The organism is Xanthomonas sp. LMC-A-07 (assembly GCF_030208825.1).
Taxonomy (GTDB): domain Bacteria; phylum Pseudomonadota; class Gammaproteobacteria; order Xanthomonadales; family Xanthomonadaceae; genus Xanthomonas; species Xanthomonas campestris.
Genome location: NZ_JARVTF010000021.1, coordinates 1 through 57,671, shown reverse-complemented (window position 1 = coordinate 57,671; position 57,671 = coordinate 1). Strand labels below are relative to the sequence as shown.

General features: G+C 66.1%; 36 protein-coding genes. 11 read left to right on the top strand and 25 right to left on the bottom strand.

The features are described from left to right. Window positions 1-19 precede the first annotated feature (19 nt). Entirely contained in the window at window positions 20-1,438 is a 1,419-nt protein-coding gene (locus QRM89_RS20380) for a M20/M25/M40 family metallo-hydrolase (RefSeq protein WP_285448888.1), read from the top strand. Between the two features lie 51 nt (window positions 1,439-1,489). Further along, window positions 1,490-2,539, top strand: a complete 1,050-nt coding sequence (locus QRM89_RS20375) for a LacI family DNA-binding transcriptional regulator (protein WP_285448887.1) — start codon at window positions 1,490-1,492, stop codon at window positions 2,537-2,539. A gap of 352 nt (window positions 2,540-2,891) precedes the next feature. On the opposite strand, the gene QRM89_RS20370 is transcribed toward QRM89_RS20375, so the two are convergent. The 3 genes from QRM89_RS20370 to QRM89_RS20360 form a co-directional block, all read right to left on the bottom strand. Further along, a complete protein-coding gene (locus QRM89_RS20370; RefSeq protein WP_285448943.1) occupies window positions 2,892-4,577 on the bottom strand; it encodes a glycoside hydrolase family 6 protein in 1,686 nt (561 codons plus the stop codon). A gap of 692 nt (window positions 4,578-5,269) precedes the next feature. Beyond that, window positions 5,270-8,206: a TonB-dependent receptor gene (locus QRM89_RS20365; RefSeq protein ID WP_285448886.1), complete on the bottom strand. Its 2,937-nt coding sequence runs from the start codon at window positions 8,204-8,206 to the stop codon at window positions 5,270-5,272. A 138-nt stretch (window positions 8,207-8,344) separates the two neighbouring features. Beyond that, window positions 8,345-11,809 (bottom strand): sugar-binding domain-containing protein, encoded by a 3,465-nt coding sequence (locus QRM89_RS20360; protein WP_285448885.1) that lies wholly within the window; start codon window positions 11,807-11,809, stop codon window positions 8,345-8,347. Window positions 11,810-11,981: 172 nt separating this feature from the next. Here QRM89_RS20360 and QRM89_RS20355 point away from each other — a divergent pair, with 172 nt between their 5' ends. Further along, window positions 11,982-13,946: a glycoside hydrolase family 97 protein gene (locus tag QRM89_RS20355; RefSeq protein WP_285448884.1), complete on the top strand. Its 1,965-nt coding sequence runs from the start codon at window positions 11,982-11,984 to the stop codon at window positions 13,944-13,946. 414 nt (window positions 13,947-14,360) lie between these two features. Here QRM89_RS20355 and QRM89_RS20350 read toward each other — a convergent pair whose 3' ends face one another. The 9 genes from QRM89_RS20350 to cysD form a co-directional block, all read right to left on the bottom strand. Beyond that, window positions 14,361-15,869, bottom strand: a complete 1,509-nt coding sequence (locus QRM89_RS20350; RefSeq protein WP_285448883.1) for a carboxylesterase family protein — start codon at window positions 15,867-15,869, stop codon at window positions 14,361-14,363. A 2-nt stretch (window positions 15,870-15,871) separates the two neighbouring features. Continuing rightward, window positions 15,872-16,774 carry a TrmH family RNA methyltransferase gene (locus QRM89_RS20345; RefSeq protein WP_285448881.1) on the bottom strand — a complete coding sequence of 301 codons (903 nt, stop codon included), beginning with the start codon at window positions 16,772-16,774 and terminating at the stop codon, window positions 15,872-15,874. Next, window positions 16,771-18,264: an alanine/glycine:cation symporter family protein gene (locus tag QRM89_RS20340; protein ID WP_014508760.1), complete on the bottom strand. Its 1,494-nt coding sequence runs from the start codon at window positions 18,262-18,264 to the stop codon at window positions 16,771-16,773. Before QRM89_RS20340 ends, QRM89_RS20345 begins: the two co-directional genes overlap by 4 nt. A gap of 102 nt (window positions 18,265-18,366) precedes the next feature. Then, entirely contained in the window at window positions 18,367-18,900 is a 534-nt protein-coding gene (locus QRM89_RS20335; protein ID WP_285448879.1) for a GNAT family protein, read from the bottom strand. Window positions 18,901-18,960: 60 nt separating this feature from the next. Continuing rightward, window positions 18,961-21,636, bottom strand: coding sequence for a M1 family metallopeptidase (locus QRM89_RS20330; protein WP_285448877.1), 2,676 nt, complete (start codon window positions 21,634-21,636; stop codon window positions 18,961-18,963). Window positions 21,637-22,027: 391 nt separating this feature from the next. Further along, a complete protein-coding gene (locus QRM89_RS20325; RefSeq protein ID WP_076054059.1) occupies window positions 22,028-25,153 on the bottom strand; it encodes an efflux RND transporter permease subunit in 3,126 nt (1,041 codons plus the stop codon). Beyond that, entirely contained in the window at window positions 25,150-26,235 is a 1,086-nt protein-coding gene (locus QRM89_RS20320; protein ID WP_285448872.1) for an efflux RND transporter periplasmic adaptor subunit, read from the bottom strand. Before QRM89_RS20320 ends, QRM89_RS20325 begins: the two co-directional genes overlap by 4 nt. A gap of 264 nt (window positions 26,236-26,499) precedes the next feature. After that, on the bottom strand, window positions 26,500-28,416 hold the full coding sequence (gene cysN / locus QRM89_RS20315) for a sulfate adenylyltransferase subunit CysN (protein WP_285448870.1): 1,917 nt from the start codon (window positions 28,414-28,416) through the stop codon (window positions 26,500-26,502). Window positions 28,417-28,475: 59 nt separating this feature from the next. After that, on the bottom strand, window positions 28,476-29,384 hold the full coding sequence (cysD, locus tag QRM89_RS20310; RefSeq protein ID WP_011038279.1) for a sulfate adenylyltransferase subunit CysD: 909 nt from the start codon (window positions 29,382-29,384) through the stop codon (window positions 28,476-28,478). 179 nt (window positions 29,385-29,563) lie between these two features. On the opposite strand from cysD, the gene QRM89_RS20305 reads away from it, so the two are divergent. The 3 genes from QRM89_RS20305 to QRM89_RS20295 all read left to right on the top strand — a co-directional run bounded on the left by QRM89_RS20305 (window position 29,564) and on the right by QRM89_RS20295 (window position 33,963). Next, complete coding sequence (locus tag QRM89_RS20305; RefSeq protein ID WP_285448868.1) at window positions 29,564-31,411, top strand: assimilatory sulfite reductase (NADPH) flavoprotein subunit; 1,848 nt, start codon at window positions 29,564-29,566, stop codon at window positions 31,409-31,411. A 108-nt stretch (window positions 31,412-31,519) separates the two neighbouring features. Continuing rightward, window positions 31,520-33,241 (top strand): assimilatory sulfite reductase (NADPH) hemoprotein subunit, encoded by a 1,722-nt coding sequence (gene cysI, locus QRM89_RS20300; protein ID WP_267129695.1) that lies wholly within the window; start codon window positions 31,520-31,522, stop codon window positions 33,239-33,241. Then, entirely contained in the window at window positions 33,238-33,963 is a 726-nt protein-coding gene (locus QRM89_RS20295; protein WP_011038282.1) for a phosphoadenylyl-sulfate reductase, read from the top strand. The genes cysI and QRM89_RS20295 overlap by 4 nt, the downstream gene beginning before the upstream one ends. A 30-nt stretch (window positions 33,964-33,993) precedes the next feature. Here QRM89_RS20295 and QRM89_RS20290 read toward each other — a convergent pair whose 3' ends face one another. The 3 genes from QRM89_RS20290 to QRM89_RS20280 all read right to left on the bottom strand — a co-directional run bounded on the left by QRM89_RS20290 (window position 33,994) and on the right by QRM89_RS20280 (window position 38,197). After that, window positions 33,994-35,550: a PepSY domain-containing protein gene (locus tag QRM89_RS20290; RefSeq protein WP_285448861.1), complete on the bottom strand. Its 1,557-nt coding sequence runs from the start codon at window positions 35,548-35,550 to the stop codon at window positions 33,994-33,996. Then, window positions 35,550-37,553 (bottom strand): TonB-dependent receptor, encoded by a 2,004-nt coding sequence (locus QRM89_RS20285; RefSeq protein ID WP_285448940.1) that lies wholly within the window; start codon window positions 37,551-37,553, stop codon window positions 35,550-35,552. The genes QRM89_RS20290 and QRM89_RS20285 overlap by 1 nt, the downstream gene beginning before the upstream one ends. Window positions 37,554-37,759: 206 nt before the next feature. After that, window positions 37,760-38,197 (bottom strand): DUF2946 family protein, encoded by a 438-nt coding sequence (locus tag QRM89_RS20280; protein ID WP_285448858.1) that lies wholly within the window; start codon window positions 38,195-38,197, stop codon window positions 37,760-37,762. A 179-nt stretch (window positions 38,198-38,376) separates the two neighbouring features. On the opposite strand from QRM89_RS20280, the gene QRM89_RS20275 reads away from it, so the two are divergent. Further along, a complete protein-coding gene (locus QRM89_RS20275) occupies window positions 38,377-39,573 on the top strand; it encodes a GAF domain-containing sensor histidine kinase (RefSeq protein WP_029628869.1) in 1,197 nt (398 codons plus the stop codon). 505 nt (window positions 39,574-40,078) lie between these two features. Here QRM89_RS20275 and QRM89_RS20270 read toward each other — a convergent pair. Both QRM89_RS20270 and QRM89_RS20265 read right to left on the bottom strand, forming a co-directional pair. Further along, on the bottom strand, window positions 40,079-40,360 hold the full coding sequence (locus QRM89_RS20270; RefSeq protein WP_042594959.1) for a hypothetical protein: 282 nt from the start codon (window positions 40,358-40,360) through the stop codon (window positions 40,079-40,081). A gap of 94 nt (window positions 40,361-40,454) precedes the next feature. Continuing rightward, complete coding sequence (locus tag QRM89_RS20265; RefSeq protein ID WP_115579905.1) at window positions 40,455-41,435, bottom strand: LysR family transcriptional regulator; 981 nt, start codon at window positions 41,433-41,435, stop codon at window positions 40,455-40,457. Between the two features lie 163 nt (window positions 41,436-41,598). On the opposite strand from QRM89_RS20265, the gene cobA reads away from it, so the two are divergent. The 4 genes from cobA to QRM89_RS20245 all read left to right on the top strand — a co-directional run bounded on the left by cobA (window position 41,599) and on the right by QRM89_RS20245 (window position 45,494). Next, window positions 41,599-42,804 (top strand): uroporphyrinogen-III C-methyltransferase, encoded by a 1,206-nt coding sequence (gene cobA / locus QRM89_RS20260; protein WP_285448854.1) that lies wholly within the window; start codon window positions 41,599-41,601, stop codon window positions 42,802-42,804. Between the two features lie 16 nt (window positions 42,805-42,820). Continuing rightward, complete coding sequence (gene cysK / locus QRM89_RS20255; RefSeq protein WP_011038289.1) at window positions 42,821-43,780, top strand: cysteine synthase A; 960 nt, start codon at window positions 42,821-42,823, stop codon at window positions 43,778-43,780. A gap of 162 nt (window positions 43,781-43,942) precedes the next feature. Further along, window positions 43,943-44,449 carry an isoprenylcysteine carboxylmethyltransferase family protein gene (locus QRM89_RS20250; protein WP_012437527.1) on the top strand — a complete coding sequence of 169 codons (507 nt, stop codon included), beginning with the start codon at window positions 43,943-43,945 and terminating at the stop codon, window positions 44,447-44,449. Window positions 44,450-44,954: 505 nt separating this feature from the next. Further along, window positions 44,955-45,494 (top strand): O-acetyl-ADP-ribose deacetylase, encoded by a 540-nt coding sequence (locus QRM89_RS20245; RefSeq protein WP_285448849.1) that lies wholly within the window; start codon window positions 44,955-44,957, stop codon window positions 45,492-45,494. A gap of 424 nt (window positions 45,495-45,918) precedes the next feature. Here the strand turns inward: QRM89_RS20245 and QRM89_RS20240 are convergent, their stop codons facing one another. The 8 genes from QRM89_RS20240 to gap all read right to left on the bottom strand — a co-directional run bounded on the left by QRM89_RS20240 (window position 45,919) and on the right by gap (window position 57,139). Beyond that, window positions 45,919-46,923, bottom strand: a complete 1,005-nt coding sequence (locus QRM89_RS20240; RefSeq protein WP_012437525.1) for a class I fructose-bisphosphate aldolase — start codon at window positions 46,921-46,923, stop codon at window positions 45,919-45,921. A gap of 469 nt (window positions 46,924-47,392) precedes the next feature. After that, complete coding sequence (gene pyk, locus QRM89_RS20235) at window positions 47,393-48,859, bottom strand: pyruvate kinase (protein ID WP_014508780.1); 1,467 nt, start codon at window positions 48,857-48,859, stop codon at window positions 47,393-47,395. Between the two features lie 199 nt (window positions 48,860-49,058). Further along, the gene (locus tag QRM89_RS20230) at window positions 49,059-49,706 is read right to left on the bottom strand and encodes an HAD family hydrolase (protein ID WP_014508781.1); all 648 of its coding nucleotides are present in this window, start codon (window positions 49,704-49,706) and stop codon (window positions 49,059-49,061) included. Beyond that, window positions 49,703-50,878: a phosphoglycerate kinase gene (locus QRM89_RS20225; protein ID WP_285448846.1), complete on the bottom strand. Its 1,176-nt coding sequence runs from the start codon at window positions 50,876-50,878 to the stop codon at window positions 49,703-49,705. Before QRM89_RS20225 ends, QRM89_RS20230 begins: the two co-directional genes overlap by 4 nt. Before the next feature lie 305 nt (window positions 50,879-51,183). Continuing rightward, window positions 51,184-52,548 carry a DUF3999 domain-containing protein gene (locus QRM89_RS20220; protein WP_285448844.1) on the bottom strand — a complete coding sequence of 455 codons (1,365 nt, stop codon included), beginning with the start codon at window positions 52,546-52,548 and terminating at the stop codon, window positions 51,184-51,186. Then, window positions 52,548-55,286, bottom strand: a complete 2,739-nt coding sequence (locus tag QRM89_RS20215) for a DUF2339 domain-containing protein (protein ID WP_285448842.1) — start codon at window positions 55,284-55,286, stop codon at window positions 52,548-52,550. The genes QRM89_RS20220 and QRM89_RS20215 overlap by 1 nt, the downstream gene beginning before the upstream one ends. A gap of 169 nt (window positions 55,287-55,455) precedes the next feature. After that, window positions 55,456-55,926: a hypothetical protein gene (locus QRM89_RS20210; protein WP_011038298.1), complete on the bottom strand. Its 471-nt coding sequence runs from the start codon at window positions 55,924-55,926 to the stop codon at window positions 55,456-55,458. A 211-nt stretch (window positions 55,927-56,137) separates the two neighbouring features. Beyond that, window positions 56,138-57,139, bottom strand: a complete 1,002-nt coding sequence (gap, locus tag QRM89_RS20205; protein WP_011038299.1) for a type I glyceraldehyde-3-phosphate dehydrogenase — start codon at window positions 57,137-57,139, stop codon at window positions 56,138-56,140. Between the last annotated feature and the right edge of the window lie 532 nt (window positions 57,140-57,671).

Below are 57,671 nucleotides of genomic sequence, written 5' to 3'. Positions count from 1 at the left end.
GTCGTTGGAGCCGCCCTGCATGCGTCGCCTCGCTGTCGCCATCTCCGCCCTGCTTGCCACCTCCGCGGCGCTTGCCGCGCCCACCAGCATTCCCGATAGCGCGTTGCGCACCGCCGCGCAGTTGCGCGAGCAGGCGCTGGCCGACAGCACCGGCTTTGCAGTGGTGGAATCGTTGACCACCGAAGTGGGCCCGCGCATTGCCGGCGGTGAAGCGGATCCACGCGCGGTGGCCTGGGCCAAGGCGAAGTTCAAGGCCTTGGGCTTTGACAAGGTCTGGACCGAGCCGGTCACCTTCCCCAAGTGGGAGCGCCGCAGCGAGCAGGCCGCCGTCATCGGTGCACATGCGCAGCCCTTGCATATCACTGCGCTGGGCGGCAGCCCGGGCGGCAGCGTGGAAGGCGAAATTGTGCGCTTCGAGAATCTGGCTGCATTGCAGGCGGCGCCGGCGGGTTCCCTGGCCGGCAAGATTGCCTTTGTCGACTACCAGATGGTGAAGGCGCGCGACGGCAAGGACTACGGCAACGGCGGCGCAGTGCGCAGCAAGGGCCCCTCCGAAGCAATCCGCAAAGGCGCCGTCGGCTTTGTGATGCGCTCGGCCGGCACCGACTCGCATCGCGTACCGCACACCGGCATCACCCGTTTCGATGAAAGCCTGACCCCGGTACCCGCAGCGGCATTGTCGGTGCCCGATGCCAACCAGTTGGCCCGCCTGGCGGCCCTGGGTAGCACCCGCGTGCGGCTGGCGCTGGATTGCGGCTGGGATGGCACGGCCACTTCGTACAACGTGATCGGCGAGATCACCGGGCGTAGCAAGCCGAAGGAAGTGGTGGTGATCGGCGGGCATCTGGATTCGTGGGACCTGGGCACAGGTGCGATCGACGACGGCGCGGGCGTGGCGATCACCATGGCCGCCGGCCATCTGATCGGCCAACTCAAGCAGGCGCCCAAGCGCACGATTCGCGTGGTGGCCTTCGCCAACGAAGAGCAGGGTTTGTATGGCGGCAAGGCGTATGCGGCTGCGCATGGCAAGGACGCCAAGGACATGGCGCTGCATCAGATTGGCGCTGAAAGCGACTTCGGTGCCGGGCGCATCTACGCCTTCAACACCGGTTCGGCGGCGCCGGAACAATCGCGCGCGGCCACCCAGCAGATTGCCGAGGTGCTGGCACCGCTGGGCATCGCGTATGAGCCCAGTAAGGGCGGCCCTGGCCCGGATGTGGGGCCGATCTCCGCCAAGGGCGGTGCCTGGGCGTGGCTGGCGCAGGACGGCACCGACTACTTCGATCTGCACCACACCGCAGACGACACGCTGGACAAGATCGACCCGAAGGCGCTCGCGCAGAACGTGGCCGCCTACACCGTGTTCGCGTATCTGGCCGCAGAAGCCGATGGCGATTTCGGCAGCCGCGCAAAGTCTGTGCAGCCGCCGAACGAGTAAGCTGAGGCGCACTGCCAGCGGTGCGCTTCAACTCCAGGACGAGCACACACGATGGCGGCCAAGCGGCAACGCACTGCGACCACGGCAGCAACCCTGCTGGATGTCGCCAAACACGCAGGCGTCTCGCCGATGACAGCCTCGCGCGTCATCAACCGCCACCCGCATGTGGGCGAAGACATGCGGGTACGGGTGGAGGCCTCCGTGCAGGCCTTGGGCTACCGGCCGAATCTGGCCGGCCGCTCGCTGCGCACCAGTGGATTGCTGCGCATCGGCGTGCTGTACAGCAACCCGAGCGCGGCGTACCTCAATCAATTCATGCTCGGCCTGCTCGAACAGAGCAGTCTCAATGGCAGCCAGGTGCTGGTGGAGAAATGCGGCGCCATCCGCAGCCAGCGCGCTGCCACCGAACGCCTGCTCGCCGCCGGCGTGGACGGCGTGATCCTACCGCCGCCGTTGTGCGATTCGCGCCAGACCATTGCCGAACTCGATGCACGCGGCATCCCGGTGGTGGCGGTGGCCAGTGGCGCACCGATGGCGCAGATCAGCTCGGTGCGCATCGACGATTACCAGGCCGCGCGCGCGCTTGTCGATCATCTGATCGCGCTTGGCCATCGCCGCATCGCCTTGATCAAAGGCGACCCGAAACACACACCCAGCGCGCTGCGTGCCAGTGGCTACGCCGACAGCCTGCAGGCGGCCGGGCTGGGGATCGATGAGACCCTAATCGCCGAGGGGTTGTTCACCTATCACTCGGGCCTGCTCGCCGCGCGCGCATTGCTCGCACAGCCCGCACCGCCCACGGCGATCTTTTGCAGCAACGACGACATGGCAGCAGCCACCGTAGCGGTCGCGCACGGGCTGGGCCTGCGCGTGCCCGAGGATGTGTCAGTGGCCGGCTTCGACGACACCCCGGTGGCCACCACCATCTGGCCCGAACTCACCACCGTGCATCAGCCGGTCACCGCCATGGGCCGCGCCGCCGTCTCGCTGCTGGCCGACGCCATTCGTGAACGACGCAAGGGCGCACCAGTGCAGGGCGTGCATCAGGTGATGAAGTACACGCTGGTGAAGCGCGGTTCGACGGCGGCGCCGGCGGTGTGATGTGGTGATGGCTGCAAACGTGTGGCTGCACATGCAACGCAGACAGGCAAAAAAAGCCGCATCGCTTCCCGCCGATGCGGCCAAATGGGAGGGTGCCCGGGCTTGCGACCGGGCGAACTGCAGCCACCGGCGTATGCCAGTGATGGGAAGCACAGCAATCCGGCTCAGAGGATCAGAGCGAAGCTCGCAATTTCGTGCTGACACACGACACCCATGCAGGCAAAGCGCGAAAACAGCTGCATGACACAATGTGTACGGCTGCGGGGCTCGCTGATGGCGGCCATCGTGTCACGACCGCCATCACCGCAGACTGCGTTGCCATCAACTCACAGCACTGAGAAGAGCAAGATGCCTAATTGTTCGGCCGCGCGATCACCATCGCCGACGGTGCACTCGCACCTGCCGCATTGTTGGCCGTCACCACGTACGTGTACGCGGCACCATTGTCGACCGCGCGGTCTAGATAGGTGGTTGAGGTGACGTTGCTGCTCACCGTCGTCAATGCACCCGTGGTGCCGGCGCGGCGCTGCACGGTGTAGCTGGCTGCGCCGCTGACGGCCGACCAGCTCAGCTTGACGTTGCTGTCTCCCACCGTAGCGGTGAGCCCACGGGTTGCAGCCGGTACTTGGCGCCGTGGCAGTACAACAGATGCGGCGCTGGCGGTCGCGATGTCCGGATAGGCGTTGTTGACCAGCGCAACGAACTGGTTGTGGAACCAGGCGCCGGAAATCGGCGCGCCCGGCATCGCACCACTGAGCACGCCGTCGGCCGTGGTGTAGGTCGGGTCGCACATCCGGTCGAAGCCCTTGCCTTCATTATTCGGAATCAGCGTGCTGGAACCATCCGACTCACCCGGTGGCTTGACCCATGCGTAGGCATCCAGATGCGCACCGGGCGCTGCAGCGGGCGGCATGCCGATCCCTGCGTTGCTCTGATTGCACCAATTGCCACGATGGAGCCGGCGATCGATGCGCCCGGTATTCACATAGGTCGTGATGTCGCTGCCGACTGCCGCAGTCGGGCGATTCGGCCCGCCCCAGCCATTACGCCCGGTATCGATGATGAAGCCGATCGTGCCCGGCCAGCCCGCACCGACGAATCCGCTATACAGCGCCTGGGTGAAATCGGTCTCGTCAAAATACGGATTCCATTCGTAGTACTTGGCCGATTTGATCGGCTGGCCATTCACGCTCAAGTCGGGTTTGGGCAAATTGGGCTCGTTCAACGGCGTGGTATTCGCCGTGTTGGTCACAAAGCCATCGACGCTGGACAGGCCCGCGGCGGTGCCCTGCACCACGCGCGTGTACAGCGCAATGGTCGGGCCGCGATTGCTATCCCAGCCCAACCAGCCGGAATGGCCGATATCCAGATAATTGTAGGTGTTGGGAATTGCATGCAGCTTGTCGATCGCGTACTTGATGCCGGCCTCGTAAATGCCGGTGGAATTGGCCAATGCGCAGCGCATGTCGTTCAAGTTGGTGACAAGGTTGGGCAGGCTATCGGGCTCGATGACATTGACGATGCGGATGTCCTTGTACTTCGGGTCGGCAAAGATGCCGGCAATCACGTCGATGTATTCCTTCTTGTAGCGCTCCAGCGCTGCAGGAGTGAGCGGCAGTTCGCCATTGGATGCCAATGCATGGCAGTCGCGCCCGGGCAGATCGTAAATGACGAAGCTGGCGGTGATGGGTGTGTTGGCCTTCTTTTGCGCCAGCGCCGCGTCCAGATGCGCGCGCAAACCGAGGCGCCCGGCGTTCTTTGAGCCGCCGGCAATTGCATCGATGCGATCGAGCCAGACCGCCGTGGGAGTGTTTTTGACCACGCCCATTTTCGCCTTGAGCGGCACACCTTTCACTTTCGCAATCGATGCATCCACCTTCTTTGCGTAATCCGGATTCACATAGCCGGTTGCGCCTACGAAGGGATTATCGACATGCGATTGCGCGGACACCGCCGCGATCAGCAAAGGGTTTGCAACCAGCAATGACAACGCCAGTGTGCGCTTTATGTTGCGACGGATGCCTTGATTGGAACGCATGGTATTCACCTTTTTCCGTGGTTGGTTCTCAGGGATTGCGGATGTTCTTTCAGCACGACCGTGGTGGTATTGGCCTACTCCCATTCCTGTAAAGGCACCCATCGAAGACTCCTTGGAAGGCGATCGGGCACGCTCCGCCAGCGCACATCCGTAACGGCGTACGAGAGCAAGACATCAGCAACGCGCACGCAAGGAGGCAGGCCAAATGGCCTTGATCCAGACGAAAACGCATAACGCTCAGCGTGTATCAGGGGCAGAGTACCGGACCGATAAGCGCGTTCCGGCACTTGCGTGATGAGTGGATGATCTCCAGGGAGCGAGTGAGCGAGCAGCATTGACTGCTGTGCTTGCGAGCGGCGTAACCAAGCTCGCCATGCGCAAACTACGCCGCAGCTGTGAGCGGCGCAATCGCCAAAGATTGCGTTCGGACACAGATCAGAACACCCGCTACACCCATCGGCGCAGTCCAGGCATTACGACACAAATGGATGTGCCAGCACGCACAAAAAACGGCCACATCGCTTCCCGACGATGCGGCCGAATGGGAGGGTGCCCGACGTTTCCGTCAGGCGTACTGCAGCGCCGCATGAAAACGGCGACGGGAAGAACGCGCAAGGATCGCGTGGAGAGTCTCGCTAGAAGAACATGCGGCACGACGCGGATGCGCGCCATGCCGCATGGGTGCAGCCGGATCAGAAACGCAAACGCAGGCCCGCGTAATAACGACGCTCGAAGATGTTCTGGTCGTAGTAGTGGTTGGTCCACTGTGCGTAACGCCGCTCGCTTTCACCGGTGAGGTTGGTGGCCTGTGCGTACAGCGTCAGGTGGTCGTTGACGTCGTAGCTGAAGGAGGCATCCAGATAACCGACGTCGTCGTTCCAGATGGCCAACTCATCGCCCCATGCACCGCTATTGACCTGGCTGAAACGCTTGCTGCGCCAGTTGTAGGCCACGCGCGCCTGCAACTTGTCCTTTTGATACCACAGCACCGCATTGGCCTGGTGCTTGGAGTTGTCGCCGATCGGCAGCGTGTTGCCTTCGATATCGGTGTTGTCAGTATCGGCATCGGAGAAGGTGTAGTTGATGTTGGTGCCGAAACCGCTCAGCCAACCGGGCAGGAAATCGAAGGCCTGTTGATAGCCGATTTCGAAGCCCTTGATCTTGCCGCCACCGCCGTTGACGATGCGCTCCACCGGGCCGCCAAGCCGCACCACACCGTCGGCATCGGGCTGCGGCTCGATGTTGGTCACCGTGGTGGGGAACGACTTCACGTCGATCAGGAACGCACCTACGCTGACCAACGACGCATCGGAGAAATACCATTCCCACGACGCGTTGTAGTTGGTGGCGCGGTACGGATCCAGGTCCGGGTTGCCGGAACGGCCATTGAGAAACAGCACCGCATCGGAGGGCAGCGCGGGGTTACGCGGTGGCGTGCCATTGACCGCATAGAAGCTCACCAGACCGCGGCCGAGATCGGGTAGATCCTGGCGCGCCACCGCCTTGTTGTAGGCAAAGCGCAGTTTCTGCGCGTCGGTGATGTCCAGCGACAGGTTGGCGGTGGGCAGCACGTCGGTGTATTGGCGATTCAGACGGTTGGTACCGATCGCCGGGCTGACGCCGTTCCATTCGACATTGCCGATAAACACGTTGCCGCTGCTCAGATACTGATCGATCGCCAGCTTGGTCTGCACGATGCGTGCGCCGATATTGGCCGTCCACGGCACCGCGCTGCCGGTGCCGCCTTCCAGATTCGCCAGGAAATACGCCGCCGTGCTTTTTTCGGTGACCTTGTACGAATCGGCAGCCTGCTGGTAGGCCACGTTGCCCGGATACAGGCTGTTGAGATACCCCACCGGGTCCTTCATGACCTGCGGATTGATCGCCGGCAACCCCTGGCTCCCCAGGCCGGTGACCTTGAGCGGATCGAAGTCGTTGAAGTACGCCCAGTAGCCGGGGATGGAATTGAACGGCAGCAGGCGCGCTTCGGACACGCCGCTGCAGGTATCGGAGATCAGCGGGTCCTTGAAGTAGTACAGCGAGCGGTTGGGGTCTGCGCAGGTGGTCGATACCGGCGACAGGTAGCGATAGGTGTCCAGCTTGACCTCGCGCTCGCCATAGCGGATGCCGAACTGGAAGCCGCGCACCACACCTTCGTCGAACTCGAAGGTGCCATCGGCACGGAATGCATCCATCGTCGCTTCGATCTTGTTGCCCTGCGCCCAGGTGGACATCAGCTGCCAGTTGTCCGGGTTGGACACATCGGTGCCGAGGTTGACCGCCGGATAGGTGCCGCGGAAATCCACCGAGGCATCCACGGTTGGCAAGCCATTGGCGTTTGCCCATTGCGTCACGCCGCCGGCGCGGGTGATCTGATCGCCGCGTGTCACCACTGCATCGGCACGCGCTTCGTCGTAGGTGCGCTGCGCATCGCCATGCACCCAGCGGAACGACCCACGGAACGGGCCGCCGTCATCGAAGCGTAGCTCCAGGTTGGTGTTGAGCGAATCCGAATCGGCCACGCCGGCCATCGAATGCGCCTGGAAGCGGTTGTAGCGGAACTGGCCGTATTCGAGCACGCCATTGGAATCGACCACCGATCCCGGCTGCAGCTGATTGGTGGCCCAACCGGTATGCAGCTGCGCGGCCACCGAGGTGTCCTGGTCTTCGAGCTTGGTATAGGCCGCGTCGGCCAGCACCGTCCATGAGTCGTTGATGTTGAACTGGAACGAGCCGTTGACGCCGGTGCGCTGGCGGTCGGTGCTGCGGTTATCCAGTTCGGTGGCGACCCAGTTATAGAAATAATCACGCGGCAGATTGGACGGATCGGTATTGCTGCCGATGCGGCCATCGCCGTTGAAGTCGAAGCCCACGTTCTGCTCGGTGGATTTTTGCGCGCCGTTGGAATACACGCTGGGGTGCTTGTTTTCCAGGGTGGCATCGGAATACGACACCGCCAGCAGGGCGCCCCAACGTTCGGTGCGGAAGCTGGCCAGGCCCGAGTACAACTCGTTGAGTTCTTCCACGCGGTCGCCGTAGGAACCTTCGGCCTGACCGCTGAAGGTCCAGCCTTCGGGCAGATCGAACGGGCGACGCGTCTTCAGCGAGACCGTGCCGCTGATGCCGCCATCCAGATCGGCGGCAGTGGGCGACTTGATCACGTCCACGCCACTGAACAGCGTCGGCGGGATGTCGACGAAATCCGGCTGTGCGCGGCCGATGTTCGGTTGGCCGAATTGATCGCCACCACCTGCGCTCAGATACAGCTCGCCATTCATGGTGGTCTGCACCTGCGGCATGCCGCGGATGTTGAGCTGCGAGCCCTCGCCGGCGGAGCGCCGGATCTGTACGCCGGGTACACGCTGCAGCGAATCGGTGATGGTGACGTCGGGCAGCTTGCCGATGTCTTCAGCCGAAATTGAATCGATGATTTGCGCGGCAGTGCGCTTGTTTTCGATGGCTTCGGCCTGCGCACCACGCACACCCTTGACCATGACCTTGTCCAACTCGGTGACACCTGCGCCGGCACTGGTGTCCTGCGCTTGCGCGCCACCAGCCAGCAAGGTCAGTGCGGCCGCGAGTGCGGCGGCCAACGGTGTATGACGTGTATTCGACAGCAACTTGTTCATGGTCCCCTCCCAGGGATGACAACACTCCACGACCATTTCGAATGGTGCCGCCGGGGGGCGGCACGGTGTGTCTGACGCGTGCAACGCGCCAGTGCGAGCTCCGTGCGGGGGCACGGCATAGCAACTGCAAGGACGCCGCTAGGGACTGCTGCTGGCGGCGCCCGAAGACGGTGCAAGATTCCACCCGCGCAACTGCACACGCGCGGCGCGCAAGCTGGCCTCGGCCGGCCCGCGAATCTCCACGGTGCGGCTCTCGCCAGGCGCAAGATTGAGATAGTTGTCGCTGTAGTAGGCCGGCAAGATGCGCTGGCCTTGCACATCCACCAAGGTGAGCTTGGCGCCCAGGGCCACGTGCTGCGAAGGATTGCGCACAGTGGCGTTCAACACCGGCGCATCGCCTGCCTGCAGCTGCGTGGTGAGCTCCAGTGGCACCGGCGCCAAGGCATCCAGACCACGCATGGCAGCGGCGTCGCGCGCCACCCAGTAGAAATTGCGCGAGCGCACCGTGCCGTCGCGCTCCAGCAACTGCAGCCGCACAAAGCCCAGGTCCTTCGCGTTCGCCAGCAGTGGCGCCAGCTGCAGCACGGGTGCAGACACCGCCACCGCTGCTGCATCCACCGCCTGCTCGCGTTGTTGCAGCAGGCTGCCGTCGGCCGCATAGGTCTCCGCCCGCACACGCAGGCCACGCACGGCTGTGGTCGTGTTGTTGACCACCACGACTTCGTGGCCGGGCAGATTCATCTGCACATGCAGTGGCTCGGCGGCATTGCGCACGCCGTAGTACGCGGCGTGGGTGTCATAATCGTGGCTGTAGATCTGCCACATGTTGCTGGGCCACGCCGGGTGGCTCATCCACAGCAGCCGGCCGCTGTTCTTCGTCCACAACTGCGCGTTGAACCCTTCGAAGATGGCGCGGTGGGTTTCGTAATTGAGCAGCTGCGCCTTGCGTTCGAAATCGTCCAGACTGGTTGGTGCGCCAAGCTTGTCGCTGAGTGAGCGCATGAAGCTGGCGGTGTCGCCATTGCCGGACTGATGCCAGTCGTGATACGCCCAGCTGTCACTGATCGGCCATTGATCTTGCACGGCCGGCACCGACGCCTTGAAGGACTCCAGGGTGGAGAACGACGGTGTACCCACTTCCACCGAAAAGCCCTGCGCCAGCTTGTTGAAGTACGCCACTGGCTCGCGGTAGTTGTACGGGCCGCTGCCTTGCAGATTCACTTCGTTGGAACTACCGGTGTACCAGCGCGTGCCATCGAGCGCGGCGACCAGCGCGTCCAGGCCCTCGTTGAGGATCGGCGCGGGAACGCCTTCGTTGCGGCCGAACCACAGCACAATCGACGGATGGTTGCGAAAGCGCGTGATGACCTCGGCGGCATTGGCCAGGAACAGCGCCGCGTCGGCCGGCTCCATGTTGTAGTTCTGCGTGGATTGCCAGAAGTCGTTCAACACCAACATGCCGTATTCGTCGGCCAGGTCGAAGAAGCTCGCTTCGGTGTTCTGCCCCACCCAATTGCGCACCACGTTGAAGTGCGCATCGCGCTGCAGGCGGAAGTACGGCTCCAGGCGCTCGCGTGAGACGCGCTTGCGCCAATCGTCCATGCCCCAATTACCGCCCTTGACCGCAATCCGCACACCGTTGATGCGCAGCACCAGATGCGGGGCCAACGTACTGTCATCCAGCTGCGTCACCGCTGGCGACGCAAGTGCGCCGGGATACAGCGATTGCGCATTGCCACCGGGCACCGGGCGAATGGCGGCGTGTCGCACATCGACGATGCGCTCGCCACGCTGCCGGGCCTGGTTGAGATCCACCAGCACACGACGCAGTGCGCCGCGTTCGTCGAACAACGACAGCTCGTAAGTGACCTCGCGAATACCGAACCGCAGTTGCTGCAGATCCGACTGCACACCGCCCGCCGCGACACCGACCTGCAAGGTATACAGCGAGGGCTCGCCATACCCGTTGGGCCACCACAGGCGTGGATTGGTCACCACCAGCTCCGGCGTGTCGGCGGCAGTGAGCGTGAGCGTGGTGCCGCCCGCAGGCACGTTGACCTCACGCTGGATACGCACATCACCGAAGGCAAGCTGCACTGTGCCCTGCACCGCAGCGCTGCTGGTGTTGCGCAATGGCACGGCAATTTCCAGCTCGGCGCGGCGATGGTCGGGCGCCAGTTTGGCGGTGACCACGTGCGTGTCGCCCACCGCAAGCGGGCCGGTGGCATGCAGTTGTACGTCCTGCCAGAGCCCGGCGTTGCGGTCGCGCACGGCCGGGATCCAGTCCCAGCCTTCGCTGGCAATGAAGGTGGGCCCATCCAGTGCCTGCATGCCACCGTTCTCGCCAACGCCGGCGGTCATCGACTGCTCGTGCGCAATGCCCGGATGCGGCGGCGGCGAGACACGCACGGCAATCGCATTGCGGCCAGTCGTGAGGTAGCTGCTGACATCGAACCGCCCACGCGCGAAGGCGCCACGCGTATGCCCCACCTGCACGCCGTTGACCCAGATCTCGCCGGCATAGTTGATGCCGTTGAACACCAGTTCCAGGCGCTTGCCCTGCGTGCTGGCAGGCAGCTCGAAGGTGCTGCGGTACCACCAGTCCTGGCGGCTCAGCGATTCGGGGATGGCCATGTTGTTGAGGCCGATATCCGGATCTGGATACACGCCGCGATCGACCAGCGTGGTGAGCACCGTGCCCGGCACGGTGGCCACATGCCATGCGGTGCCAGACGGCGCGGCGCCACGCGACAGCTCGGCACCACCACGCGTGCCGAGGTCAGGCGCAGCGGCCAGCTGCCAGCTGCCCACGCGCCATGACAGCGCATCCAGCGGCTGCAATGCTGGAGCGTCGGTGACGGGCTTGGCCACCGGTGCGGAGAACGGTACGGCGCTGCGTGGCAGCGTGGCGGACGGCTGTGGTTCGAGCTGCCCAGCCATCTGTTTGGTCTGCACGCGCCAGCCTGGCGACGCATCTTCGAAGCGCTGCAATATTTCATTCGGCGCGTGCCGTGCCTGCTGCGCAATAGCTGCTGCATCGAGCGCACCGGCGCGCGCAGTGAAATTGGCGATGTCGCCACCGAAGTGCAGTGACGCGGCATCTGCCGGCACGCGTGGGCCAAAGACCAGCGCCGGCGCCACCGCACGTGACACGCGTGTGCCACTGGCCACCTGGCGTCCATTGGCATACAGCGTCAGCCGTGCACCTTGCGCCACCGCTGCAATTTGCGTCCACGCACCTAACGGCAACGCCTGTTTGCTGCGCAGTATGCTATCGCCTTGGGCAAAACCAAGACGGCCGTTGTCGATCACGAAGAAACGCCCGTCGCCGTGCGCATCACCTAGACCTGCAATGCGCACGGTACCGGACACGTCCATGGCAGGACGCACCCAACCGGACACACTCCAGTCTGCGTCGGCCGCCAACATCGGTGCATCAGCGGCCAGCGTCTTGCTCAAGCCAACGCCGCCTGCGAGCACGCGCACGTCATAAGGACCGGGCGGATCGACCTTGGCGGGTGCAGCCTCCACTGCAGTCCAGCCCACGCAACCACACAACAGCCACAGCGCTCCACGGCGGAACGCCTTGCGAACCATCAGCATTAGAGGCCTCTCCCAAGCTCTACTGCCAAGCAACGGTAAACATCGCTGACGCGATGTTGCCCGTAACTGCCGCCCCTGTTTCGGTTGCCACGGTGCGAGGTAACGTTACCCCAGGAGGATATCGACGACAACCGTTCTGCGTTAGGGTTGGCGCACCCAGGAGGAGGGAATCATGCGAAACCTGATCCAGTCCGCATTACCGGCAGCGGCGCTGCTGCTGTCTTTGAGCGTTATTCCTGCTGTTGCGCAGCCATTGCGCGTGCAATCACCCACTGCACGCACGCAAGTGGAGTTCACGCTGAGCGAGGGCGGCACTCCCACCTATCGCGTGCTGTACCGCAACAAAGTAGTGCTCGACGATGCACCGCTTGGACTGGATCTCGGCCGCAACAACAAGCTCGGCCACGGCATGACCGTGCAGGGCAGCAGCAGCGAAGATCAAGACAGCCGCGTGACGCTGACGGTGGGAAAAACCCGCCAGGCACGCGACCACTATCGGCAGCTGCGTGTGCAGCTGGTCGATGCCGCACAACACCGGCTTGAGATCGAACTGCGTGCCTACGATGACGGTGTCGCACTGCGTTATGTGCTGCCCAAGGCGGGCAAGCTCGAGATCCGCAACGAACTCACCAGCTTCGCGTTTCCACGTGATTACCCGTGCTGGACCTTGAACCTGGGCCGCTTCGGCACCAGCCACGAGGGCGAATACGACGCCATCGCCGCATCGAAACTGCGCCCGCACAACCTGCTCGAACTGCCACTGGTGTGCCAGACCGATGCACAAGGCACGACACTGGCGATTGGCGAGGCCAACCTGCGCGATTACGCCGGCTTGTATCTTACCGGCCGGGCCGATGGCGGGCTGGGCGTGTCGGCAAAGCTGTCGCCACGGCTGGATCAACCCGCGCTGGCGGTGAGCATCGATGCGCAGGGCCGCGACTTCGCCACACCGTGGCGCGTGATCATGCTCGGCGACACGCCGGCATCGCTGATCGACTCCAATCTGGTCACGCTGTTGAATCCGCCGCCGGCCTTCGATGCCAGTTGGGTGCGCCCCGGTAAATCGGCGTGGGATTGGTGGTCGGGCAGCCTGGCCGGTGGCGTTGCACAGCCTGGCATGAATACCGCCACCATCCAGCGGTATATCGACCACGCGCACCAGTTGAAGCTGGAATACATGCTGATCGATGACGGCTGGTATCACGGCAGTACCGGCGATGGGCAATACAACAGCGATGCGGACATTCGCCGCCCGGTGGAACAACTCGACCTGCCCGGCCTGGTGACATACGGGCGGCAACGGGGTGTCGGCCTGTGGCTATGGGCGCATTGGCGTGCACTGGATGCGCACATGGACGAGGCGCTTGCGTGGTATCAGCAACTCGGCATCAAGGGCATCAAGGTCGACTTCATGGACCGCGACGACCAGCAGATGGTGGACTTCTACCACCGCCTGCTCGCCAAGGCCGCCGAACACAAACTGCTAGTGGATCTGCACGGCGCCTACCACCCCACCGGCCTCACCCGCACCTATCCCAACTACCTCACGCAGGAAGGCGTGCTCGGCGCCGAGTACAACAAGTGGACCACGCGCATCACCGCCACCCACAACCTCACCCTGCCCTTCACCCGCATGCTGCTCGGGCCGATGGACTACACCCCTGGCGGCTTCCGCAACGTGCGCCCGGCCGCGTTCAAGCCGCAGCACATCGCGCCACAGGTGATGACCACGCGCGCGCAGCAGCTGGCGATGTATGTGGTGTACGAGAGTCCGTTTGCGGTGGTGTCCGACAGCCCCGAGCAATACGAAAACGTACCCGCAGCGCAATTTCTGCGCGATGTGCCTGCCAGCTGGGACGAAACCCGCGCGATCGAAGGCGCGATTGGCGAGCACATCGTGCTGGCGCGCCGCAGCGGCAAGGACTGGTATGTGGGTGCGATGACCAACGAACAGGCACGCACGCTGCAGGTCCCGTTGACGTTTCTGGACAAGGGCACCTGGACAGCGACGATCTATGCCGATGGCGCAGCGCCCACCGAGGTGAACATCGAAACACGCAAGCTGACCCGCGATGACACATTGCAGCTACAGCTGGCGGCAAGCGGTGGCGCGGCGATCCGGCTGCACAAGAAGTAGGCGTGCCGCGGCACTATCGTAAACCAGGCACGTGTGTGCGCTTCGCCACGTGCACGCTGGCGCGCGCCGGCATCGCAGCCGCGTTGCTGTCGCGCTGATTTCGGCCGCGAGGGATTGCGACGCGGCCACATCAGCTATGCGCGAAATTTTTCTCAATGCAACGAACGCTGAATAAGCGTTGTATCGGTGTATTGGCCTCGGCGCCGATGCAGGCTTGCGAACACCGCATCGGGCAGCGCCGGCACTGATCGCTGTTTACGACCATGCGAAAACGCGGTGGCGTCGTTGCTTCCGCACGTTGCAGAACACGATGGCTCGTCTTGTTCCACATGCAGCTTGCCGTCATGGCTGGCTACAGCCTCACCCGCAACAACCGCACATCACCGCCCGCAGCGCAGGCGGTGATGCGACCGATTACGGCAGATCGATCCCGGCGCACGCTGCCGGGCGCGCGTCCTTGATGGGCTGCACGCCGCTGGCATCGAAGCGCAGCGCCGCATGTGTCGGCGCGAACGCCGGCCAGGCCGGCAAGCCGGTCGCGTTGGGGTTGCCACTTTGCACGAACGCTGCCCAATAACGCTGCAGGTTCACCGGCGGCGTACCGATCGGCAGGCCCTTGAACAGGAAGGGCAACTCAGCACTATGGGTCACCTGCCCACCGGGCGCGGCGGTATCGAACACGTATTGCCACACGGGCGCGCCGAGTGCTGCCTGCCGCTGCGCGACCGTGACCGCAGGGCAGCGGAAGGTGAGATCGGTAGACAGCTGGACGGCGGGGCTGCCTTCGCGCGCGGTGCGCTTTGCCTGCGCACGTTGCTGCCGTTGCAGCACGGCGTCGGCCTGCGCCGGGTAGTCGCGGCGCACACGTGCCTGCGCGCCCTGCTCGCCGCCATAGGTGAGCTCCTGCACCACATACCCGATCAACAGCGGCACCTTGGCCTGTTTGCCCTCGGCCAGCAGCGCCGCTGGCGCACGCGGCAACACGCGCCCGTCCACTACCGCCTGCAACCAGAGATAGCCATCGTCATCCAGCGCGGGCACGTCCACACCTTGCGCGGCCTGGATCACACGCTCGGCCGGCAGCGCGCGCAGCTGTGCCAGCCGCGTCGCTGCATCGTCGATGCCGGCACGTGCGGCGATGCTGACACCCAGTGCGCGGTTGTCTTGCAGCGACCGCGCCGGCAAGCCGAAGCCGGCGGTGCCGCTCTGTTCGATCGCCGCGGAAAACAGGCCACGCGCCAACGGGCTGAGCATCAGCAGGCCCACGTCCTGGCCACCGGCCGATTGCCCGGCGATGGTCACACGCCCCGGGTCGCCACCGAACTGGGCGATGTTGTCGTGCACCCACTGCAACGCGGCGATCTGGTCGAGCAAGGCGTAATTGCCGGCGGCGGCATTGTCGCCATCGCGCAGTTCCGGCAGCGACAGAAAGCCGAACGCACCCAGGCGATATTGCAGCGTCACCACCAGCATGTCCTGCGCCACCAGGTTGGTCGGCAGATGCCCATCGGCGCCACCGGCCACATTGGCGCCGCCATGGATCCACACGAACACCGGCAGCGGCTTGGCTGGCTGCAACGCGGGCGTCTGCACCTCTACATACAGGCAGTCTTCGGTGCCGCGCTTGGCCATGGCGTTGTTCCAGCCCAACGCAGGCTGCACGCACGGGGTGGCGGCCACCGTGGCATCGCGCACGTCTGCCCAGGCCGGTGCCGGTTGCGGCGGCCGCCAGCGCAGCGCACCCAACGGCGGGGCGGCAAACGGAATCGCGCGGAACACCGCGCTGCCATCGTCCTGCCATTGGCCGCGCACCGGGCCGTGGTCGGTCTGCACCTGCGGCGGCGCAACCGGCGAGAGGGCAGCAGCGTTGCCGGCAACGGCCAACGCGCAACTTGCGGCAAACATCCAGACACGCGAGCGCATGCTTACGCTCCTGTCAGCGCGCGTGCGCGCCAGGCGGCTTGAAAGACGGCGGTGGCGGAGGCGACATTGAGGCTTTCCACCAGGCCGCTGCCGTGGATGGACAACTGCAGATCGCAGGCGCTGGCGAACTGCCGGTCCATGCCTTCGCTTTCCGCCCCCATCACGTAGACGAGGCGCTGCGGCAACGCGGTGGCAAACACATCCTGCCCGCCGTCCACCAGCGTGGCGGCCACCGCAAAGCCGGCCTGCCGCAGCTGCGCCATCGCCTGCGCGGTATCGGGAAGCTGAACCAGCGGCACCGCTTCAGCGCCGCCTTCGGCCACGCGCGCGGCGGCACCGGACAACCCCAGCGTGGAGCCGGCCGGCAACAACAGACCAGCCACACCGAAGTGCGCCGACGAGCGCAGGATGGCGCCGAAGTTATGCGGGTTGCCCACCCCATCCAGCCACAGCGCCAGCACCGGGCCTTGCGGCAAGGCCGCCAGCCAGTCCTGCAGCGGCTGCGGCGGCACCCGCAACACCTCGGCCACGATGCCTTCGTGATGCGTGCTGGACGCCAGCTTGGTGAGGTCGGCATCTTCCACCACGCGGTAGCCCAGGCGCTGCGCCACGCACCAGGCCAGCAAGGCCTTGAACTGCGGGATACGCGCTTCGGTCAGGTAGATCTTGCGCAGCGCATGCGGGCGCGCCTTGAACACCGCCTGGATCGCATTGATGCCGTACAGCCGCAGCTCGCGCGCGTTGTTGGCGCTGGCCGCGGCCGGCGCCGCAGCGCTGGTGCGCGGCGCCGGAGCAGACGGCGCGGGTGCGCGTGGCGCCGCACGGCCCCACGGATTGAGCGGCGCTGCGCCGCTGCCGGCGGTGTCGCGCGGCGGCCGTGCGCCACGCCCATCATGCTGTTTCATCGTTGTGTCCAGAAATCCGCGTTCTTGATGCCGAGCGAGACAGGATCGAACACGGGATCCAGCCCCTGGCGTTTCTGCCGTTCGTAATCCTTCAAGGCCAGCATCGCCGGCTTGTGCAGGATCAGGATGGCGATGATGTTGAGCCAGGCCATGACGCCCACGCCGATGTCGCCCAGTGCCCATGCCAGCTGCGCATTATGGAACGCGCCGAAGATCACCATGCCCAGGATGCCCAGGCGCAGCAGCAGCACGGTGAGCGGACGCCGGCGGTTGCCGTTGATGTAGCTCAGATTGGTTTCGGCCATGTAGTAATAGGCCATGATCGTCGTGAAGGCGAAGAAGAACAGCGCGATCGCCACGAAGCCCGCACCCCAGCCCGGCAGCACCGATTCCACCGCGGCCTGCGCATAGCCCGGGCCCTCTTCCACGCCGACCAGGCCCGCATACAGCCCCGGCTTGGCGCCATCGGGCGAATACACGTTGTACTTGCCGGTGGTGAGGATCAGGAAGGCGGTGGCGGTGCACACCATCATGGTGTCGAAGTAGATCGCAAACGCCTGTACGTAGCCCTGCTTGGCCGGGTGCGAGACCTCGGCCGCGGCGGCTGCGTGCGGGCCGGTGCCCTGCCCGGCTTCGTTGGCGTAGATGCCGCGCTTGACGCCCCATTCCACCGCCAGGCCCAGCAACGCACCGAACGCGGCATGGCTGCCGAAGGCGCTGCTGAAGATGGTGGCAAACATGTCCGGCACGCGTTCGGCGTTGAGCACCATGATGACCAGCGCCATCAGGATGTAGCCCATGGCCATGAACGGCACCACGATCTCGGCGAAGTTGGCGATGCGCTTGACGCCGCCGAAGATGATCACCGCCAGCATGCAGGCCACCAGGATGCCGATGCCCAGCTTGGCGGCATCGCGCATCGGCAGGCCCATCCACTGCCCGTCCATCGCGCCGCACAGGCTGGTGCCGCGGCAGGCGTTGATGGCGCTATCGGCGATGGCATTGGCCTGCACGCCCGGCATCAGAAAGCCGGTGGCGATGATGGTGGCCACCGCAAAGGTGAGCGCGTACCACTTCAGGCCCATGGCCTTTTCGATGTAGTACGCCGGGCCACCGCGATAACGGCCATCGGCATCCTTGATCTTGTAGATCTGCGCCAGCGTCGATTCCACATACGAGGTGGACGCGCCGAGAAAGCCCATCACCCACATCCAGAAGATCGCGCCCGGCCCGCCGAAGGCGATGGCGGTGGCCACGCCGGCGATATTGCCAATGCCAATGCGCCCGGCCATCGACATCGCCAGGGCCTGGAACGAGGACACGCCGGCATCGGATTTCTGCCCGCCCACGGTGAGGCGGACCATTTCCACGAATCCGCGCACCTGCATGAAGCGGGTGCGGATGGTGAAGTACACGCCGGCGCCCAGACACATGAAGATCAGTGCCTTGCTCCAGACGATACCGTTGATGCCATTGATGAGTGCTTCCACGCAATCTCCCCGACGCGCCGACCGTTGACCCCAGCGAGGTGGGGAGTGCCCCGATTCTGGCCGAAAGCGCTGCACGATGCGACGTGCACGCGCGCCACAGGCTCAGCGTGTGGCGGCGAACCGGCTGAAAACGTGCAGATCGTGCGTGCCATCGGGGCGCAGCAATGCGCCGCGCCGCACGCCCTGGGCCACGAACCCGTTCTTGCGCAATACCTGGGCAGAGGCCGGGTTGCTGTCCAGTACGGTCGCATCGATGCGTGTGAGTGGCAGCGCGTGCAAGGCCCACGCGAGATAGGTCTGCACGCTGCGGGTCATCCAGCCGCGCCCCCAATACACGCGGCCCAGCCAGTAGCCCAGTTCAGCGACATCGTCTGCACCACCGGCCGCACGACGCAGCGCGATGCTGCCGCAGGCCTGGCCGTCGATCACGATGGCCAGCACCGGGTCGCGCAGATCCACCACTTTGCCGGCCAGAAATGCCTCGCCATCGGCACGCGTATACGGGTGCGGAAAGCGCGTGCTCAGCCCGCACGGTACCAACGGGTCGTTGGCATGCATCAGCAAGGCGTCCAGGTCGTCCTGGCGCCAGCGGCGCAGCTCAAATCCTTCGCCCTGCAATTGCAGATCATCGAACATGCACTGGCCTCACCATGCAGCAGCGCCGCAACGCTGCTGCACCATTACCACACGCCAGGCTCAGCGCTTGGCGGTCTGCGCCTGCTTGAGCGCGGCGCACAGGCGGATCGCCTCGCCGGTCTGGGCCAGGCCGCGGTCGGCGCCGCTGAGCGTGGCCAGGCGTGGCTTGAAGAACGCATCCAGACGATCGGCTTCCTCCACGCTGCAGCCGTTGGATGCGCCCAGCGACGGCAGGCCGCCACCATCGAACGAGCCACTGCGCTGCACGATGCGGTCGAAGTTGGCGGTGAACCACGGCCACATCGAGGCATGCGAGGCGTCATAGCTATGCCCACGCGTCAGCAGGCTCTTCATCTCGCCGACCTTGATCGCATCGGTCAATGCAAAGTCGCGCACCTGGGTGAGCAGCGCCGGATCCTGCACCGCGCCGAGCGCGGCGATCATCGCGTTGCGCTGCGCCGGGTCGGCATGCGTGCGCAGCGCCTGGATCAGCGTCTGCACGGCCGCGGCGCCGCGCTCCTGCGCGGTCACCGCCAGCACGGTGCCGAGCAGGTCGGGATTGGCCGCGGCGAAGTTCAGGCCATTGGCGCCACCTGCCAGCACCGCATCACCCTGGGCCAGCAGCGCGCTGCGCACCTCCGGGGTTTGCAGCCGCAGGCCGAACAAGCCGGCCAGGGACGCACGCAATGTGGTGTCGTCGATCGACTCCTTGGCGCGACGGGTGTAGCCGAGCTGACGCAGACGCGGCAGGTAGGCCTGCTCGGCCGCCTTGCGCAGGGTGGCGCGCTGCGCATCGGTGGTGGCCTGGTGGCGCCAGATCCAGACGAAGCGGTCCACCAACGCGGTGGACACATCGGCAGACTCGGCGCCGGCCAGTTGCTTCATCGCTGCCAGCACCACCTCGGTGTCGGCATCGCCGTGGCGATACGCCGCATCGATAGCATCGGCGTAGGAGAGCTTTTCGTTTTCGTCGAGCTGTGCGACCTGCTTGCCGAGTGCGGCCAGCTGCTTCTTGGGCAGGCTGAAACGGTAGTAGCCGGCGCCACGCGCATTCGGGAACACCCAGGTGTTCTTGCCGGCACCTTCCAGCACGATGCTGCCGCTGCCGCTTTCCAGCAGTTGGCAGGCGGTGCCCACCTGGTTCTTGCCCTTGCCGTACTTCACGCACACCGGCACGCCCCACTGCTGCGCGGTGGAACCGGATGAGCCCAGCGGCAGGTAGCGCTGCTGTTGCAGTTTGACCACGGTCTTGCCGCCCTCGCGCGCCACCTGCGTCTGCAGGTACGGCACGCCCGGCTGATTCAGGAAGCTGCGGAATGCGGCCTTGAAATCCTCGCCCTTGCCGGCGGCTTCGGCGATCGCATCGACCAGGTCATCGGCGGTGGCGCTGCCAAACTTGTGCTTGGCGATGTAGGCGCGCATGCCCTCGCGGAACACGTCCTCGCCGACAAAACCTTCGAACATCGCCAGCACCGCCGCACCCTTCTGGTAGGTGATGCCGTCGAAAGCGGTTTCGATGTCGCCGTTGCCGGTGATCGGCTGGCGGATCTTGCGTGCGCTGACCAGGCTGTCGTTATCCATCGCGTGCTGCGCACCGCCGATGCGGTCCAGATTGGCACGGTATTCCGGGTGCAGCTGCATGGTGATCTTCTGCTGCATCCAGGTGGCGAACGCTTCGTTCAACCACAAATCGTCCCACCACGCCATGGTGACGGTGTCGCCGGTCCATTGGTGCGCCAGCTCGTGCGCGTTGGTGTTGAAGGAGCGCTGCACGTTTTCGGCCGGCGAGTCCTTGTCCAGCAGCAACAGCCAGTCGCGGAAGGTCACAAACCCCGGGTTTTCCATGGCGCCGGCGCTGAAGTCCGGTGCGGCAACCAGATCGAGTTTGTCGAACGGGTAACCGAAGGCGTAGTAGTCCTCCAGCGCCGCAATGATGGCCGGGGTCTGGTCCAGCGCGGGGGTGATGCGCGGGCCCTGGCCCTGGGCGGCGATGCCACGTAGCGGTGTGGCTGCGGGGCGCTGCGGGGTGGCCGGCATGGCCGGCACATCCACCACATCCCACGGGCCGGCCGCGTAGGCCACCAGATAGGTGGGCAGCGGCAGCGTCGGTGCGAAGCTCACCGTCTTCCAGCCCTTGCCGGCCGGCTTGGTGGAGGTGGCGATGGTGTTGGCCAAGGCCTGATCGCCGGCGGGCACGGTCAGGCTCATATCGAACGGCGTCTTGAACGAGGGCTCATCGAAACCGGGGAACGCGTAGCGCGCACTGATCGGCTCCATCTGCGTCATCGCATATGCCTTGCCCTGGTACTTCACCTGATACAGGCCCTGCAGCTGCTGATTGAGCGGCGCGCTGTAGGTGATGTCCACGGTGAGCGTCTGCGGTTTGAGCGTGCGGCCGAAGTCCAGGCGCACCACGCCGGCCTGCGCATCGGCATCGACGTAGCGTGCGGTGAGTGCCTTGCCCTTGGCCGGCTTCACTGTGGCCTTGCTGACCTTCAACTCCTTGCCGTGCAGCCAGAGATGGTCCGACGCCTGCTTGAGCTGCACGCGGATGGTGGTGCGTCCGCTGAATTGCGCCTGCTCCGGATCCACCTTGATCGCCAGACTGTAGTGCTCGGGCACCGCCCAGGTGGGCAGGCGGCCATTGGGCACCGGCTCGCCGGCGGATTGCGCCAGGGCGCTCCCACAGCACAGCGCAAGGACGGAGGGAGCAAGCAGACAGGCAAGACGACGCATGAGCGATTCCGGTCAAGGTAACCGCCGAAGTCGACCACAGCCAGGCAGCGCTGTCATGTGACCATAGTCATTGCACGGGCGGTGCAGGCAATCGCGGCCACGCACCGCCAAAGTCGGCATGTTGGCTGATGCCTGGGGGCGACACAGCGCCGGTGGTGCATCACACGCGGGGCAGTGCCGCAGCTCATGAGTCATTGCATGCAGCGTGGCCACATGCATGCTTGGGATGGCCTGCATTGCAGGGCGCCTGCGCGCACCACGCGTGCCGCCTGCTTGTACGCGGCGCAGCAGGCTATACGCAGTTACTGGTTGGGTTATGTCACCGGATGCCCAAACAATCGCTCGGCAGCACAACGATTGCCGGCAGCGAAACCCGCTGCCGGCAACTGGATTATGCGTGTCCACCCACCGAAGGCGTGCGTGCCTCCAAGGCATCCAGCTCGCGCGCCAGTGCTTCGGGCGACTTGGTGTACGGGGCGATCAGGCTGTAGAACGCCGGCACCACGTACAGCGAGAGCAGCGTAGACAACGACACCCCAAAGATCACCACCACGCCGATGGTGGCGCGGCTGGCCGAGCCGGGCCCGCCGGCCACCACCAACGGAATCGCGCCGACCACCGTGGCGATGGAGGTCATCAGGATCGGGCGCAGGCGCACCGATGCCGATTCGACGATAGCCGCATGCACACTGCGGCCTTCGTCGCGCAGCTGATTGGCAAACTCCACGATCAGAATGCCGTTCTTGGCCGCCAAGCCCACCAACATCACGATGCCGATCTGACTGAACAGATTGAGCGTGCCGCCGGTGAGCCACAGGCCGACCAGCGCGCCCAGCACCGCCAGCGGCACCGTCAACATGATCACCAGCGGATGGGCGAAGCTCTCGAACTGCGCGGCCAGCACCAGATACACCACCAGCAAGGCCATGCCGAAGGTGAGCAGCACCGCACTGCCGGATTGCTGGTACTCACGCGATTCGCCCTTCCATTCCACCTGCGCGTACTCGGGCAACTCTTCCTGCGCAGTCTGCTGGGCCCAGGCGATGGCATCGCCCAGCGGATAGCCCGGCGCCAGGCCGGCGCTGATGGTGATCGCGCGCAGCCGATTGAAGCGATTCAAGGTGCCGGCTTCAGCCACTTCACTGAGCGTGACCAGGTTGGACAGCGGAATCAGCTCGCCACGGATCGAGCGCACGCGGATCGCGGTGAGGTCTTCGGGCGACATCCGGCCTTCGCGCCCTGCCTGCAGCATCACGTCGTATTCCTCGCCGTTGTCGACGAAGGTGGTCACGCGGCGTGAGCCCATCAAGGCTTCCAGCGCGCCACCAATCGCAGTGACCGACACGCCCAGATCCGCCGCGCGCAGGCGATCGATATTCACGCGCATCTGCGGGCGGGTTTCCTTGTAGTCCGAATCCGCGCCCACCAGGCCGGGATTGGATTCCATGCGCTGCAGGATGCGGTCGCGCCATTGCGCGATCTCCGCGTAATCCGGGCCGCCCAGCACCATCTGGAACGGTTGGCCGCGGCTGCGCACCAGCCCGCCGCTCACCTGGGTACGTGCACGCACGCCGGTCAGCACGTTGAGTTTCTGCTGCAGTTCGTCGGCAACCTCGGTGGTGGGACGGTCACGTTTTTCCCAATCCTGCAGGAACACACTCACGCGGCCGGTGTGCATTTCCTCGCTGCTGCCAAACCCGCCGGGCACGCGCGGATTGGCACGCACGATGGGTTTGTCCGCGCCCACGTACGGGCGCAGGATGTCTTCCACCTGGTGCATCTGGCCCACGGTGTAATCGAAGCCCGCACCTTCCGGGCCGTCGATCATGATCTGGAAGTTGCCGCGGTCCTCGGCCGGAGCCAGTTCGGACGGAATGCGGCTCATCAACCACGCGCTGGCACCCAGCGCCAACAGCATCAGCAGCGCGAAGATCCAGGTGCGCTGCACATGCCGCTCCAGCGATCGCCCGTAGGCGGCCGACACCGCTTGCATGCGCCCGTTGAACCACTGATGGAACCGATTTGGCTTGGCCTGGTCGTGCGCGCGCAACAGCTTGGACGACATCATCGGCGTGAGCGTCAGCGCCACGAAGGCCGAAATCGCCACCGCTGCCGCCAGTGCCACCGCCAGCTCACGGAACAGCCGCCCGGTATTGCCTTCCAGAAAGCCCACCGGCAGAAACACCGCCACCAGCACCGCGGTGGTCGCAATCACCGCGAACGCCACCTGGCCGGTACCGCGCTTGGCGGCCACCAGCGGCGGCTCGCCGAGGTCGATGCGGCGCTGGATGTTTTCCACCACTACAATCGCATCGTCGACCACCAGGCCGATACACAGCACCAACGCGAGCAGGGTGAGCAGGTTGATCGAGAAATCGAACGCGTACAGCGCAATGAACGCGGCGATCAGACACACCGGCACGGTAACGGCCGGAATCAAGGCCGCGCGTGCGCTGCCCAAGAACACCCAGATCACCACCAGCACCAGCACAACCGCTTCGATCAGCGTGTGATAGACGCGCTCCACCGCCGCATCGATGAAGGTGGTGGTGTCGAAGGCGACGAAGATGTTGGTGCCCTGCGGCAGGGTCTTCTGGATTTCTTCGGCCTGCGCGCGTGCTTCGCGTGCTACGTCCAGCGCGTTGGCGGTGGAGTTGCGCACGATACCCAGGCCCACGTTGGGCACGCCATTGCTCTGGAAATACGCGCGCCGTTCGGCCGAGGTGAGCTCCACCTTGGCCACGTCGCCCAGCCGCACCACATAGCCGCCCTCGCCCTTGCTCAGCGGCAGCTTGGCGAAGTCCTCCGGCTTGAGATAGCTGCGCTCCACGCGCAAGGTGAAGTCGCGCTGCGCCGATTCGATGCTGCCGGCCGGCAACTCCACGTTTTCGTTCTGCAGCGCGGTTTCCACATCGGCCACGGTGAGTGCGCGCGCGGCCAATTGGTCGCGGTCCAGCCAGATGCGCATCGCATAGCGCTGCCGCCCGCCGATGCGCACCTGCGCCACGCCGTCCAGGCTGGAGAAGCGGTCAACGACATAGCGTTCGGCGTAGTCGGACAGCTGCAGCGTGTCCATCGTGCTGGAACTCATGTTGAGCCACAGGATGGGGTCGGCGTCGGCTTCGACCTTGGAAATCTCCGGTGGACGCGCCTGATCCGGCATGCGGTCGGACACGCGGCTGACCGCATCGCGCACATCGTTTGCGGCCGCTTCCACGTCGCGCGTCGGCACGAACTCGATGCTGATGTCCGACGAACCATTGCGGCTGCGCGCCTCGATGGTTTCGATCCCCTCGATGCCGGCCAATGCGTCTTCCAGCACCTGGGTGATGCGGCTTTCCACCACTGCCGCCGAGGCGCCGGTGTATTCCACGTCCACCGAGACGATGGGCGGGTCGATCGCCGGCAATTCGCGCAGCGTGAGCCGGGTGAAGGACATCACGCCCAGCACGATCAGCAACAGGCTCATCACCACCGCCATCACCGGGCGGGTAATGGACAGGTCGGAGAGCTTCATTGCACGGCCTGCTTACCGGCGGTGGCGGTCGCACTGGCGTTTGCCGGCGCGGCCTGCGCGTCGATCTTCAGGCCCGGGCGCAACTTGCCGGTGCCATCCACCACGATGCGCTCACCGGGTTTGACGCCTTCGAGGATTTCCACCTTGCCATCGCGGCGCTCGCCCAGCCGCACGTCGGCGCGCTCCACGCTGCTGTCCGGCTTGACCCGGAACACATACGACTCGCGTCCCACCTGCACCACCGCAATCTCCGGAATCACCAGCGCCTGCCGCGCTGGCTGGAACAGCCGCACATCCAGCAACATGCCCGGGCGCAACCGGCGGTCGTCGTTGGGGAAATCCGCCCGCACGGTGACCGACCGCGTGGTCTCATCGATGCGCGAATCGATCGCCGCCACTTCACCTTCAAACTGCGCGCCCGGGTAGGCCGCAGCACTGCCGTTGACCGCGTTGCCAAGCTCGACCAGGCCGAGCTGCGACTCAGGCACCTGGAAATCCACGTACATGCGCTCGACATCATCGAGCGTGGTGATCACGGTGCTGGCGGTGATCAGCGACCCGGGGCTGACCTGGCGGATGCCGAGCACGCCGGTGAACGGCGCGCGCACCTCGCGGTCGGTGATCTCCGCGCGCATCTGCTGCACGCGTGCCTCGGCGGCGTCGCGCAGCGCACGTTGGGTGTCCACGGTGGATTTGGCCACCAGTTGCTGGCCGACCAGGCTCAGCTGGCGCCGATACAGCTGCTCGGTTTCCTCGAAGGTGGCTTGGGCAGCAGTCAACGCGGCCTGCTGCGAATTGCCACGCAGGCGCAGCAGCAGCTGCCCGGCCTTGACCTCGTCGCCACTGTCGAAGTTGACCTGCTCCACCACATCGCTCACCGCGGCCGTCAGCGCCACCGACTCGCGCGCACGCACGGTCGCGATCGACTGCACGGTCGAATTCCATGGCTGCACGCTCACCGCTTGCACGACGACCGGAATCGGTTTGCTGGCGGCGGGCGCACTGGTCTGGCGGGCGCAACTGGTCAGCCCGACGGCCAACAAAAGCGCCACGCAAAAACGTGCGCTGGGTCGAACAAGCATCAGAACATCCTGGCGGGGTACGGCGAAAGTTTAACGACCCAGCCGCCATGCGGTTGACGAAAAGGGCGTGCTTTGCACCATGACCAAAGACCCTTGTCCTCGTCGCCACGATGCGGTGCTCAGGCAGCCACCACAGCGCGCGCACGTCGCTCAGACCGGCATCACCGGTACTGGAAGCGGCCCGTACCTGCGTACGTGCCGGCGCCTATGCACCTGTTGCTGCCCTGTCTGACCACCGCTTGATTGCGTTGTTGCAGCCTGCCCTCAGCGCTCCAGGCCCAGGTATTCCAGGACATGCCGCGCCAGCGCCTCTACGTTCTCACCATCGGCGTGAAGATGGATTTCCGGGCGCTCGGGCGCCTCGTACGGCGAATCGATCCCGGTGAAATTGGGAATCTGCCCGGCGCGGGCCTTGCGGTAGAGGCCTTTCACGTCGCGTGCCTCGGCGACCGCCAGCGGCACGTCCACGAACACTTCGACGAATTCTCCCGAGTCGAAGCGCTCGCGTGCCAGCTGGCGTTCGGCACGGAACGGGGAAATGAAGCTCACCAGCACGATCAGCCCGGCATCGGCCATCAGCCGTGCCACCTCGGCCACGCGGCGGATGTTTTCCACACGGTCCTCGTCGGTGAAGCCCAGATCGCGGTTGAGCCCGTGGCGCACGTTGTCGCCGTCCAGGATGAAGGTGTGATAGCCCAGCGCATGCAGGCGCTTGTCCACCAGGTTGGCCACCGTGGACTTGCCCGCACCGGACAGGCCGGTGAACCACAGCACGCGTGGCGCCTGGCCCTTGATGCGCGCACGCGCGGCGCGGTCCACATCCAGGTGCTGCCAATGCACGTTGCCGGCGCGGCGCAGCGCAAACTCCAGCGCACCGGCCGCGACCGTGGCATTGGTCTGCCGGTCGATCAGGATGAAGCCGCCCAGCACGCGGTTGCGCGCGTACGGGGCAAAAGCGATCGGCTCGTCCAGCGACAGGTTGCAGTAGCCCACCTCGTTGAGCTCCAGCCGCTTGGCGGCCAGCCGCTCCTGCGTGTTCACATCGACCTTGTGCTTGATCTCGCTGATGCTGGCGGTGACGGTGCGGGTGCCGATCTTGAGCCAGTACGGGCGGCCCGGCAGCAATGCGGCATCGTCCATCCACAGCACGTGCGCGGCGAACTGGTCGGCCACTTCCGGCGGGTCGTCCACGGCGGCGATGATGTCGCCGCGGCTGATGTCGATCTCTTCGCGCAAGGTCAGCGTCACGGCCTGCCCGGCGCGTGCGCTGTCGACCACGCCATTGGCATCCAGCACGCTCGCCACATGCGCGCGGCGCCCGGACGGCACCACCACCACCGCATCGCCGGTGCGTACCTGGCCCGCAGCAATGGTGCCGGCATAGCCACGGAACTGCGCGTTGGGGCGATTGACCCACTGCACTGGCAGGCGCAACCCACTCACTGCATCGGGCGTCTCCAGCTGCACGCCGTCCAGGTGCTGCAGCAGATGCGGCCCCTGGTACCACGGCATGCGGGTGGACGCGCTGGACAGGTTGTCGCCGGCCAGTGCCGACAGCGGAATGCACTGCACATCGGCAATGCCCAACTGCGCCGCCAGGGCGCGGTAGCTGTCGACGATGGTGGCGAACACCTGCGCGTCGTAGTCCACCAGGTCCATCTTGTTGACCGCCAGCACCACGTGGCGAATGCCCAGCAACGAGACGATGTAGCTGTGCCGCCGCGTCTGCACCAGCACGCCCTTGCGCGCATCCACCAGCACCACCGCCACATCGGCGGTGGAGGCGCCTGTGGCCATGTTGCGCGTGTACTGCTCATGCCCGGGGCAATCGGCGACGATGAACTTGCGTTGGTCGGTATCGAAGTAGCGGTACGCCACATCGATGGTGATGCCCTGCTCGCGCTCGGCGGCCAGCCCATCCATCAGCAAGGCGTAGTCGATGCCGTCGCCCTGCGTGCCATGGCGCTTGCTGTCGCTTTCCAGCGCGGCCAGCTGGTCATCGAACAGCCGCTTGCTGTCATACAACAACCGCCCGATCAGCGTGCTCTTGCCATCGTCCACGCTGCCGCAGGTGATGAAGCGCAGCAGCGGTTTGGATTCGTGCTGCTGGAGATAGGCGCCGATTGCGCCGGGATTGGGGAGTGGGGAATCGGGATTTGCAAAAGCGGTCTCCTCCCTCATCTCGTTCGCGGCGAACTGCTGTTGCGATTCCCCATTCCCGATTCCCGATTCACTGCCCATCAGAAATACCCCTCGAGTTTCTTCTGCTCCATCGATGCGCCTGGTGCGTGGTCGATCATGCGGCCCTGGCGTTCGGAGCTGGTGCTGACCAGCATCTCGGCGATCACCGCTTCCAGCGTGTCGGCGGTGGATTCGATCGCGCCGGTCAGCGGGTAGCAGCCCAGCGTGCGGAAGCGCACCGAGCGCAGTTGCGGGGTTTCGCCGGGGTGCAGCGGCAGGCGGTCGTCGTCGACCATGATCCAGGCGCCGTCGCGCTGTACCACCGGGCGCGGCGCGGCGAAGTACAACGGCACCACCGGAATGCGTTCGCGGTAGATGTACAGCCAGATATCCAGCTCGGTCCAGTTGGACAGCGGAAACACGCGCACGCTTTCGCCAGGTTTGGTGCGCGCGTTGTAGAGATTCCACAGCTCCGGGCGCTGATTCTTCGGGTCCCAGCGATGGCGTGCATTGCGGAACGAGAACACGCGCTCCTTGGCGCGCGATTTTTCTTCGTCCCGGCGCGCCCCGCCGATCGCCGCATCGAAGCCGCCCTGCTCCAGTGCCTGCTTCAGGCCCTGGGTCTTCATCACGTCGGTGTGCACCGCCGCGCCATGGCTGATCGGGCCGATGTCCTGCGCGACGCCTTCCGGGTTGATGTGCACGCGCAGGTCCACCGCGGTCTCGGCCGCACGGCGGTCGCGGAAGGCGATCATCTCGCGGAATTTCCAGCGTGTGTCCACGTGCAGCAGCGGGATCGGCGGTGGCGAGGGGGCAAAGGCCTTGAGCAGCAGGTGCAGCAGCACCGAGCTGTCCTTGCCGACCGAATACAGCATCACCGGCGCACGGAACTCGGCGGCGACCTCGCGCAGGATGTGGATGCTCTCGGCCTCGAGACGGTCGAGATGGGACAGGGGCGGCAGGGTCATCAGCGTGTCGTTGGGCATCGGCGGCGAGACCAGCCGATGGTAGGGCAAGGCAGCGCAGTGTGTGGCGGGCCCATGCCGGGCCGAAATAAGCACCCGGCATAACGCGATAACGGCTGATCCTTTCTGGCAGAGCGAACGCTTCCCTAACATCGTTCATCCATTGCCCTCCCTGGAACCGAATGACCGCCGCCAGCCCCGCCGTGCCGCCCAGCCCCTTGCCCGACGAGCGCAAGGAGCTGCTGGAGCGTCTGGTCGACGGTCTGGACGCCCCGTCCCTGTGGTGGCTGTCCGGGTATACCGCCGGCTTGGCGCAGGGTCACCCGCCGCGCTCGCTGGCGGTACTGCCGGGTGGCCAGGTGCATGCGGTGGCACACGAGAGCCAGCGCCTGACCGTGTTGTACGGCAGCCAGACCGGCAATGCCCGGCGGCAGGCCGAGCAACTGGCCGCCGAGGCCGAGGCTGCCGGCGTGAACGTGCGCCTGCTGCGTGCCGACGCCTACCCCACCCGCGAGCTGGCCAGCGAACGCCTGTTGTACGTGGTGATCAGCACCCAAGGCGAAGGCGATCCGCCGGATGATGCAATTGGCCTGGTCGAGTTCCTGAGCGGGCGCCGCGCGCCCAAGCTGCCGGAGCTCAAGTACGCGGTGCTGGGCCTGGGCGATTCCAGCTACGCCGATTTCTGCGGCATTGCGCGGCGGATCGACGAACGCCTGGCCGAACTCGGCGGCAGCCGCGTGCAGCCGCGCGGCGAAGCCGACCTGGACATCGACAGCGTCGCCACACCCTGGCGCACGCACGCGCTGCGGCATGCGCGCGAGCAGCTCAAGAGTGCCCAGCCATCGGCCACGGTCACGCCGCTGCGCAGTCAGCCGGCCGCGCCAGTGTGGTCGCAGCAGCACCCGTTCGCCGCCGAGTTGCTGGCCAACCAGATCATCAGCGGGCGCGATTTCAAAGGCCCGGGCTTCCGTGTCTATGGCCCGGCGATCAAGCGGGTGCGCCACCTGGAGTTCTCGCTGGACGGCAGCGGGCTCAGCTACGAGCCCGGCGATGCACTTGGCATTCGTCACCGCAACCCGCCGGCGCTGGTCGATGCGGTACTGGAGAGTCTGCGCCTGGATGGTCATGCATCGGTCACCATCGGCGAGGACACTCTGCCCTTGAACGAGTGGCTTGCCACGCGGCGCGAGCTGACCAAGCTCTCGCGGCCCTTCCTGGCCGCCCACGCCGAGCGTGCACATGCAGACGAACTGCAGGCGCTGCTCACCCCGACCCAGACTGCCGGCCTGGCGTCGCTGCTCTCCGATCACCAGTTGATCGACGTGCTGCGACGCTGGCCGGCGGATTGGGACCACGGCGGCCTGCTGGCTGCCCTGCGTCCGCTCACCCCACGCCTGTATTCCATCGCCTCCAGCCGCAAGCGCGTGGGCGAGGAAGTACACCTGGTGGTGGATGAACTGCATTACCAGGCGCACGGCCATGGGCACGTGGGTTCGGCCAGCGGGTTTCTGGCGGCACTGGCCGAAGGCGACACCGCGCCGGTGTATATCGAACCGAACGAGCGCTTCCGCGTGCCGGCAGATCCGGACCGCGACATCCTGATGATCGGCCCGGGCACCGGCGTGGCACCGTTCCGCGCATTCGTGCAGGAACGTGCCGAAACAGGCGCCAAGGGACGCAACTGGCTGTTCTTCGGTGCGCAGCATTTCAACACCGACTTCCTGTATCAGGCCGAATGGCAGCAGGCGCTGCAGCGCGGCGAGCTGCACGCACTGGAACTGGCGTTCTCGCGCGACGCGGCAGAGAAGATGTACGTGCAACACCGCCTGCGCGCCCGCGGCGCCGAGGTCTACGCCTGGCTGCAAGGCGGCGCGCATGTGTATGTGTGCGGCGCGATCGGCATGGGCAAGGACGTGCACGCCGCGCTACTGGACATCGTCGCCACCCACGGCGCACTCGATGCCGAAGCGGCCGCGGCGTATCTCACCCACCTGCAGGTGGAGGGACGCTATGCGCGCGATGTTTATTGAGGCCGGGATTCGGGAGTGGGGATTGGGGATTCGTCAAAGCGGATGTCCGAAGTCTTTGTGTTGCCTGGACGCTGCGCGCGTTGTGCTGTTGCCAATCCCGAATCACGAATGCCGAATCCCGTCATGACCCATTCCGTCGAAGACATCAAATCCACCAGCCGCCGCTTGCGCGGGTCGCTGGAGCAGAGCCTGGCCGATCCGGTCACCGGGGCGTTGCGCGAGGACGATCAGACGCTGATCAAGTACCACGGCAGCTACCAGCAGGACGACCGCGACATCCGCGATGAGCGGCGGCGGCAAAAGCTCGAGCCGGCGTATCAGTTCATGATCCGCACGCGCACGCCGGGCGGGGTGATTTCACCCAGCCAGTGGCTGGCACTGGATGGCATCGCCACGCGCTATGCCAATCATTCGCTGCGCATCACCACGCGCCAGGCGTTCCAGTTCCATGGCGTGATCAAGCGCGAGCTCAAGGCCACGATGCAGGCGATCAACGCCACCTTGATCGACACGCTGGCCGCCTGCGGCGATGTGAATCGCAATGTGCAGGTGGCGGCCAACCCGCTGCTGTCGCAGGCGCATGCCACGCTGTATGCCGATGCCGCGCGCGTGTCCGAGCATCTGCTGCCCAACACGCGTGCCTATTACGAGATCTGGCTGGACGAAGAGCGCGTGTCCGGCTCAGGCGCTGAAGACGAGCCGATCTACGGCGACCGCTACCTGCCGCGCAAATTCAAGATCGGCTTTGCCGCGCCACCGCATAACGATGTGGACGTATTCGCCAACGACCTGGGCTTCATCGCCATCCTGCGCGAGGGACAGCTGCTCGGCTACAACGTCAGCATTGGCGGCGGCATGGGCGCCAGCCACGGCGATGCGGAAACCTGGCCGCGCATCGCCAACGTGATCGGCTTCGTCACCCGTGATCAGTTGCTGGATATCGCCACGGCCGTGGTCACCACCCAGCGCGACCTCGGCAATCGCGCCGTACGCAAACGCGCGCGCTTCAAGTACACCATCGACGATCACGGCCTGGAGAACATCGTGGCGGAGATCGAACGCCGCGCGGGATTCACCTTGCAACCTGCGCAGCCGTTTGCATTCGCGCACAACGGCGACCGCTACGGCTGGGTGGAGGGTGAACAGGGCGACTGGCATCTGACGCTGTCGCTGCCGGCCGGGCGCATTGCCGACACCGACACGGCCGCACATCTGAGCGGGCTGCGCGCGATCGCGCAGTTGCAGGTGGGCGAGTTCCGCATGACGCCCAATCAGAACCTGGTGATTGCCGGCGTACCGGCCAACCAGCGCGCGCAGATCGACCAACTGGTGGCGCAGTACGGCCTGGACGCCGGCAACCTGGCGCCGACCGCGTTGGCGCGCGGCGCGATGGCCTGTGTGGCCTTGCCGACCTGCGGGCTGGCCATGGCCGAGGCCGAGCGCTATCTGCCGGATTTCAGTGCAGCACTGCAGCCGCTGCTGGAGCGTCACGGGCTGGCGCAGACGCCGATCGTGCTACGCCTGTCCGGTTGCCCGAACGGCTGTTCGCGGCCATATCTGGCTGAAATCGCGTTGGTCGGCAAGGCACCGGGCCGCTACAACCTGATGCTGGGTGGCGACCGCCGCGGCCAACGCCTGAACACGCTGTACCGCGAAAACATCAACGAAGCCGACATCCTGGCCGCGCTCGAGCCACTGCTGGCGCGCTATGCCGCAGAGCGCGACCAACACACCGATGAAGGCTTCGGCGACTTCCTGCATCGCAGCGGCCTGATCGCCCTGCCGCCCTACCCCACCCACCGTCATCTCGACCTGGAATTGCTCGCATGACCGCGCTGCCTGCCACATCGATCGCCGCTCCTTCGCTGGACGACCTGGACGCGCTCAACGCGCATCTGGAGACGCTGCGCGCCGACGAACGCGTTGCCTGGGCGCTGCAGCACGGCCCCCAACAAGCGGCGCTGTCGTCCAGCTTCGGCGCGCAGTCGGCGGTGACGTTGCACCTGCTCACCCAGCAGCGCCCGGACATTCCGGTGATCCTGATCGACACCGGCTACCTGTTCCCGGAAACCTACCGCTTTGCCGATGCATTGACCGAACGCCTTTCGCTCAACCTGCAGGTGTATCGCCCGCTGGTCAGCCGCGCCTGGATGGAGGCACGCCACGGGCGCTTGTGGGAACAGGGCATGGTGGGCATCGACCAGTACAACAACCTGCGCAAGGTCGAGCCGATGCGCCGCGCACTGGACGAACTCAACGTCGGCACCTGGTTCACCGGCCTACGCCGCAGCCAGTCCGGTGGGCGCGCGCAGACGCCGATCGTGCAAAAGCGCGGGGACCGCTACAAGATCAGCCCGATCGCCGACTGGACCGACCGCGACGTCTGGCAATACCTGCAGGCGCACGCACTGCCGTATCACCCGTTGTGGGAACAGGGCTATGTGTCGATCGGTGACTTCCACACCACACGTCGCTGGGAGCCGGGCATGCGCGAAGAAGACACGCGCTTCTTTGGGCTCAAGCGCGAGTGCGGCATCCACGAAGACATCTGAGCCGCGCGCAGCAGTGCGCAGGCCAGCGCCTCACCGCCGCAGCCTGCGCACGCTCCAGTAATGATCGAACGCCCACAACAGCAGTAACGATGCGCCCATCAGCGGGAACAGCAGCCCGCACAGCACCAATAGCGCCAGCACGCCGCGCAGCGTGCGCGGATCGGCCGGCAATGGCGGCACACCGAGACCGCCGACCGGGCGGCGCTTCCACCACATCACCGCCGCGCTAACACACAGCAACACGATGGCCGCACACGCCAGCAGCAAAAGCAGTTGATTGGCGGTGCCGTATTGCTGGCCCAGGTGCACGTTGACACCCCATTCCAGCGCCCTCGCCAGCGGGCCGTAATCGCGGTAGCGCATGTCCAGCAACACCGCACCGCTGTATTGATCCAGGTGGATCACCCGCTGCCGCTGCAAATCGTCCGGATACACCGAAGCGGTATACACACCGCTGGCACCACGTGGCAGCGCCACGCTATAGCCGGCTGCGATGCCGCGCGCATCGAAACGCGCCAGCGCCGCATCCAGCCCCAGGGCACCGACACCTGGCGCTTCGCCCAAGCCACTGCCGCCGCCATGCGCGGCGTGATCTGCATGCGCGGTATCGGTTTGTGAGGCACGCGCAACGTGTGCGGCATGTGCAGCGTGTTCGCTGTGTTCGGCATGCGCCGCATGCGCCATCGCCGGTGCCATGGCATCCGCTGCGCCCATGTCCATCGGCATCGGTCTGTCGGACGGCAGCGTCGATTGCGGCAGCCGTGCCTGGCGCAAGGACCAGCTCGGCTCGCCGCTGTCGGTGAGCCGCTGTTGCGACATCGGCAACTGCACGCGCAGCCCGGCCGGGTAACCGAAGTCGTGTCCGTTGACCCAGCGATTGACCTGTGCGCCCCACAGCCACGACCACGGCATGCCGGTCAGGGCCAGAAACAGCAGCACCGCTCCAACCCCGGCACCGGTGACCGCGTGCAAGTCGCGCCAGAACACCCGCTGCGCGGGACGGCCACGCACGCTCACCACCCCGCTGCGGCGGCCGCGTGGCCACCACAGGTACACGCCGGTCAGCACCAGCACAATCGCCCACCCCGCGGCCATTTCGATCAGGCCACGCGCGAGGGGACCGAGCAGGTCCAGGCTGTGCAGCCGGCGAATGGTCCAGCCCAGCGTGCCATGCTCGGGCAGCATGCCCAGCACACGCCCGCTGTATGGGTCCACGTACACCACCTCGCGCGCGCCGTCGGTGCGTAGCACGCCGATCTCGGCGCTGGCATCGGCACGGTCGGGCGTGGTGTAGCGAAACACCGTCCCCGCCTGCGCACGCTGCGCGGCATCCACCAACTGCTGCGCCGACAACCGTGCCGGGCCCACCGGCACCACTTTCAATGCGTGATGGGCCGTGCGGTCGATGGCATCGTGATAGAGGAAAGCCGCACCGGTCAGCGCCAGCCAGGCAATGAAGGGCAGCACCAGCAATCCGGCGTAGAAATGCCAGCGCCACACCGCGCGGTACAAGCGCCAACGACGCCCTTGCGCGATCTCGTCGGCAGCGGCCACGGGGGCAACGTGCTCGGTCGCAGAGACTGACATCAGAAACTCCAATCCCAGGACAGCGACAGTGCACGGCCGTCACCCGGCGAATAGCCCGAGCTACCGCTGTCGTACCAGGCATAGACGTAGCTGCGGTCGGTGGCATTGCGCAGTTGCAGCGACACCGTATTGCGCGCATCCACGGCCCAGCGCGCGCCAAGATTGAGCAGGGCATAGCCACCGGTGCGCCCCAGCGTGTTGGTGCGCTCCAGGTAATAGTCGCCCTGTGCATTGCCCCAGGCACTGAGTTGCAACGCCGGAGTGAGCTGCCACTCCACGCCCGCGGTGGCCAGCCAATGCGGCACGTTTTCGATCTCGCGGCCGCGCGTGGCTGGCGCGCTGGGATCGGGCGTGGCGATGCTCGCCTTCTGCCGCGAATACGACAGCCACGCACGCCAGTGCTCGGCCGGCTGCAGGTTGAGCTGCGCATCCCAGCCACGCCGCAGCGTACGCCCGACGTTGGCCACATCGCCCACGCCGGCCACACCATTCACACCCAGGATGGTGGCCACCTCGCCGGACGCGCGTTGTTCCCAATACGCCAGCCGGCCATCGAGCACGGCGGTGGGCGCGAACTTGAAGCCCGCTTCCCAGCCATCGTTGATCGACGGGCCCAGGTTGCCGGGCTGCCGGCGGTACGCCCCATCACCGGTGCCGATCTGGAAGGTGCGCCCCCAGTTCGCGTAGGCGCTGCTCTGCCCGGCAAGCCGGTAACTGGCACTGAATTTGGGCTGCTTGATGGTGTCGTAGTCGTAGCTTGGCGCAGTGATGCCGGCGCGCAGATCCCGCAGCTCGCCATCGACGCGGTCGATGCGGTAGCCGGGCACCAGTTGCAATCGCTCGGTCGGTTTCAGCACGGCCTGCACGTAGGCGCCGCGCGTGCGCAGGTCGTAATCCCAGTCGCGCAACTGCGCGCTGCGCACGCGTGCCGCGGTGCGGTAGCGCTGCGACTGGTTGTCCTGCCATTGCGCGTCCAGGCCGGCCTCCAGCGTGGTCGGTAGCGCCTGCCAGCCCGGCTGCCAGTTGCCGCGCAGCAGCATGCCCTGATGGGTCTCGTCGGTATCGCGTTCCTGTTGCAGGCCGGCTTCGGAAAAACGCACCCAGCGCTGGTTGTGGTATGCGTTGCGGTAGGCCTTGGCGCTCCACTGCGCATCACTGCCGAGCGTGCCGTCTGCATGCAGCGCGGTCTGGCGCAGCGTGCGTTCGCTGCGATCGTCCTGCGCATACGCGGGCGAGCTGCGTGGCGCGGCGCGTGCGCTGGCCGCATCCAGATACCCGGCCTCCAGTGCGTGGTTGTCGTAATAGCGGGTGGTCAGCCCGGCACGAAACGCGCCGCCCGGGTCGGTGTAAAACCATTTGCCGGCCACGCTGCGTTTGCGTGCATCGGCGTGATCGCGGTAACCGTCGGAATCGCGCCAGGCCAGCACGTAATTCTGGCTCCAGGCGCCGCGCTCGATGCCCTTGCCGAGCTGCACTTCGCGCGCGCCGAAGCTGCCGGCAGTCACGCTCAGTCGCCCGTCGTTGCCGCCGGTACGGGTCAGCACGTCCACGCTGCCGGCGATGGCATGCAGTCCGTAGCGCGCATCGTTGGTGCCGCGCACGATCTCGATGGCCGAAATATCCTGCGGAAACACCGCATCCAGATACGGCATGCCGCCGGCATTGTCGTTACTGGGAATGCCATCGATCAGCAGCTTGACCGCATTGATCCGCCCTTCGCCATTGAAGCCGCGGAACGAAAACCGCCCCGCGTCGGTGCCCATGCGGAATGGAGTGACCTGTACGCCGGGCGCACGCATCAGCAGCTCCCAGCTGTAGTCCACATGCTGATCGTGCAGCAACGCGCCGCCGATCACGTCCACCGAACTCAACACGCTCGCCGCACTCTGCCCGCGCGTGGTGTGCGCGTTCACCTGCACCTTGCCCAGGGTCAATGCGGCGTCCTGCGCCTGTGCATGACCCGCCATCCCGCATGCCATCGCCAACGACGGCGCGGACCACAGCGCTTTCAACCACCACACTCGCATGTCACACCCTTTGCCGTGCGTGCACGGACAACGCCACCGCGCGCGACGCCCGTAAGGGCCGCACGGTCAACGGAAGAGAAAGCGCGGCAGCCGCCATCGCGTGCACAGCACGCCTCGCGCACGCCAGCAGGTGGCACACGCCGATACGGAAAGAACAGCGGGCGCTCGCGCGTTGCCCAGCCTCAGGCGGGCAGCGGCGGCCCGCGTGCGCCCAGCGCCGGCCAGCGCAGCGCGCGCCATGCATGCGTCCACGTCGGGGCAGCGGGCTTGCTCGGCCGCAGCTGCAACAGGCACAGCACCACCAGCGCGAGCGCGCCCAACAGACGCGCTGCCAGCACGCAGTAATCGCACGCGTCCGCATGCGCACCGGCGTCCTGCGCAGGCGCCGCGTGATGGGACGCCGGCGCATCCATGACGTGGTGCTGCGCTGCGCCCATGCTCGGCATCGGGTGGTGCGCGCCATGCGCAGATGCCGCAGCGCCAGCGGCCTGGCTGGTGCACATTGGCTGCGCCAGTGGCAGCTGGCACCAGCGGCTGATCAGCGGCGCCACCAGCATCAGCGCAACCGCCAGCACGGCAAGCGACTGCAACACGCGGTGGTGGCGGAGCGAACGGAGCATCCGGCGAGTGTAAGCCGGTACATCGCAACCGGCGATGGTCGCGGCCGGTGCGCGACGCGATGTCGCACCCTTCACCCGCGGCCGCCACCGGCAGCGATCGCCTGGACGGGCTGCGGTGCACACAATGCGGGCACAGCCATGGCCTATGCTTGGCGCCTATCACTTTGACCCGTGCACGCATGAGTACTGTCCTGTCCGATCCAGCGGCCGAGCCCCTGCCGTGTGCGCCCAAGCCGCCGAGCGAGGCCTTGCGCCTGCAGGCCCTGCGCAGCTACGGCATCCTCGACACCCCGCGCGAGGCCGCTTTTGAGGACATCACCAAACTGGCCTCGATCATCTGCCAGACCCCGATCGCGCTGATCAGCCTGGTGGATGCGGACCGGCAGTGGTTCAAGAGCGAGCGTGGCATGGGCGAACGCGAGACACCGTTGTTCAAGTCGATGTGCGCGCATGCCTTGCTCGATAACGACGTGCTGGTGGTGCCCGACACCCGCGAAGACGCGCGCTTTTCGCGCAACCCGTTGGTGACCGGCGAATCGCCGCTGTATTTCTATGCCGGTGCGCTGCTCAAGACCCCGGACGGCCTGCCGCTGGGCACGGTCTGCGTGCTGGACCGGCAACCACGCCAGCTCACCGACGAACAGGTCGATGCACTGCGCGCGCTGGCGCGCCAGACCATGGCCCAGCTGGAGTTGCGCCGCGCGTTGCTGATCGCCGAAGAGTCCAACCGTTACCGCAGCCGGCTGATGGCCATCGCCGGCCACGATCTCAAGACCCCCCTGCGCACGGCCGCCTATGCCATCGACAAGATGCGCCGGCATGCCAACGTGGACACCATTCCCACCCTGGTCACCGCACGCGATGCGATCGGCACCGTGGCGCGCAGCCTGGACGAACTGGCCGCATTGGCGGCGGCCAGCAAGTCGGCCAGCCCGGATCTGCAGCCGTTGGCGCTGGAAGACGTGATCCACGCGGTGCTCGGCGTATGGCGCCAGCCGGCCAGGGACAAGTGCCTGTCGCTGCGGCATGTGCCCACCTCCTTGCGCGTGCGCAGCCATTCCACCTTGCTGACCACCTTGATCGGCAATCTGGTCGGTAATGCAGTCAAGTACACCGAACGCGGCCAGGTGCTGGTGGGCTGCCGGCGCCGTCCCGGCCACGCGGTGGTGGAAGTCATCGACAGCGGCATCGGCTTGAATCTGGAGCACCCCGAAGACGTGTTCCAGGCGTTCCGCCAGGCCGACCCGGGCAGCGACGGCCTGGGCATCGGCTTGTGGATCGTGCATCGCACCGCCGAAACCCTGGGCTGCCAGGTCGAAGTGCGCCCGCGCCCGAGTGGCGGCACGCGCTTTTCGGTCACCATTCCACTGGCCTGAATAAAAAATGGCGGACCCGGGCTCCCGTCCCGAATCCGCCACCAAGCACGCCAGGTCTCTCCCCAGGGACCCGGGTGCGCCAGTCGTTCAAGTCGCGCAACACGCGATGGCGAACGACAGCGCCAGCAACCTCTACGACCTTCCGAACAGACCGGCCAAGCGATGGATGCCGGGCCGGCCCTGCGCCGTCCACCCCTAGACGTCCGGGAGTGTCGTGCATGGTTGCTATAAGGGTTTACGACATTGCCGCGCCCAACTTGATGGCTCTGGCCGACGCCGCCTTGACGGCCCTGACAGCGCGAGGGGAAATCACCGACAGCGAGGCCGTGCTGATCCAGTACGGTGTTTGCAGACCATTGATTTCGAAAGAGATTACGATTTGCTAGTGCGCTGCAATGCAGCATTGGCAAGGACCGCCGCGTCCTAATGCGATCGTCGCCAACTGGCCGCGCAATCACTCCATCCGCTGCCGCGACACCCGCAGGCAACGCCTCCTGCTTGCCGGCTAGATCTCCGACACGCCCTCATCCTGGCGTGCGAACCACGCCGCCGAATGCACTTCGGCATCGGCGGCCTCCAGTGCCTGGCGCAGGACCACCAACGGCAGTTGAAGGCGCGTCTCGCCCAGTTGCACGCCCACCCACAGCGATTCGTCCTGCGGATCGGCCAACACCGTCAGCACGGTCTGGTCGCGGCCCTCTACATGGGCCCACAGCTCCAGCTGCATGCCGCCGTCCGCATCGGGTGACCACACACGGCTGAGCGCCGGGCGAAGCACTGCTGTCATGGCGCACCTCGTTGGTTGAGGCAGCCAGCATGCCACCGGCCGCGCGCGTCTGCCGCAACGCGTTCGCGTGCAGCGACACGGGCCAATTCCGGCATCAGCTGGTGATGGTCTGGGTCAGCGCTTCCCAGGTCGGCGGCAGCGGCCAGTTCGGCGCCTGGTTGCCGTCCAGCACCCGGCGCAGGTCGCGCTTGTCGATCTGTGGTGCCAACACATGCACCAGGTCCAATGCGTAATCGCGCAACACGCGGTCGCGCGGCAGCACCGCCCAGGCGATGCACTCGGCGATCGGCGCCGGAGCCGGCCACGCGCGCAGATCCTCGTCGTTGGCACTGACGGCCATTTCGGCCACCAGCCCCACGCCCAGGCCAGCACGCACGTAGGTCTTGATCAGGTCCGCATCCAGCGCGGTCAGCGCAATGCTCGGCTCCAGGCCCACCTGCGCAAACGCCCGCTGCAGCGACGAGCCGGCGCGCGTGGAGGATTCGTAACTGATCAGCGGGTGCGCAGACAGCGCCTGCATGTCCGGCGCCACGCGCGTGTCCAGCGCATGCCCGCGCGGCACGATCACCAACCGGCGCCAACGGTACAGCGGCACCGCGATGCCGGCCGTGGGCTCGCCGCCCGCGGTGCTGACCACGGCAATGTCCGCATCGCCCTGGCTGAGCAGATCCAGCGCCGCGCTCTCGGCCGCCTGCTGCAGATGCACGCTCACCTGCGGGTAGGCCTGCTTGATCTGTGCCACCGCAGGCGGCAACACGAAGCGCGCCTGGGTATGGGTGGTGGTCAAGGTCAGCTGGCCCTGGCTTTCGCGGCGCTGGTTGGCGGCGTAGGTGCGGATGTTGTTGGCTTCGGACAGCACCGCGCGGGCACGTTCGATCACTTCCACGCCGGCCGGGGTCACCGCATCCAGGCTGCGCCCCTTGCGCACGAACAGCAGAAAGCCCAGTTCGTCCTCCAACTGCTTGAGCTGTTTGGACAGGCCCGGCTGGGTCGCGTGCACACGCGCCGCGGCCAGCGTGATGTTCAGCTCGGCATCGGCGATGGCCACCAGGTAGCGAAGTTGGGTCAGCGTCATGGGCTTATGTCCAAAAAAGCGCGAGGCGCTACAAGGGCTTCGACTGTAGAGGAGTTCGGCGGGCCAGCTTATAACCGAACGCTATTTTTAGGACGCATGAAGTCATTTCCGACGGCTATAAGCCCGGCGTTACGGTCTGGCCCTCCCCTCGAAGCCCCGGTCCGTGACTGCCCTGTTCCCGCTCCTTGCCGATCTGCGTGGCCGTGCCGTCCTGGTGGTCGGCGGCGGCCGCGCTGCCGAACGCGCCACCGCCAGCCTGCTGCAGGCCGGCGCGATGCCACTGGTGGGCGCGCCGGAACTGACACCCGCGTTGCGCGGCTGGGCGCAGTCCGGTCAGGTGCGCTGGCTGGTGGGCAGCTTTGACCCGCAGTGGCTGGCGCTGCCGGACCAGCCGGTCTGGCTGACCATCGCCGCCAGCGATGTGCCGGCAGTGAACGCTGCCCTGCGCAGCGCCGCCGGCGCGCAACGGCTGCTGACCCATGAGGCCGCTCCCGCAGCCGCAGCGTTGCCGCCCATCGCCAGCGAACCATCGCCATCAGCAAGCCGCCTCACCCTCACGCCCGGCAGCGTGGCGCTGGTCGGTGCCGGCCCGGGCGACCCCGGCCTGCTCACCCGCAATGCGGTGCGCGCGCTGCGGCAGGCCGAGGTGATCCTTTACGACCGCCTGGTCAGCCCGCAGATCCTGCGCCTTGCAAAGCGCGCAGCGCGCTGCATCGAAGTGGGCAAATCCGCGCAGGGCCACAGCACGCGGCAGGAGCAGATCCATGCGCTGATGCTCGAACATGCGCGCGCCGGGCGGCGCGTGGTGCGCCTGAAAGGTGGCGACCCGTTCGTGTTTGGCCGCGGCGGCGAAGAGCTCGAATTCCTGCACACGCACGGCATCGGTTTCCAGGTGGTGCCCGGCATCACCGCCGCAGTGGCCTGCGCCGCCTACGCCGGTATCCCGCTCACCCACCGCGACCATGCGCAATCGCTGCGCCTGATCACCGCGCACTGCAAGGATTCGCTGGACACGCTGGACTGGCACGCGTTGGGCCAGGAGCGGCAGACGCTGGCCTTCTACATGGGCGTGGCCGGCCTGGACAGCATCCAGCAGCGCCTGCTGCAGGCCGGCCGCGCCGCGGATACGCCATTTGCGCTGGTTGAAAACGGCTCGCGCCCGGAACAGCGCGTGGTCACCGGCCCCTTGTCGCAGCTGGCCGCCACCGCGCGCTTGCATACGGTGCGCTCGCCCGCACTGTTGATCCTGGGCGACGTCGCCGCGCTGTCGCAGTCGCTGCACTGGTTCGGCGCCGCGCCGCTCACCGGCCAGCCCGCGCACTCACCCATCGCAACGCCCCACGCGCCCACACTCGCCCACGCAGCCTGATTCCGACGGAGACCCCATGGCCCTGTACGACAACATCCTCGACACCATCGGCCGCACCCCGGTGGTCAAACTCAACCGCCTCGCCCCGGACCACGTGTCCCTGTACGTCAAGGTCGAGTCGTTCAACCCGGGCGGCTCGGTCAAGGACCGGCTGGCGCTGGCCATCATCCTGGACGCCGAACAACGCGGCCTGCTCAAGCCCGGCGACACCATCGTGGAAGCCACCTCCGGCAACACCGGCGTGGCGCTGGCCATGGTCGCTGCCGCGCGTGGCTACAAGTTCGTCGCCACCATGGTGGAAACCTTTTCGATCGAGCGCCGCAAGCTGATGCGCGCCTACGGGGCCAAGGTGATCCTGACCCCGGCCGCCGAGCGCGGCAGCGGCATGGTGCGCAAGGCCAAGGAACTGGCCGAACAGCACGGCTGGTTCCTGGCCAGCCAGTTCGCCAACCCTGCCAATCCGGCCTACCACCGCAACACCACCGCCGCCGAGATCCTGCGCGACTTCGCCGGCCACCGGCTGGACCATTTCGTGACCGGCTGGGGCACCGGCGGCACCCTCACCGGCGTGGGCGAAGTGCTGCGCGTGGCCCGCCCGGAAGTGCGCATCACCGCCACCGAGCCGGCCGGCGCCGCGCTGCTGCAAGGCCAGGACTGGAAGCCGCACAAGATCCAGGGCTGGACCCCGGACTTCGTGCCGGAGGTGCTCAACCGCGAGGTCGCCCATGAAATCCTCAGCGTCGAAGACACCGACGCAATCAGCGTGGCCCGGCGGCTTGCCGCAGAAGAAGGCATCTTCACCGGCATCTCCGGCGGCGGCACCGTCTCCACTGCCCTGCGGGTGGCCGAAACCGCGGTGCCGGGCGCGGTGATCCTGGCGATGCTGCCGGATACCGGCGAGCGCTACTTCTCTACGCCATTGTTCGCCGACATCAACGAAGGCTCGGACGACGATTGGCTGGCCGGCCTGCCCTGATCGCAGGCAGCGTGACGTCAGCGTTTCTTCCCAAAGGCCGCGCCCGCCAGCGCGGCCTTTGGCATGAAGTGTCCTGCGATTTGCGTCGCGCTGCGGCGCTGCCGCCTCCCGCCGATGTCAAGGAAACGTTACGATGGCGGTTGTTCTGCAGGGAGAGAAGGCGTGAGTAACCGGCCGTATGGACACAGCGATACCCGCAGCGGGCGGGCGCCATGGCTGGTGAAGATGACCTCCCCGGCGCATTTCGCGCTTGCCCTGGGCGTCGGCGCCTGGCTACAGCAGGCCTTTGCGCTGCCGTTGCCCGCCCCCACACCGCTGGCGTGGATCGAGCTGGCCGGCGGCGTCATCGCCTGCGCCGGGCTCGCGCTGGCGGTGAGTTGCTTCATCCTGTTCGCGCGCCGACGCACCACCATCATGCCCAGCGGCCATCCCTCGCGGCTGGTGCTGGACGGCCCGTACCGCTTCACCCGCAACCCGATGTATCTGGCGCTGGTCCTCAGCTACATCGGCCTGTGCCTGCAGCTGGGGCTGCTGTGGGCGGTGGCGCTGGTGCCGCTGCCCTGGCTGGCCTTGCAGTGGTTGGTCATCCCATTCGAAGAAGCGCGCCTGCGCGACGAATTCGGTCGCGCCTACAGCGATTATTGCGCCCGCGTACGCCGCTGGCTTTGAGCCTACCGGTACACGTTGCCGCGGCGGCTTCGCGTGGTTGTCATCCCATTCGAAGAGGCGCGCGTACGCGACCATTTCAGCCACGCCCGTAGCGATCACTGCGCATGCGCTCGCCATTGGCCTTGAACCTGCGGGCGCACGCCACACCGGTTCCGATTGAGCGAATCGATTGCCCGCGCTGTTGGCGATGGCGCCGACAGTCGACGCACGGTAAGCCCTCCGGCATCGCACTCTTTCAGCGCCTGAATTCGCACGCTACCACGGTGCTTTGCTGCCTGCCTTTCGTCGTATTTGGCACGTTTCACCACACGACTTCGATGCCTGTCATAGGCCAGACTAATCGTCATCGCGACACGTTGCAGACAGCGCGTTTGGCATGCTGCAACTCCTCCGGCGCAGCCCGCCATGTGGTCGCATCGTGTGAGATGAATGGCCCGTAGCGTGAGCGTCCCGCAGCGCCTGATCCATCACGCGCTCATCATGCAAATCCCATAACTATCGCGCTATGAGAATCGAAGTCTGGCAAGGCGACATCACCCAACTCGACGTTGACGTCATCGTCAACGCGGCCAACGAATCACTGCTGGGCGGTGGTGGCGTCGATGGCGCGATCCATCGCGCCGCAGGCCCGCGCCTGTTGGAGGCCTGCGAGGCATTGCCGGAAGTGCGCCCAGGCGTGCGTTGCCCCACCGGCGAAATCCGCATCACCGATGGCTTCGACCTGAAAGCGCGGCATATCTTCCACACAGTGGGACCGGTGTGGCGCGACGGCAAGCACAATGAACCGGAACAGCTCGCCAACTGCTACTGGCAGTCGCTGAAGTTGGCCGAGCAGATGATGCTGCACTCGATTGCGTTTCCGGCCATCAGCTGCGGTATCTACGGTTATCCGCTGTACCAGGCGGCACGCATTGCCGTCACTGAAACCCGCGACTGGCAGCGCTCGCACAAAGTGCCCAAGCACATCGTGCTGGTGGCCTATAACGAAGCGACCTACAAGGCCTATCAGCAGGTGCTCGCCACGCAGGAAACCGCTGCTGCCTGAGTGGAACGACTGCAAGCGTGATGCTTCCAGACAGGCGCCGCAGGGCGCCTGTCTTGCTTTGTGCGAGGCACAGTCTTGCTTGTGATGCACTTTGTACTGCCCCATGCACATGCATGCAGGAACAGCTGCGGCGTGAGCGAGACGAGTGCAAGCGAGCTGCTTTCCAAAGATGGGGCACGGCGGTGTGTCTTGCGTCGTGCAGGCGCCGTCCTACTTGAGACGTAGCTTGCGCGCAGGTGCAGGTGCCGTAGTTCGCACGCGTGTCTGTCAGTACGGACAACGGTCGCGCGATCAACGACGGTCGCGCGCTGCACATGCAAGCGTCGCGACAAAAGCTGCCGGCCATCCAAATTGGCGAACCCAAACGCAAGACGCCGGCCTCGCGGCCGGCGTCTTGTATGCGTGATGCAGCCTCAGCGGCGGATCAGCCCTTCCACTTACCCAGTGCAGCCAGGCCGTTTTCCTTGGCGCGCTCGTAAATGATCTGCTGCGCCTTGGCGTAGTTGCCGGTCATGTCCTTGGACCACAGCTTCAGTGCGGCCTGCTGCATCGCGCGGCCATACGAGAAGCTCAGCGGCCACGGCAGGTTGCCCAGCTGATGCATCTCGTTGAGGTGCGCGGTGGACTGCTCGTCGGTCTGGCCGCCGGACAGGAACACGATGCCCGGCAGGATCGCCGGCACGGTCGACTTCAGGCACATCACGGTGGACTCGGCCACTTCTTCGACGCTGGCCTGCTCTTCGCAGCTCTTGCCGGAGATGACCATCGAGGCCTTCAGGATGGTGCCTTCGAGCACAACGTTCTGCTCATACAGCGCACCAAACAGCGAGCGCAGCGTGGCTTCGGTGACTTCGTAGCAGGTCTCGATGTCGTGGTCGCCATCCATGATCACTTCCGGCTCCACCATCGGCACCAGGCCCTGTTCCTGGCACAGCGCGGCATAGCGGGCCAGCGCATGCGCATTGGCCTCGATGCAGGTGCCGGACGGAATGTCTTCGCCGATGTTGATGACCGCACGCCACTTGGCGAAGCGCGCGCCCAGGGTGTAGTACTCCTCCAGACGCGCACGCAGGCCGTCCAGACCTTCGGTCACCAGCTCGCCCGGCATGCCGGCCAGCGGCTGCGCGCCCTTGTCGACCTTGATGCCCGGGATGATGCCGTGGTCGGCCATGTACTTGGCAAACGGCACGCCGTCCTTGGTCTTCTGACGAATGGTTTCGTCGAACAGGATGGCGCCGGAGATGTAATCGCTCAGCTTGGGCGTGGTCAGCAGCAGTTCGCGGTAGGCACGACGGTTTTCTTCGGTGTTCTCGATGCCCACGCCGGAGAAGCGCTTGGCGATCGTGCTGGTCGATTCGTCGATGGCGATGATGCCCTTGCCCGGGGCGACCATGGCCTGGGCGGTTTCGGCAAGCTGTTCGATGCTCATGTAGTTCCTGTGGCAGCTGCGGGGGAGAACGAAAGTATAGCGACGAAAGTCGTAGACATTCCTTCACGGAATGCCTGCAACCGATTACACCTTGCAGCGTGCTGCGCGATCTGTGGCAGGGCTCGCATCATGGCGTGCAGCGCGCATGGTCACATGCCGCATCTCACGTCGATGCGGCATGCGCGGCACGCAACTCCAAGGGCTTGGCAGGGCATTAAACGCGGCGTTTACCTGCTGATCGGTCCTGTGTCCGTGCAGCCTGCACCACAGTTGGGCCGCGAGATTGCATGCACATGTCCGTCAGCCACGCTGCGAAGACGTGCAGCGCAGGGTTCGGCATGGGCGAGCGAGGCAAGCGCATCGGCCACACAGCACGACGGCGGCACATGGCCGCCGTCGTGTCACTGCAGGCTGCGTGGGGCGCGTCGCACATGTGTGCATGCACGACGCCCGCCCACCGCCAGGTGTTCTACAGCTCGCCCAGACCGCTGGCGCGGCCGTCTTCGCCTACTTCCAGCAGACGCAGCGTGTTGGTGGCGCCATGGGTTTCCATGTGCTCGCCGCTGGTGAACACCACGCGGTCGCCAGGCCCCATGCGCTCGTTTTCCACCAGCAGGCGGATCGCTGCGCGCGCGGCTTCGCGCGGGGTCAGGCCACGGCTGTCGAAACCGATCGGGAACACGCCACGCATCATCGCCATCTGGCGACGCGCGCCGTCATGACGGGTGAATGCATAGATCGGCATGTTGGAACGGAAGCGCGACAGGTAACGCGGCGTGCCGCCGGATTCGGTCAACGCCACCACGCCGCCCAGACCGATGTGCTCGGACAGGAACATGGTCGCCATTGCGATCGCCTGATCGGCGCGCTGCAGGTTGCGTTGCGCCGCTTCGAAGTCGGTATCGAACTCGAACTGGTGCTCGGCGCCCAGGCAGATGCGTGCCATCGCTTCCACCGCACGCACCGGGTACGCACCGGCAGCGGTTTCGGCCGAGAGCATCACCGCATCGGTGCCGTCGATGACCGCGTTGGCCACGTCGAGTACTTCGGCGCGGGTCGGGATCGGGCTTTCCACCATCGACTGCAGCATCTGAGTGGCGGTGATCACCACCTTGTTCTGCGCCAGCGACTCGCGAATGATCTTCTTCTGCAGGCCCGGCAATTCGGCATCGCCGATTTCCACGCCCAGATCGCCGCGCGCCACCATCACCACGTCGGAGGCTTCGACGATTTCGACCAGGTTCTCGATCGCTTCGGTGCGCTCGATCTTGGACACCAACTGCGCATCGCAGCCGTGCTGCTGGGCGATCTGGCGGGCGTCGTGCATGTCCTGCGCGTTACGGCAGAACGACACCGCGATGAAGTCCACGCCGATCTTGGCCACGATGCCGATCAGTTCCTTGTCGCGCTCGGTCAACGCGCCCAGCGACAGACCACCGCCCTGCTTGTTCAGCCCCTTGCGGTCGGACAACACACCATCGTTGAGCACGGTGGTGACGATGCGCGCGCCCTGCACGTCGGTGACCTGCAGCTGCACCAGGCCATCGTCGAGCAGCAGCACGTCACCGGCGGTGACATCCTGCGGCAGGCCCAGGTAGCTCACGCCCACCTGATGCTGATCGCCGGCCGGCGCATTGACATCGGCCACCAGGTCGAAACGATCGCCCATGGTCAGCTTGATCTTGCCTTCGGCAAAGCGCTCGATGCGGATCTTCGGGCCCGGCAGGTCGGCCAGGATGCCCACTTCGGCGCCCACGCGGACGGCGGCGGCACGCACTTCGGCAGCGCGCTTGGCCTGGCCGGACGGGTCGCCGTGGCTGAAGTTGAGGCGCACCACGTTGACGCCCGCCTTGAACAAGGCGTCCAGCACACCAGGCGGATCCGTGGCCGGTCCCAGCGTGGCGAGGATCTTGGTGCGGCGTTGACGTTCTTTCATGATGGCCTCCCTGTAAAAGCCGCGAAACTTAACACACGCGTCACGTACCGAGGATGGCATTGCGGCATAGCCCCCCTCCTTTTCCGGCATGTCTCACAGACAGTGCGGGACAGTACGTACGCTTTCGCAGCGTGTTGCCGCGGACGGCCGCACGCTGCGGGTCGCCACCGTACGCCGGTGGCAGTGAAGACACGCCGCGCTAGGCGCGGATCAGCCCGCTCAACTCGGCTGGTGTGTGCGCAAGCGCACCGGCGCCGGCAGCGCGCAGTTCGGCTTCGTCGCCGAAGCCCCACAACACGCCGATGCTGTGGATGCCGTGGTGGTTGGCACCATCGATATCCATGCGACGGTCGCCGATCATCACGCAGCCGGCCTTGTCGATCTGCAGGCGACGCAGCGCTTCGGCGATCAAATCCGGCTTGAAGCGGCGCGCACCATCTTCGCTGGCACCGATGACGTCTTCGAAACACACGCCGAACGGCAGGTGCTCGACGATGCGGCGCGCGTAGCGCTCGTTCTTGGAGGTCACCACGGCCAGCCGGTGGCCGGCGCGGTGCAGGCCGGTGACCACATCGCCAATGCCGTCGAACACGCTGAGCTCGGTCCAGCCCACCGCGTCGTAACGGGCGCGATAGGCGGCCAGCGCGCGCTGCACCAGGTCCGGATCCTCGGGGAAGCGCTCGCTGAAACTGTCGCGCAGCGGCGGGCCGATCCAGGCGCGCAACGTCTGCGGGGAAGGCCGCGGCTGACCAACCTCGTCGAAGGCATGCACGATGCTGCCGACGATGCCGGGTTCCGAGTCGACCAGCGTGCCGTCCAGATCGAAGAACAGTGTGGCTGCACTCACTGCCCGCGGGCCTCGAGCGCGGCAACCGCCGGCAAGGTTTTGCCTTCCAGAAATTCCAGGAACGCGCCGCCGCCGGTGGAGATGTAGGTGACGTCCTTGGCGATGGCGTATTTGTCTACGGCCGCCAACGTGTCGCCGCCACCGGCGATCGAGAACGCCTTGGACGTGGCAATGGCACGCGCCAGGGTCTCGGTGCCATGGCTGAAGGGCTCGAACTCGAACACGCCGACCGGGCCGTTCCAGACCACGGTGCCGGCGTTGGCAATCAGCTCGGCGTAATGCGCGGCGGTCTGCGGGCCGATGTCCAGGATCAGATCGTCGGCGTCCACCTGGTCGAGCGACTTCACGCTCGCCTCGGCATCGGGCAGGAACTGCTTGGCCACCACCACGTCGGTGGGCAGCGGAATCTCCGCGCCGCGTGCCTTGGCATCGGCGACGATCTGGTTGGCGGTCGGGATCAGGTCCGGTTCGCTGAGCGACTTGCCCACGTCGTGGCCGGCCGCGGCGATGAAGGTATTGGCGATGCCGCCGCCGACGATCAACTGGTCCACCTTGTTGACCAGGTTGGCCAGCAGTTCCAGCTTGGTCGAAACCTTGCTGCCGGCCACGATCGCCAGCAGCGGCTTGGCCGGGTTGTCCAGTGCCTTGGCCAGCGCGTCGAGCTCGGCCATCAGCAGCGGGCCACCGGCAGCCACCGGCGCGAACCGGATCACGCCATGCGTGGAGGCCTGCGCACGGTGCGCGGTGCCGAAGGCATCCATGACAAACACATCGCATAGCGCGGCGTACTTGCGTGCGAGCGCTTCGTCATCCTTGCCCTCGCCCACGTTCATGCGGCAATTTTCCAGCAGCACCACCTGGCCCGGCGCCACGTCCACGCCATCGACCCAGTCACGCACCAGCGGCACGTCCACGCCCAGCAGGGTGGTCAGACGCGCGGCCACCGGCGCCAGCGAATCTTCCTCGCTCCAGGTGCCTTCCTTCGGGCGGCCCAGGTGCGAGGTCACCATCACCGCAGCGCCCTTTTCCAGCGCCAGCTTGATGGTGGGCACCGAGGCGGTGATGCGCTGTTCGGAGGTGATCTGGCCGTTGTCGATCGGCACGTTGAGATCCTGGCGGATCAGCACGCGCTTGCCGGAAAGATCGAGGTCGGTCATGCGGACAATGGACATGGGCTCAGCTCGCTAAGTCGTTGGGGGAATGGGGAATGGGGAATGGGGAATCGAAACAGCTGCAGGCATGCAGCGCGCTGACGACCACGCGCTGTGCTGGCAAGGGAACGGATGACGCGTTGCAGGCTGCCGGCGCGCCACCGCGCAGACGCGCGGTGCGTTTCACAGGCGCCGTCGCCGCAGATGCGGGTGGCGCGAACTGTGGTCGGTCGAACACGACGGGCAATGCGGCTGCCTTGGCGACGGGGGACGCCCATTGTCGGACCTTCGCGCCGCAGCGGCAAACCCGCCACGGCGCCTCGCCATCAGGCGTCGCGGTTGGCGCTGGCACTGCGCAACAGACTCACCGCAAAACCACCGACCACCACCGCACCACCCACCAACAGCGCCCACAGCAGCCAGCGCTTCCAGTCACGCGGCACCGCGGCCGGTTGCAGCGCCGCCGCGCCTGCCAGCGGCTGCGCCGCACCGGCGATGCGCGCGGTGGCCAGCTGCCATTGCGCACCGCGTTCCTGGCGCAAGGCGGCAAGCATCGAGGTCAAGGGCGCGTCGGTGCGCTGCGCACGCGCACTGCCGGCCACCAGCGCGTACGGCGCTTGGCCTTGGGTAAGAAACACTAGCCGCTCCGGCTGATAGCCCACCCGCAGCGTCGGCACACCGGTCCGGCGGCCTTGCGCGGCCAGCAATCGCCACTGGCGGTCGCGGACGCTGCCGCCGGACACTGGCTGCGGCGGCGAGGCAGTGTTGGCGCTCCCGAGCCGATAGCCCAGCCACGGCCCGGCACGCTGCAGCCAGGGCGCCTGGTCGCTATCGCGGCTTTCGACGACCCACTCCACGGCCTCGGCACGGGCGCCCTGCACATCCACCTGCGCAATCGGGAATCGCCCTGGCAAGGTGTAGACCACCCGCGTTTCCTGCGCGGTGCCCAGCAGGTCAAGTTGCTGCCACTGCGCAGGCGCGGCGGCGCCTTCCAGCTCCAGTTCCACCTGCGTCAACGCAGGCAGCGCGCCGGAGACCGGCACCAGGCGCAGATAGCGCGCGCGCTGTTCCAGCGCGATGCGCCGCTGCTGCAAACGCTGGCCGTTGTTGTCCAGCGCCATCACCGTGGCGTCGGCTGCGAGCACGCGCCAGTCACGCAGATCGTCGCTGCCTTCCACGCGCAGTTGCGCCTGCACCGGCGTGGTGCCGTCCCAGTCGAGCCACAGCGCGCGTGGCGCCTCATGCACGCCGCTGGCATCCACCAGCCAGCCCGGGCCGGCACCGTCGCGCGTGGACGCGCCTGTGGCCACCCGGCCTTCGAGCCGGCGCACCGCACCGGACGCATCGCGCTCGGCAATCAGTTGCAGGTCGCCCCTGGCCGCTTCGGCGCCGGCCGGCAACGCAAACACCGGCACGCGCTGCCGCCGTGGCGCCGCCTGCGCCGCTACTTCCGCGGGGAGCAGCGCCGAGGGCATCTCGTCGCCGCGTGCATCGAGCACGGCCACGTCGCGCAGTTGCGCATCGCGCGCCACCCGGTACACCGACCCATCCAGCGTCAGCTGATACATGCCGGCATCGGACTGCGCGACCTGCAGCGGCCATTGCTGGACGAAATCACTCCGCAGATCGCCGGCCTGCACCGCCCCGGCGATGCCTGCCACTGCCAACGGCAGCCACCCTCGAATCCGCATCACACACTCTCCTCGGCAAGTGGCGCCTGACGCGGCGGCGCCGGTGCCAGATAGCCCACCACGGTGCACAACAGGCCATAGGCCATGAACGAGCCGATGCCCAGCAGGTTGCCCAGATGCTGGCGGTCCACCAGCACCAGTTTGGCCAGCACCAATCCCATCAACAGCGCACCACCCAGCCACAGGCCGCGTTGCCCGCGACGCGAGCCGATCACCCAACCCAGCACGCCCAGCACGCTCCACACGATGGTCAGGCTGGTCTGCGACAGCGTCGCGCCCAGCAGTTGCGTGTCCCAGGGCACCGCGCCCCAGTGATGCACGCTGTGCAAGGTGCTGCCGGTGAGCAAGGCCCAGCCCAGCACGCCCAGCGCAGTGACACGCCAACGCTGCAGCAGCACTGGCGACTGCGCCGACCAGGCCCAGCGTGCGAGCAAGGCCAGCACCGCCAGCTGCGCCAGTTCGGCCGGATTGAGCAGCGGCAGCCACGGCAACGGCGACGCGCTCACCGGGTCCAGCAGCACCAGCACCCAGCCGACGCCCAGCACGCCGAACACGCAACTCAGCAGTGCAGTGCGGGCAGGGGCGAAGCCCGCGCCCTGCGGCCAGGCAATCCAGGACCAACGCAGCAGACCAAGCGCCGCCACGGTCAGCCACGGCGCGGCGAGCAATGCGCAGCGCCACCCATTGGCCAGCAGGAAGGCGTCGGCCAACCAGGCCGCGCCCAACGACACCACCAAGGGCCACAGCAACCACCAGATGAACTGCGCAGCGATCGCGCCGGCACCGTGCTGCATGCGCAGGCACCACAAGGCACGCGCGCCGGCCACGGCGAACGCCAACCACGCCAGCGCGCCCCAGTGCGCGAACGGTTGGGTATGCGCATGGCTCTGCCACAGTGCCAGCGGCGCAGCCAGCGCCAGCCCGGTCATGACCGTCCACACCAACGCCGCTGCAGGCCGGCGGCGATGCACCTCGGCCGCCAGCCAGACGGTCAGCGCGACGAAGCCCAGCAGCAGGTCCGGCTCGCTACGCAGGTCGCCGGCAAAGCGCAGGATCTCGTGCACACCGCACAGCGTCCACCAGCCCAGGCCCCACAGATACGCCACCAGCGCGCGGCGCGGGTGCCCCGCATCGCGCAGGAACCAAGCACTGGCCCAGCCAGCCAGCGCCAGCAGCAAGGTGCTCATGCAGGTGGCATTGGCAACCGCCACGCTGTCGTAGCGCCACGCATCCACGCCGAAGGCCACACCGATCGCAGCCAGCATCTGCAAGCCCACACCGCTGACCTGGGAGAACCGCCGCTGCTGCCGCAAACCCAGCCACAGCAAGCCGACGCCTTCCAGTGCGAACACGCTGGCGGTGGCACGCGCCGACAACGCCAACGGCACCGCCAGCGTGGCAAAGCCCACGGCCAGCATCGCGTGCGCCTCGCCCAGCAGACGCGTCGCCGGGCGGCGCAGCAACCATGCGGCCAGCGCCGCATACAACGCGGCCACGGCCAGCGCGCACAACGCCAGTGGCAGGCGGTCGCCCTCCAGCAGGCGCGCCTGCAACGCGAACGCGACCAGCGGCGTGCCGAACAACAGGCTGCCATCGATCAACTTGCCGGCACTGCCATCGCCACGCCGCGCGTGCAGCACCGGGATGGCCACATACATGGCGAAGAACAACAACAGGAACGGCTCGGTCGTGGCGAACTTCGCCGGGGCGTACTGCAGCGCACCCCACAACGTGCCGATGCCGAAGGTAAACGCGAATCCGAGCAGATTCAGCACCCGCCACGGGCGCACCCAGGCAACTGCCACGATGCCGGCATTGAGCACCGCGTAGTAACTAAACAACGCAACATGATTGCCGCTGCCACTGGACAACCAGATCGGCGCCAAAAAGCCCGCCAGCACGCCCAGAACGGCCAACGTGCGCGAATCCTGCAGCACGGCCAGCACGCACATGCCGGCAATCAACACCACGCTGATGCCCATCGCCAGCCCGGCGCCGAGCAACCCGTACAACTTGAACGCAGCGAACACGGTCAACAGCAAGCCGCCGATGGCACCGCCCTGCAGCGCCAGCGCAAAGCCGGGCCGCACCGTGCGCTGCCGCCAACCGAAGACCAGGCCGGCCAAGGCCACCGCACTGATGCCAGCCAAGCGCAGCTCCACCGGCATGCGCATCCAGCCCTGATCGCTGGCGTATTTCAGCAGCGACGCGACGCCGGCCAGCAGCACCAGCATGCCCACCTTGACCGGCACATTGCCTTCGGTGAACCAGCGCTTCAGCGCACTGGCGGCGCGCTCGATCGCATTCGGCGCCGGTGGTGGAGTCGGTGCGGATGGTGCGGATGGCGGCTGTGTTGGCTGCGCCGATGCAGCAAGCGGCGACGGCGTGCGCGCGACAGCCTCGGAGACACTGGCACTGCTGCGCGCGGCAAGCGACGGATCCATGCTGTGCGACGGTGGCGGGACCGGTGCGGTGGCGCGCGGTACCGGGGCCACTGCCTCTGTCGGCATGCTGACCTGTGAGGGCACCGGCTGCTGATCATCAACCGGTGCGTTGGGCGCTGCTTGCGCGCTTGCACGTGCCGCAGCTGCAGGCGCCGCAACGCCTTGCCACTGTGCGACCCGCTGCTCCAGCTCCCAGACCCGCCGCTGCAGTCTGCCCACCCACACCAGCGCTATCACCAGCCCAACCGGCAGGGCCAGGACCGCAAGGCCCACCATTACGATGATCGATTCCACCTGTCCCCCACCCCGGCATCCGGCCGGCTGCGCGAACCATACAGGCTGCGGCCACGCATTGGCAGCACCGCACGCGGTGTAGAGTCATCAGGGCCTTAGTGCGCGCCTCACCGTAAAACGCCAACCACACGCAAAAAAAACGCCCGGATGACCGGGCGTTTTTTTATGATTATTCGCGGTAACCGCTGTCGTTCTTGTTATGGATGATCCAGATCAGGTTGCCGCCGGTATCCATCGACTTGCCGGCAAACACCAGACGCCCCTGGCCCTTGTAAGCCATCTCGTACCGGTAGCGGTCACCGCCGAAGAAGAACGGAATGAACGCCTTGCCAGTCACGTACGAACCCTGGTCATTCGGCTGACCGATCAGATCGGTGACCTGCTTCATCGGCATGCCGATCTGCAACTGCGTGAACTTGCTGCCCGGCGCAGGCTTACCGGTGATTTCGCCTTCGTAATCGTTGACGCCCTTGACGGTCTCACCGTAGCCCGCCTCGACATCGGACGACTTGATCACTTCGCCATCGGCATTCATCCAGGCCGGCGTACCGGTCTGCTTCTTGGCTGCCCAGCTGGTGGACGGTACCGCACACGCAATGACAACGCCGAACGCCAGCGCGCCCGCAAGAAACTTATTCATGTCTGTATCTCTCTATCCATGGAGTTCCCCGATCCTTCAACACGACACGGGAACGGCCGCCGTGCCCGCAAATTAGCGCACGTGATGCCGATAAAGTCCACTTCGGGCAGCCACATATTTGCGCTGTACCAAGCGCTGCCGGCAGAGAAAGACGCAGAAAACAAAAGCCCCAGCAAGCTGGGGCCTTTGCGACAACATCAGACGGCAGTGCTTACTTCGCCACAACCCGCACCATTTCCAGGCACTTGTTGGAGTAGCCCCACTCGTTGTCGTACCAGGACACCAGCTTGACGAAGGTGGAATCCAGCGCGATGCCGGCGTCGGCGTCGAACACCGAGGTGCAGGTCTCGCCGCGGAAGTCGGTCGCCACTACTTTGTCTTCGGTGTAGCCCAGGATGCCCTTCAGCGCGCCTTCGCTCTGCGCCTTCACTTCGGCGCAGATTTCGGCATAAGTCGCCGGCTTTTCCAGCTCAACCGTCAGGTCGACCACCGACACGTCCGAGGTCGGCACGCGGAAGCTCATGCCGGTGAGCTTCTTGTTGAGCTCCGGGATCACCACGCCAACCGCCTTGGCCGCACCGGTCGAGGACGGAATGATGTTCTCCAGGATGCCGCGGCCACCGCGCCAATCCTTGTTCGACGGGCCGTCCACGGTCTTCTGGGTCGCGGTCGCGGCGTGCACGGTGGTCATCAGGCCACGCTTGATGCCCCACTTGTCGTTGATGACCTTGGCCAACGGCGCCAGGCAGTTGGTGGTGCACGAGGCGTTGGAGACGATCGCTTCGCCCTTGTAGGTCTTGTCGTTGACACCGTAGACGAACATCGGCGTGTCGTCCTTGGACGGGGCCGACAGGATCACCTTCTTGGCGCCCGCGTCGATGTGCTTCTGCGCGGTTTCCTTGGTCAGGAACAGGCCGGTGGACTCGATCACCACCTCGGCGCCGACCGCATCCCACTTGAGGTTGGCAGGGTCGCGTTCCTGGGTAAGGCGGATCTTCTTGCCGTTGACGATCAGCGTGTTGCCGTCGACCGACACCTCGGCCTTGAAGCGGCCGTGCACCGAGTCGTACTGCAGCATGTACGCCAGGTAATCGGGCTCGAGCAGGTCATTGATGGCCACGATCTCGATGTCATTGGCGAAGTTCTGCACCGCAGAGCGCAGCACGTTGCGTCCGATGCGACCGAATCCGTTGATGCCAACCTTGATTGCCATGTTCACTAGCTCCTGCGGCCGCGACAACGCGGCGGATGGAAAGGGGCGTTCATTCTAGCAGCGTCCCACCCCGGCGACGGTGCCCGGACAGGCGCTGCGACACACCGTTCGACCCGCGGCACATCACGCAGAACACACGCTCCGCAGGCACCGGCGCGCAGGCCGCAAGGCTTGGTCTGGCAGGGACACGCCCAGTGCGCACCACTGGCTAACGCAGGACGACAACACGCACCGCTGCAGTGCGCCGCCAACGGACTCGGCGGGAGTGCGGGCAGCCGAGGCCAGATGGGAGCGGCAATTCCAAAGTCCTTTAGTTGAGGCCGCATACCTGACGCGTCGCCACGCCCAAGCCCATCCTGCGACCGACACCCCAGAAACCGCCTAATTCGCCCCGCAACCAAGACGGACGGCCCACTCCAAAATACGCCGCCCGGCATATCCACGACTATGCCGAACAGCAGAATTTACACCCTCCGCGGATTTCGATACTGGGCTCGCCCACTGAGGCAACCCCCATCACTCAACGGAGATA

Coding starts and splice junctions, on each gene's coding strand:
- QRM89_RS20245 (WP_285448849.1), top strand. CDS start 44,955: ATGAGAATCGAAGTCTGGCAAGGCGACATCACCCAACTCGACGTTGAC.
- QRM89_RS20240 (WP_012437525.1), bottom strand. CDS start 46,923: ATGAGCATCGAACAGCTTGCCGAAACCGCCCAGGCCATGGTCGCCCCG.
- cysD (WP_011038279.1), bottom strand. CDS start 29,384: ATGACCCTGCCGCCCCTGTCCCATCTCGACCGTCTCGAGGCCGAGAGC.
- gap (WP_011038299.1), bottom strand. CDS start 57,139: ATGGCAATCAAGGTTGGCATCAACGGATTCGGTCGCATCGGACGCAAC.
- cysN (WP_285448870.1), bottom strand. CDS start 28,416: ATGAGGGAGGAGACCGCTTTTGCAAATCCCGATTCCCCACTCCCCAAT.
- QRM89_RS20305 (WP_285448868.1), top strand. CDS start 29,564: ATGACCGCCGCCAGCCCCGCCGTGCCGCCCAGCCCCTTGCCCGACGAG.
- QRM89_RS20380 (WP_285448888.1), top strand. CDS start 20: ATGCGTCGCCTCGCTGTCGCCATCTCCGCCCTGCTTGCCACCTCCGCG.
- QRM89_RS20375 (WP_285448887.1), top strand. CDS start 1,490: ATGGCGGCCAAGCGGCAACGCACTGCGACCACGGCAGCAACCCTGCTG.
- QRM89_RS20280 (WP_285448858.1), bottom strand. CDS start 38,197: ATGCTCCGTTCGCTCCGCCACCACCGCGTGTTGCAGTCGCTTGCCGTG.
- QRM89_RS20275 (WP_029628869.1), top strand. CDS start 38,377: ATGAGTACTGTCCTGTCCGATCCAGCGGCCGAGCCCCTGCCGTGTGCG.
- cysI (WP_267129695.1), top strand. CDS start 31,520: ATGCCGAATCCCGTCATGACCCATTCCGTCGAAGACATCAAATCCACC.
- QRM89_RS20355 (WP_285448884.1), top strand. CDS start 11,982: ATGCGAAACCTGATCCAGTCCGCATTACCGGCAGCGGCGCTGCTGCTG.
- pyk (WP_014508780.1), bottom strand. CDS start 48,859: ATGAAAGAACGTCAACGCCGCACCAAGATCCTCGCCACGCTGGGACCG.
- QRM89_RS20330 (WP_285448877.1), bottom strand. CDS start 21,636: ATGCGTCGTCTTGCCTGTCTGCTTGCTCCCTCCGTCCTTGCGCTGTGC.
- QRM89_RS20265 (WP_115579905.1), bottom strand. CDS start 41,435: ATGACGCTGACCCAACTTCGCTACCTGGTGGCCATCGCCGATGCCGAG.
- QRM89_RS20320 (WP_285448872.1), bottom strand. CDS start 26,235: ATGCTTGTTCGACCCAGCGCACGTTTTTGCGTGGCGCTTTTGTTGGCC.
- QRM89_RS20335 (WP_285448879.1), bottom strand. CDS start 18,900: ATGTTCGATGATCTGCAATTGCAGGGCGAAGGATTTGAGCTGCGCCGC.
- QRM89_RS20220 (WP_285448844.1), bottom strand. CDS start 52,548: ATGCGGATTCGAGGGTGGCTGCCGTTGGCAGTGGCAGGCATCGCCGGG.
- QRM89_RS20225 (WP_285448846.1), bottom strand. CDS start 50,878: ATGTCCATTGTCCGCATGACCGACCTCGATCTTTCCGGCAAGCGCGTG.
- QRM89_RS20295 (WP_011038282.1), top strand. CDS start 33,238: ATGACCGCGCTGCCTGCCACATCGATCGCCGCTCCTTCGCTGGACGAC.
- QRM89_RS20210 (WP_011038298.1), bottom strand. CDS start 55,926: ATGAATAAGTTTCTTGCGGGCGCGCTGGCGTTCGGCGTTGTCATTGCG.
- QRM89_RS20370 (WP_285448943.1), bottom strand. CDS start 4,577: ATGCGTTCCAATCAAGGCATCCGTCGCAACATAAAGCGCACACTGGCG.
- QRM89_RS20350 (WP_285448883.1), bottom strand. CDS start 15,869: ATGCGCTCGCGTGTCTGGATGTTTGCCGCAAGTTGCGCGTTGGCCGTT.
- QRM89_RS20325 (WP_076054059.1), bottom strand. CDS start 25,153: ATGAAGCTCTCCGACCTGTCCATTACCCGCCCGGTGATGGCGGTGGTG.
- QRM89_RS20365 (WP_285448886.1), bottom strand. CDS start 8,206: ATGAACAAGTTGCTGTCGAATACACGTCATACACCGTTGGCCGCCGCA.
- QRM89_RS20345 (WP_285448881.1), bottom strand. CDS start 16,774: ATGAAACAGCATGATGGGCGTGGCGCACGGCCGCCGCGCGACACCGCC.
- QRM89_RS20360 (WP_285448885.1), bottom strand. CDS start 11,809: ATGCTGATGGTTCGCAAGGCGTTCCGCCGTGGAGCGCTGTGGCTGTTG.
- QRM89_RS20290 (WP_285448861.1), bottom strand. CDS start 35,550: ATGTCAGTCTCTGCGACCGAGCACGTTGCCCCCGTGGCCGCTGCCGAC.
- cysK (WP_011038289.1), top strand. CDS start 42,821: ATGGCCCTGTACGACAACATCCTCGACACCATCGGCCGCACCCCGGTG.
- QRM89_RS20270 (WP_042594959.1), bottom strand. CDS start 40,360: ATGACAGCAGTGCTTCGCCCGGCGCTCAGCCGTGTGTGGTCACCCGAT.